This is a genomic window from Paraburkholderia sp. A1RI-2L, assembly GCF_048957375.1.
GTDB lineage: Bacteria > Pseudomonadota > Gammaproteobacteria > Burkholderiales > Burkholderiaceae > Paraburkholderia.
Genome location: NZ_JARBTA010000002.1, coordinates 1,370,321 through 1,426,402, shown reverse-complemented (window position 1 = coordinate 1,426,402; position 56,082 = coordinate 1,370,321). Strand labels below are relative to the sequence as shown.

Below are 56,082 nucleotides of genomic sequence, written 5' to 3'. Positions count from 1 at the left end.
CAAGCGACCAGCGCCGGGCAGTCGCTCGAGCATTTTGCTATCAACAGGTCGCCGGAACCGGACTCAGGCAAACGCCCCCATGTGGATTGGCGTGATGACCCATTTGCTGGCACCCGACTAGCGACAATAAAAGCAGAACCCCTCAGAGCCGCCTGACCGAACATTTTCTCTCGCCGGGCGGCATCGCTCTACGCTGGCATTTTCGAGCGGTTCACGGCCCCCTTCGACTGCACGCTTCATTCTCGTGCCGCTAACTCTGTGATTCAGTCAGTCTGCGATACGCACTCAGATGCCGTATCAGGCCCTGCCTGTCGCCACGCGTCTCGAGCAACATAGCCAGGTTGTGGTGTGCGTCCGCATAAGACGGATCGAATTCAAGACACTTCTCGTAACTTCGCTCGGCATCCTCGAGTCTGCCCACTTCTTCAAATGCAACGGCGCGGTTGAAATGCAGGACAGCGTCTTCGGGGAAGTGGGATAGCGCTGCTTCGAATACATGAAGCGCATCCTGGCAACGTCCCTCAAATTCACAAAGAAGCGCGCCCAGGTCAACGTAGGCGGCATAATAGGGTTGCGGCGAAAGCTCTATCGCCTTTCTGTACGCGCGTTCCGCACCATGCACGTCGGTTGTTCTTAGCTGCTCGCCGAGGTCGTACCATTCCTCTGCCTGGTGCACCAGGTTCTTTTGCACAGGTGCAGTATCAAGGAACACGACATCGCCCTTGATTTCAGCTACTTCGAAGTCGAGCAATTGCTGCCCTGTAATCGCATTCCACTGTGAGGGGCCCGTCCTCACCACCACATCGTTGCCGACCGCAGATACTCGAATTCCCGTCAATGGCAACTCATCTGGCAATGCTTCTCTCAGCCGTGAAAGGGCCATGATGATTTTGCGCGGCGGTATGCGCGCGGCGCGCAACTGCAAGGCGGTGCGCAACAGGACGACGTCCTGGAACGTGAATCGATATGCGTTCCTCGGCCCACGCGATGGGTTCACGAATCCGGCCGCAACCAGACCGGAAACCACGCTGCGGGAGACCCCGAGCATCGCTTGCAGCTCGCGCATCGAAATCTCGCGCGCTGTGACTTGTGGTGTCACTTGCGTGCCCGGACCTTTGCGGGTGCTTCGTCAGGAGCTTTGCTCGCGCGCGCCGCCGGCTTGCGCGTTTTGGGCGCTACAGGAATCTCAGCAACGGGTTCAGGGCTCTTGCGCCTCGATGCCGGAGCGGCTTTCGTTTTTGCATCACCCTTGAGACTGGCGCGCAAGGCGTCCATCAGGTCAATGACCTGCCCACCGCCACGCGTGGATTCCACGGCCTCCTGAGTGACGACCTGCTTGCCCTCGATTTTTTCGTCAATGGCGGCAAGGATGCGCTTCTTCTCTTCGTCCTCGTAGGCTGCCGGGTCGTAGTTGTCTTCAGCGCCCTGCTCGATAATCTGCAATGCGAGTTTCAGCTCGGCATCGGACACCTGGATGCGTTCGACGTGCAGGTCACTCAGTGAGCGAACCTCATCCGCATAAAGCAACTGCTGGAAGACGAGCCCGTCTTCTTCGGGGCGCACTTGCACGATCCGCGTCTTGCCTTTGAACGCCCATTTAGCCAACGCACAGCGGCCGCTTTGAGCGAGCGCCTGCTGCAGCAAACTATACGGTTTGCCGCCTCTTTTGTCGGGCGCGATGTAATACGCCTTGTCGTAGAAAACGGGGTTGACCGCCTTCTCTGGAATGAAAGCGAGTATCTCGACGACGTGACTGGCGCCATCCTCCAGCGCCTTCAACTCATCGCTGGTGAAAACCACGAATCTGTCCTTGTCGAATTCGTAGCCCTTGTTCATGGCCGAGCGCTCGACGACCTCCCCCGTTTTCTCGGAAACGTACTGCTGCTTCACACGCGAGCCGTCGGGCGCGAGCATGTGAAACCTGACGTCGGACGAACTCTCAGTCGCGGTGTAAAGCTTCACCGGTATCGAAACAAGCCCGAAAGAGAGCGACAAGGAAGCGATTGAGCGGGCTGGCATGGACTTCTCCTCGCGGATAGGCGCGTTCAGCACGTCGCTCACGCAAGGCGCGTGCCGCCGCCAGCGATGAAAAATTTCATTTTAGGCGCTTTATGGCCGAAGCCAACGACTGGCTCGCCGACCAGTACGCTGCCCACGGGTCCCGAGACTGGAAGCTCAGGTACTCGCGTGCCGTCTGCACCGTCCACTGCGCCCCACTCCTCAAGTCGGTCAGTTGCTCCCAGGAAACTGGCATGGAGACACCCATCCCCGGCCGCGTCCGTGCAGAGAATGCGGACACGGTCGTTTGCCCCATGCCGTTTCGTAAGTAGTCGACATAGACCTTGCCAATTCGGTTCGAAGCGCCAGCGGTTGCAGAAAAACGCTGTGGAATCGCTTTTGCGAGGTGCCGAACGAATGCCTGCGAGAATGCCTTAACCGCCTCGTAGCCAAGCCGCGGCGCAAGCGGCACAACGACATGCAATCCCTTCCCGCCGCTCGTCTTCAGCCAGGCCTCGAGGCCGAGCTCCGACAACAGCGTGTGAACAAGAAGCGCTGCCTCCTGAACGTGCCCCCATTTCACACCTTCGCCGGGGTCCAAGTCGAAGATGACCCTGTCGGGCTTCTCGAGTCGGCGAACCGTCGAATTCCAAGTGTGGAACTCGACCGTATTCATCTGCACTGCCGACAGCAAGGCATCCGCCGTATCAACCGTCAGCAGCGGCGGATGTTTTGGCCACAAGTCCCGGTCGTGAACCATCAGCCCTGGCATGTTCGTTCTCTCCGCATGCTTCTGAAAGAACAGTTCGCCGGCGATGCCGTCAGGCGCTCGAACCATCGCAAGGGGTCGTGCCTTCAGATGGGGCAGCATCCACTCCGCGACGCTCGCGTAGTAGCGAACGAGGTCGGCCTTCGTGACGCCAGTCGAGGGGTCGACGACGCGTTCCGGATGGGTAATTTTCAGCTGCGGCAGAGCACTCGGTGCCTGGGTCTTTCCTCCTTCCCGGACGACACCGCGCGCGGGCTTGTCGACGCGCAGTCCCTTAAACGACGCCTGTCGCACCAGGCCATCGGTGGTCCAGTCTGCGAATTCCACTTCCGCGACCAGCTCGGGACGAACCCAGCGCTCACTGCCCGCGGCACGCCGTGACCATCGGCGCTGTTTGGCTGCAGTCACGTCAAAAGGTGCCACATCGATCTCGAGCGGCGTGAGGCGCGCCCACAGATTCCGCGCGGTCCTGGCGTCCCAGCCGGTGCCGACGCTGCCCGCGTCGTGAAGCTGGTCGCCGACGTAATACCCGAGCATCAGGCTGCCGATTTCACCGGGCTTGCCGCCTCGCGCAGTGAAGCCGCAGATGACAAGCTCTTGCCGCAACCGGCACTTCGCCTTCAACCAGGTCTGCGTTCTGCCCGATTCATACCGAGCGTCGCGGCGTTTGAGCATGAGGCCTTCGAGGCCCAACCCGGCGGCAGCTTCAAACACCCGGGCCGGCGGCGCCTCAAAGTCCTGGCTGAAGCGAATCCGTTCGCCGCCACTCTCGAGCAACTGCGCAAGCAGCGCGCGCCTCGCCCACAGCGGGACGTTCCTGAGGTCCTTTCCGTCGACGTACGGAAGGTCAAAAAGGAAAAAGACAATGTCCTGGTTCGTGGCACCGTCCATCGCATCCTGAAGAGCGCCGAAATTGGGGATGCCGTCCTTGAGCACGACGATTTCGCCATCCAGCCAAGCGTTCGAAACCGGGAGTTTTTCGACCTCTGCAGCAAGACTGGCGAGCGTCTTCGTCCAGTCGTGCCCGCCGCTCGTGAAAAGCCTCGCGCGGCCCTTATCGACACGCGCGAGCAAGCGGTATCCATCCAGTTTGGCCTCGGTTATCCAGTCTCCCTGCGTCGGCAACGAGGGGGCGAAGGTCGCGCGCTGCGGTTCGAGCTTCGCGGGAAGCGGCGCCAAGACGGCCGCCGACAGGTCAATCATCGGTGACTCCTCACGGCGCGCGGGTCGCGCCACCCTCGGCTCCCGTTCTTCGATGAGCCCGAGCGGCTTTGCGGTGACGCTGTCGGGAAGCGCCTTGATGACATCGTATTCCGCCAATGGCTGCGCCCACTCGTCGCGCTTCTTGAAGAGCATCCACGGGTCTTGCTTGTCGTCGGGCTTCGATGTTCGCACCAGCTCCCACAGTCCCGCGAGCTTCTCGCCATGAAGGCGAAAGACGAGCTTGCCCGACTTCATCCCTTCCTGCGGGTCGCCAACGGGCTCCCATGTCCCGCGGTCCCACACCATTACCTTGCCGGCGCCATATTGCCTCGCAGGAATCGTCCCCTCAAAGTCCGCATACTCGACTGGATGGTTCTCCACGTGTATCGCCATCCGCTTTTCCTTCGGGTCATAGCAGGGACCTTTCGGAACCGCCCAGGACAGCAGCACCCCATCCAGCTCGAGACGAAAGTCGTAATGCAGCCTGCCAGCCCAATGCTTTTGCACGACGAAGCCGAGCTGTCCGCCGCCAGATGGGCTGGCAGCCGCCGGCGCCGGTTCGGGCGTGACCTGAAAATCCCGCTTCTTTTGATAGCGGGACAGCGGCGGAGATGTCGGGTCGCGTGCGGAGGCCATAACACTAGTCCAGGAATAACTTTCGTCTTTTCGGGACGCAAATAAGACACCTGACCTTGGTCGTGGCCTCAATCCGATGTTCGGCCGCCTGACTATCAAGCTCTAATTTTTTGCGTGCTTTCTATCCCGCCCGCAGCACAACGCCCACGTTCGCCGACCAACTTCGGCACGACACGCGAAAGCAACGCTATTCTGGAGGATCGTCCTCCAAAGGAAAGGCAATGCTGCATACGCTAGAGGCATCAGTGGTCGTTCTGGTGGACCTGCAAAGGCGACTGATCCCCGCAATACATGAAGGAGCGATGGTGGTAGCTCAGGCTGCCCGGCTGGGAAGAATCGCGCAGTTGCTCGACGTGCCCATCATCGGCACCGAACAGAGTCCCCAGAGGCTCGGTGAGAATGCGGAGACTATCAAGGACCTCTGCTCGAACACGGTCGTCAAGGACCATTTCGATGCGACCGCTGAAGGACTCGTCGACGCGTTGCCTGCAGGGCGAACGAGGATAATTGTTGCTGGCTGCGAGGCGCACGTCTGCGTACTGCAAACGGTGATTGGCTTGCTGAGCCACGGCTTGCAGGTCACGCTCGTCAAAGACGCAATTGGTTCGCGTAAAACTTCAGACCGTGATACCGCGATAGACCGGCTCGCCCGGGCGCGGGCCGATGTGTCGACCGTGGAAATGGTTGCATTCGAGTGGTTACGCTCCAGTCAGCATCCGCAATTCCGCGACGTGCTGCGCCTCATCAAATAGCAGGCGACGCTTACCGTATCAGGCATTCGTGCCCGGCGGTGCGAGGAACTCGAATGTCTCCACTCTTCGCATCCCCGTACACGTCTGTTCGTGCCGCAAGCAAGTATCCAGCGGTCAATGCGCACAGCGCGGCATCGACGTCGTCAATCGACATCAGCAAGATGCCCGCGCCTTGCAGGATGACCAGATGGCAGCCTTTCTTTTGTCCGCCAACATCAATCCCCGCCACCGGCATGCTGCTCACAATACGCTCACACGCGGATATCAGATTGTGGCTTAGACTGCGGCCGGGGCACCCGTGACTTCGGTAGCTGCCGGCGAGACTCCAGCTTCGACCGGCGCGACCGACGGCACAGTTCCCTTCCTGACACGCGCCTTTCGGGCGACGACTGGTTTGACCGCGCCACTCTTCGTTGAAGATTTTCGCGATGCCGGAGCAGCCTTATTGACGGCGGCCTTCTTCGTCGATGTGACCTTTTTCGCGGCCACCGGCTTGTCCGTTTTCGCCTTCTTCTTTGCCGCAGGTTCGGCAGCCTTCTCAATCAGAAATTTGGAGCGGTCTTTGACGTCAGCGAGCCATGCCGGTGCACGACCCCGGCCACTCCACGTCGCTCCAGTTTTGGCGTCCCGATAAAGGGCCGGCTGCGGACCGCGGACGTAGTTGCCAGCCTTCGGGGGATTCACAGCCGCAGCAGCCTTCGTCGGTGCGCCCGCAAGCAGGAACTTGCTTCGGTCTTTGGCCTTGGCAATCCAACTCGGTGCTCGACCGTGGCCTGTCCAGGTGGCCCCACTCCTCGGGTCCTGATACTTTGCTACCGACGAGTTCTGCTTCGTTGCGGTGCTCACGCCAGACTTGCGACCACGTCGTTTTCCGACGAATGCTTCGATGTCGGCGAGCGTCACCGAATGCTTTTCCATCAGACCGCGAATCTTTTCGAGCACAGCAGTGGACTTCGTGGTTGCCAGCGCGGTTGCTTGGGCCTGGAGCTTTGCTATCTTTGCCTGGATGGAATCGAGCGTCGCCATTCTTTTACTTTTCCCTTGTTAAGTTACTGTGTCGCACTATGCCACATCGCGCGACGAAGGCAACAGAATGTGTTGAATTAGCGGTGTCGCCATTGTCTGGCTGCTAGATAGCGGCAGAGACGTCGCGCTATTTGGCATCGAAAGCGGTAACGACACCAATCGCAATGGCGGTAGCGCAGGAGGTCGGTGGTATTCCTTCGGCTCCACAATCTGAGTTCAGACTGACCTGCCCCCCCGCAAACAGGGCCATCCGGAGTCTAGTAAAGTTCGTTTTCTGAACGGCCCCGGTTTTCAGTGCCAAAGGCAATGTTAGTCTTCGGCGTTCTGTTGGTCCGTCAGTTGGGCCTGCAGGCCCAACTGACGGACGTATTCGGCAGGCGGCACTTCACCGAGAGCCCTGTGAGGCCGACTCTCGTTGTATTCGACCCGCCATCGTTCAATTTGCTCCCTGGCGTCGGCCAGCGATGTGAACCAGTGCACGTTCAGGCATTCATCGCGTAGCGTGCCGTTGAACGACTCCACGAATGCGTTATCCGTTGGCTTGCCGGGCCGGCTGACTGTGCGGCGCCGTCGCAAGCGCCACGGTGTCATGATGAAACGCGAGCAACTAGCCCTGCCGAACGCGCCCAACGAGGTTTGGTCAATCGACTTTGTGATGGATACGCTTGCCAATGGGCGGCGCCTGAAGTGCCTGACAATCGTCGACGATTTCACGAAAGAGGCTGTCGACATCGTCGTCGACCACGGCATCTCGGGCTTGTATGTCGCTCGCGCTTTGGACCGTGCCGCCCGCTTCCGTGGCTATCCCAAAGCGGTGCGAACAGACCAGGGGCCCGAGTTCACGAGCCGCGCGCTCGACCAGTGGGCCTATGCGAGCGGCGTCACCCTGAAGTTGATTCAGGCCGGCAAGCCGACGCAGAATGCGTACATCGAATCGTTCAACGGCAAGTTCCGCGATGAATGCCTTAACGAGCACTGGTTCACGACGCTCGCCCACGCGCGCGCCGTCATCGCGGCATGGCGCGAGCAGAGGCCGCACAGCGCACTGAATTACCTCTCGCCATCAGAGTTCGCGGCGAAACATCGGGCAACAGCGGATGCTCCTGCCGCATTCCAGGAGCTGGTTTAAAGGGACTTTGCTAGAAGACCATTGGCCCTATTGAAGGGGGCAGGTCAGGATATCCGCAGCGAGCTAAAAAAGAACGCGATGAGCATAATCAGCTGAATCGACCTCGCGATTGATGAATACTTCGATAAAGTTGGTCAGCATCCCCGACGGGTGGCCTGATGATGCTCCGCCGCGGTCAGCGTCCTTTGGCCTCGTGCCTGAAGGGGAAAGCGGAGAAAGTTACGAAGGCCTGGAAAGTTACTTCCGTAGACTGAGTGCCTGCCAGGGGCTATTTCCGCGATCGTTTGCCGTTCGTGCAGTCGGACCTATTCCATGAACAAGACGAAACGGTTCCCCAGGCACCAAAACGCAAGCGGTACACGTTCTGGCTCCCTGGTTTATCGCGCCTTGATGGTTCCAGCCTCGCAAATCACGAAACTAGAGGGGCTAGTAAGGAGCAAGTTCGATCGGCGCTAACTACCTCGGCGTTCCCTGTCGGTACGAGTAGTATCGCCACCAGCCGTGAACCTCTAATCCTTGGCGGAAGGCAGACAGAGTCGAACTGTCCCGGGAACGGCTGACGTCCCCAACTGGGTTTGAAGCCCAGCCGCACCACCCGATACGATTGCCTTCCGTTGCACAACGACGATGAACACGCAACAAACGCGAACCGCGCATCAAACCCAATCACGCATGCGGCTATCGGGCCTCAACACATGTAAATCGCGTTGAAACCGAGTATATCCAACGCGATCGAAGAACTCCAGAATCTGGATCGCGCGCTTGCGGCCGAGTCCCGTAGCATCGCGAAACGCCGCCGCGCTCACGCCTTGCGATTGCGGCGTTTCGGCCAATTGCGCCACCAGACGCGCAAGCTCGTGAATCACGTCGCGATCGTAGAACAGATCGCGCACGACCTGATACAGCTTGCCAAGCCGCGCCAGTTTGCGCAGCAGCGCGCGCACTTTTTCCTCGGATTCCCGTACTTCGCGTGCGAGGTCGCGCACCCATGGCGGGTCGTATTCTCCTTGTGCGAGCAACGGCATGAGTCGCGCGGCGAGCGCTTCCTCACCGGCATCGAGCGAAACCGCATGCGAAGGCAGATGCAGCCACGGCCCGCTGCGCGCGATACGTCCCGCATCGATGAGCGCGTCCACGGCCGCGCGCCAGATCTCGTCGCTTGCAAGCGGCGCCACCATGCGCCGCAGCCGCGCAGCGTCCGGTCCCTGCTCATCGGGTATGCGCGCATGGAATTCGCCCAGCACCTCGACAATGCGCGCAGCGAGGCGCGTCCAGTGCGCGCGCGCGAGCACGACGGATTCCGCGGTCCGCCCTTGCGAAACGATCACGACCGCGTCGTCGGGCAGTGCAAGCGTGTCCGCGTCGAATCCGGTCAATTGCGCGAGCGTCGCACGTGCGAGCCCGTATGGCGCCTGTTCGATCAGCGCGTCAATGCGGCCTTCATCCAGCCATGCGCATAGCGCGTCGAGCCACGCACGACGCTCCGGCGTGCGCCTGCGCCGCGCAGGCCCGAATGGGTCGAGCACGCGCCCGCCGCCCACGGTGCGGCTCGCCTGCGCGTTGCGCACGATGAAGCGGTCGCCGGGCATCGCGTGCAGCGGCGCATCGAAAACCAGTTGCACGCGGGCTTGCTCCCCCGCCGCGAGCGCATCGCCCTCGAGCAAGGCAATATTCGCCACGCGGTGCATCGTGCCCAGATGCACATGCAGCGGCGACCAATGTTCAAGCGTGATGTCCGCGTCGTCGAGCAATTGCAGGTCGACGTCGAGGCGCGTCGCGGGCTGCGCGAGCCGTGCATCGACGATCCAGTCCCCGCGCGCGATCTGCTCCCGCTCCACGCCATGAAGGTTGAGCGCACAACGTTCTCCCGCTTGCCCCGCCTGCACCGCGCGATTTTGCGCATGGATGCTGCGCACCCGCACCGGTGCGCCCGCCGGCGCAAGCAGCACATGCTCGCCCGTGCGCACGCGCCCCGCGAACACCGTGCCGGTCACGACCGTGCCCTGCCCCGTCAAGGTAAAGACGCGATCCACGGCAAGACGGAACATACCGTCGTCGCGGCGTGCGCGCCAGTGCGTGGCGCGCTCGCGCAACCAGGCGTCGAGTTGCGCGACGCCCGGGTCGCCCGCCCGGGTCGCCTGCGTTTCGAAGCACGGCGCGCCCGCCAGCGCGGTTGGCGCGAGCCACGCGGCAATGTCCGCGCGCACCTCGGCGAGGCGCGCCGGGTCCACGCGGTCTGTTTTGGTCAGCGCGATCGCACCGTGCCTGACGCCAAGCAATTGCAGGATCGCGAGATGCTCGCGCGTTTGCGGCATCACGCCGTCGTCGGCGGCAATCACCAGCAGCGCGAAGTCGATGCCGCATGCGCCGGCCGCCATGGTGTGCACGAGTTTTTCGTGCCCCGGCACGTCGATGAAACCGAGCACCTCGCCGTTCGCGAGCGGCGTATAGGCATAGCCGAGCTCGATCGAAATACCGCGCGCTTTTTCTTCCTTGAGCCGGTCGGTGTCCACGCCGGTGAGCGCGCGCACGAGCGTGGTCTTGCCGTGATCGATATGCCCTGCCGTGCCGACGATCACAGGCGCAGCTCCGCGAGTTGCGCGACGAAAGCGGCTTCGTCCGCGTGTTCGAGGCAGCGCAGATCGAGCCGCAGCGCGTCGTCGGCAATGCGGCCAATCACGGGACGCGGCAAGCCGCGCAGCGCGCGCTCCAGTTTGAGCAAGGCGCGGCCACCGCCGCCCTTGCCGCTGTGGCGCGCGACCAGACCGTAGCCCGGCAGCACATCGACCGGCAACGCGCCGCTGCCGATCTGGCTCAGCATCGGCTCGACGCTCACCGCATAGCCATCGCCGAGCGCCCGCTGCAGTGCGGGCAGCGCATGCGTGGCCGCTTCGTGCATCTCGCTCGCGGGACGCGTGAGCAGCCGCAGCGTCGTCAGGCGCTCGCGCAGGAATTCGGGCGCCTGGTAAAGCTTGAGCACGGGCTCGAGCGCCGCGAGCGTGAGCTTGCCTACGCGCAGCGCGCGCTTGAGCGGATGCTTCTTGATCTTTGCGATCAACTCCCTACGCCCGACGATCAACCCGGCCTGCGGGCCGCCCAGCAGCTTGTCGCCGCTGAAGGTGACGAGGTCGGCGCCCGCTTCGACGGTGGCGCGCACTGTCGGCTCGGCCGGCAGGCCCCATTGCGTGAGATCGGCGAGCGTGCCGCTGCCGAGATCCACGGCAACGGGCAAACCATGGCGCTGAGCGAGCGGCGCGAGTTCGTCCAGCTCGACGCTCTTCGTAAAGCCGCTGATCGCATAGTTGCTGCAATGGATCTTCATCAGCAGCGCAGTGCGCGCGCCGATAGCGGCCTCGTAATCCTTCAGGTGCGTGCGATTGGTCGTGCCCACCTCGCGCAGCCGCGCGCCCGCGCGGCTCATGATGTCGGGAATGCGAAACGCGCCGCCAATCTCCACGAGTTCGCCGCGCGAGACGATCACTTCCTTGCGTGCGGCCAGCGCGGAAAGCGCGAGCAGCACCGCCGCCGCGTTGTTGTTCACGACGGTCGCCGCTTCGGCGCCAGTCAATTCGCAGATGAGTTCGTCGATCAGGTCGTCGCGGTCGCCGCGCTTGCCGGTGGCCAGATCGAATTCGAGGTTCGCGGGCTGCGTGAGCGCTTGCACGACGGCGCGCACGGCAACGTCGGGCAGCAGCGCGCGGCCCAGATTCGTGTGCAACACCGTGCCGGTCAGATTGAATACCGTGCGCAGATTGTTTTGGGCTCGCGCCGCGAGCGTGCGCTGCGCATCGGCAAGCACGCGCTCGATGGAAAACGGCGCCTGCGAGTCCGCCTCGATCACGAGCGTGCCGGCCTGCGCCTCGCGCCGCCAGCCGTCCAGCGTCGCGCGGATGGCCGCGAGCACCTGGGTGCGTCCATGCTGCGTGATCAGCGCCTGCGCGTGCGGCGCGGCAATCACGCGCTCCACCGCCGGCATTTGCGCAAGCAATGCATTCAGCGCGCTTTTATCGACCTTCTCGCTCGCCCCCATCATTGCTCGGCCGGCGCTTCGGGATAGAGCAGCGGATTCGCACTCGCGCGCCGGTAGCCCGCTTCGCTCATCAGCAAATCGAGCGTGATACTCGCGAGATCGTCGGCGAGCGGCTCGAACTCGAGGTCCTTCTCCTGATAGCCGATCTTGCGATAGGTATGGCATTCGTCGCACGACTCCGCTTTCAAGGCCGGATTGCCGCCTTCGATGCCGTGATACGCAATGCCTTTCGTCGAATCGCAGTTCGTGCACTTCACGCGCACGACGTGATTCTCGGTGCCGCACAAGCTGCATTGCACGTAGCGATAGCCCTGGAATGCGCCGCCCACGCGCACGATGCTCGCAACCGGTTGCACGCCGCATACGGGGCACACGCCTGGCGCATCCACGTAAGGCACCTCTTGCACGCGCAGGCGGCTAGCGAGGTCGGTCCATACCACTTGCAGCGCGGCCATGACGAACGGCGCCGTGGCCGGTGCCACTTCCGCATGGCGCTGCCCGAGCAAGGCGTCGGCTTGCGCGTCGAGTTCGGCGTCGCTCATCGCACGCAGCGTGTCCAGCACCTTCGCGAGCGCGGGTGTGACTACGCCTGCCGCTTCCACGCGATCCGCCAGGCGGCGCAGCACCGCGCGCCATTGCGGGTCGCGTTCAGTACCGAGCGCGGGCAGGATCGGCATCGAATGGCGCTGCGCATGGGCGAGCGCTTCGTGCGGCGGCATTTGCGCTTCGAGATGCGCGAGCGCCTGCTGCTGCGCATCGACGAGCACCGCCATGAGACGCACATAGCCGCCGATGGGATTGCGCTCTGCCAGCTTGCGCAGGCGCGCGGCGCGCTCGCTGAAATGCGTTGCGCGCTCGGGCAGCCGGATGCGCGGAATCGCGGAGGGATCCTGCGCCTGAATCTGCTCGGGATCGAGAATGCGCTGCGTGGGTTGCGTCACGACGAATCGTCTCCCTTCTCCATAACAAAAAGCCGCCGCGCCCTCGCGGGCGGGCGGCTTGTGCAGGACCGCGCGCCTGCTACTTGATGTTCTCGCGGAACCAGCGCGGATGATGCTTTCTCGCCCAGCCCCAGGTCACGTACCCGCGCGTCATGGCGCGAATCGAACCTTTAACCCACAGCGCCGCATAAATGTGCACGACGATGCCCACGATCAGCGCGAACGCCGCGCCCGCATGAACGACCGCGGCCCAGCGGATCAGCGTGACGGGAAAGTACAGCGAGAAGTAGCGCCGCCAGATCACTATGCCGCTCACGAGCAGCAGCACGAGACAAACCACCATCGCGAAGAATAGCAGCTTCTGTCCCGCATTGTAGCGGCCGACTTCGGGCAGCTCGTCTTCGCGGTTGTTCAGCACATCGCCCATCTGCCTGAGCCATTGCCGGTCATTCGCATCCAGATAGTTGTGATGCCAGAAGCGCAACGCAAGCAGCATGAACGAGATGAACATCACCACGCCGATGAACGGATGCAAAATGCGCGTCCATTGCCCGCCGCCGAACAACGCAGAAAGCCAGAACATCGCCGGATGAAACATCGCGAGACCCGAAAGTGCGAGCAGCACGAAAGTGATCGCGGTGATCCAGTGGTTGGTGCGCTCGTTGGCCGTATAGCGCTGAATCAGTTGCGGTTCATCGTTATTCATCGCCGCGCTCCTCGGGTTCGCCACGCATGCGCCGCGCCTCGTCGCGCGCGGCCTGCTCGTCCTCGGCATTCACATCGTTCGGCCCCACCCGCGTGTAGTGGAAGAAGCCCGCCACCGCCGCGAGCGCGATGCCCGCGAGCGCGAGCGGCTTGGCCACGCCCTTCCACAGCCGCACGAGCGGGCTGATGCGCGGGTTGTCGGGCAAGCCGTGATACAGCGAGGGCTGGTCCGCGTGATGCAGCACGTACATTACGTGCGTGCCGCCCACGCCCGGCGGATCGTAGAGCCCGGCCTTGTCGAAGCCGCGCTCCTTGAGGTCGACTATGCGCTCCGCCGCGTGCTGCTTCATGTCTTCCTTGGTGCCAAACACGATCGCACCGGTCGGGCAGGTCTTCACGCAGGCGGGTTCCTGCCCCACGGCCACGCGATCGGAGCACAGCGTGCATTTATAGACGCGATGATCCTGCTTCGACAGGCGCGGAATATTGAACGGGCAGCCCGTGATGCAATAGCCGCAGCCGATGCAGTTTTCCTCGTGAAAATCCACGATGCCGTTCGTATACTGCACGATCGCGCCCGGCGATGGGCATGCCTTGAGGCAGCCCGGATCCTCGCAATGCATGCAGCCGTCCTTGCGGATCAGCCATTCGAGGTTGCCGTTCGGGTTCTCGTATTCCGTATAGCGCATCACGGTCCACGAGTGCTCGGTGAGATCGCGCGGGTTGTCGTAGACGCCCGCGTTGATGCCCACCTCGTCGCGCAGATCGTTCCATTCCATGCACGCGGTCTGACACGCCTTGCAGCCAATGCACTTGGTGACGTCGATGAGTTTCGCGACCGCGCCCGTGGACGGCTCGCGCACGCCGGGCGGCGGCGTGGTGGTGGCCGACTGGCGCTTGATATCGAGCGATTGCAATGCCATGTCGTCCCCCTATGCCTTTTCCACTTTCACGAGGAACGACTTGAACTCGGGCGTCTGCGAATTGCCGTCGCCGACGGGCGGCGTGAGCGTATTCGTCAGATAGCCGGGTTTGGTCAGCCCCGTGAAGCCCCAGTGCAGCGGCACGCCTACGTGATGCACCTTCCTGCCGTCGATGGTGAGCGCCTTGATGCGCTTGGTGACCACCGCCACGGCAATCAGGTAGCCGCGATTGCTCGACACCTTCACGCGAGCGCCGTCGACTACGCCCACCTCCTTCGCCAGTTCCTCGCCGATCTCGACGAACTGCTGCGGCTGAATGATGGCGTTCAGCCGCGCATGCTTGGTCCAGAAGTGGAAATGCTCGGTGAGCCGGTACGTGGTGGCGACGTGCGGGAACGATTGCGCCGTCGAGAACGTCTTGCGGTCGTCCGGGAACACGCGCGCCGCGGGGTTGCTGGTGGCCTGCGCGTTGTTGGGGTGGAACGGGTTATAGCCGAGCGGGTTCTCGAAGGGTTCGTAGTGCTCGGGAAACGGCCCTTCGTTCATGCCGTCGCGCGCGAAGAAGCGCGCGACGCCTTCGGGGTTCATGATGAACGGCCCCATGCCGAGATCAGGCGACTCATCGATCTTGTAGTCGGGCACGTCCGCGCCGGTCCATGCGCTGCCGTTCCAGCCGATCAGCTTGCGGGTGGGATCGAACGGCTTGCCGGACGTATCGCACGAGGCCCGGTTGTACAGCACGCGGCGGTTCGCCGGCCACGCCCAGGCCCAGTTGAGCGTCTGGCCGATGCCGGTGGGATCGGCGTTGTCGCGCCGGCCCATCTGGTTCCCCGCCTGGGTCCACGCCCCGCAGAAGATCCAGCAGCCGCTTGCCGTGGTGCCGTCGTCCTTGAGCTGCGCGAAGCCCGAAAGCTGCTCGCCCTTCTTCACGAGCACCTTGGTAGCATCCTTCGGGTCGGTCTGGTCGGCGAGCGCGCGGCCGTTGTATTCCTTCGCGAGCTCCTCGGGCGTGGGGCTCGCCGGATCCGCATATGGCCAGTCGAGCTTCACGATCGGGTCGGGCAGCTTGCCGCCGTCCTTCTGGTACGCCGCGCGAATGCGCAGAAACAGTCCCGACATGATCTCGAGATCGCTCTTCGCCTCGGCCGGCGGCTCCGCACCCTTCCAGTGCCATTGCAGCACCCGGCTCGAACTCACGAGCGAGCCGTTTTCTTCAGCGAAACAGGTCGTGGGCAGGCGGAACACCTCGGTCTGGATCGAGCCGCTATCGACATTGTTGTAATCGCCTACTTTCTTCCAGAACTCCGAAGTCTCGGTGGCGAGCGGGTCCATGATCACGAGCCACTTCAGCTTGCCGAGCGCGGCCAGCGTTTTCGCCTTGTTCGGCGCGGACGCGATCACGTTGAATCCCTGGCAGATATAGCCGTTGACCTTGCCCTGGTTCATCAGCTCGATGGTCTGCATCAGGTCATAGGGCTTGTCGAGCTTCGGCAGCCAATCGTAGCCCCAGTTGTTTTCCTTCGTGGCCGCGTCGCCCCACCACGACTTCATGAAGCTCACGAAAAAGGCGTTATAGCGCTGCCAGTAGCTGAGCTGGTTCGGCCGCAGCGGTTGCAGCGCGCGTTTCTTGATGTAGTCGTCGTAGCTCTGTTCGGCCTCGTTGGGCAGGGTCATGTAGCCCGTGAGCAGATTCGACATCAGCCCGAGGTCGGTGAGCCCCTGGATGTTCGAGTGGCCACGCAGCGCGTTCATGCCGCCGCCCGCGATGCCGATATTGCCGAGCAGCAACTGCACCATCGCGCCCGTGCGGATCATCTGCGAGCCGATCGAGTGATGCGTCCAGCCGAGCGCATACATGATGGTGCCCGCACGCCCCGGCTCGGCCGTGGTCGCCAGCATTTCGCATACCTTGAGGAATTTCTCCTTCGGCGTGCCGCAGACCTTCTCCACCATCTCGGGCGTGTAGCGCGAGTAATGCTGCTTGAGCAACTGATAGACGCAGCGCGGATTCTGCAGCGTGGCGTCGGTCTTCACGAAGCCATCTTCGCCGATCTCGTAGTTCCACGACGACTTGTCGGGGTACGCGTGCTTTTGCGCATCGTAACCCGAGTAAATGCCGTCGTTGAACGCGAAATCCTCACGCACGAGGAAGGTGAAGTCCGTGTAGTTCTTCACGTATTCGTGCTGGATCTTGTCGTTCGCGAGCAGCCAGTTGATCACGCCGCCAAGGAACGCGATGTCCGTGCCGGTGCGAATCGGCGCGTAATAATCGGCGACCGAAGCCGTGCGCGTGAAGCGCGGGTCCACCACGATGAGCCGCGCCTTGCGATGCGCCTTGGCCTCCGTGACCCACTTGAAGCCGCACGGATGCGCCTCGGCCGCATTGCCGCCCATCACCAGAATCACGTCCGCATTGCGAATGTCGACCCAATGGTTCGTCATCGCACCACGGCCAAACGTCGGGGCAAGACCTGCCACCGTCGGGCCGTGTCAGACACGCGCCTGGTTGTCAAATGCGAGCAGGCCCATCGAGCGGGCCACTTTATGCGTGAGATAGCCGACTTCGTTGCTGCCCGCCGAGGCGGCCAGCATGCCGGTGGTCAGCCAGCGGTTGACGGTCTTGCCGTCCGCGGTTTTCTCGACGAAGTTCGCGTCGCGGTCTTCCTTGAGCAGCTTCGCGATACGGTCGAGCGCCTCGTCCCACGAAATGCGCTTCCACTCGTTCGAGCCCGCCGCCCGATACTCGGGGTACTGGAGCCGGTCCGGGCTGTGAATGAAGTCGATCAGGCTCGCGCCCTTCGGGCACAGCGTGCCGCGATTGACCGGGTGATCGGGATCGCCCTCGATATGGATGATGCTCGCGGTGGCATTCTTCGCACCATCGCCGAGACCGTACATGAGGATCCCGCAGCCCACCGAGCAATACGGGCAGGTGTTGCGGGTTTCAGTGGTGCGCGCCAGTTTGTATTGTCGGACTTCGGCAAGCGCATTGTCGGGCGCGAAACCCATCAATGCGAGGCTGGAACCCGCCAGCGACGTTGCCGTGACCTTGAGGAACTGGCGCCGGGACATTTGCAGCATGGTGTGCGTCCTCGGCTTTGGGATTGTGGGTTTTTTCAGTATAAGACGTTTCGAAAGATAGATCCTGTGCCGTGTCCGGGCGCGCTATCCAGGAACCAGGCTTGCTATATTTCCGCAAGGCCCGACGTATTCGTATGAGGCCCGGGGCGGCCATTCCACCCGCGCCGGGCACAATGCCGGCACCATGAATCCACCCTTGCCGGAATCCAGGACGTTCAATATGGCAACTCTCCCATCGGAGCGACTCGGCTCCGCCGCGCGCAAGGAAGCCTCCTGGGTCGCGAGCGCGTGCCGGCAATTCATCGCCGACCGCTGCCCATCGCTGGCCGCGAGCATCGCCTTCTATTCGGCGTTCTCGCTCGCGCCCACGCTCGTCATGGTGATCGCCGTGGCAGGCTGGTTCTTCGGCGCCGACGCCGCACGCGGCGAGCTGTACCGCCAGGTCCACAACGTGCTCGGCAACGATGCCGCCGCAGGCGTCACCACCATCGTCGAGAACGCGCACCGCGCGGGCGGCACCGGCAGCATCGCCGCCATGATTTCGCTCGCGATGCTCGCGGTCGGGGCGTCCGCAACCTTTGCGTCGCTCAACTCGGCACTCAATATAGTCTGGCCGCCAATCGGCCCGCGCACCTCCTCAGTGCTCGCACTCGTGCGCCTGCGGCTGATCTCGTTCGGCCTCGTGCTCGGCGTCGCCATCCTGCTGTTCGTCTCCGTCGTGCTGGATACGGTCATCACCTTCGTCGGCCGCTGGCTCTGGGGCGAAACCCCTTTTGTGATCATCGGAAACCTGCTGCAGCTGACGGTCGGGCTGCTCGTGCTCGCCTTTGCATTCGCCGCGCTGCTGCGCTTCCTGCCCGACGCCGTGGTGCGCTGGCGCGATGCCCTGGTGGGCGGCATGGTGGCGGCAGCGCTGTTTTCGGTAGGCAAGAAGCTTTTCGCGCTCTATCTGGCGCATGCGGGCATGGCCACGGCGTTCGGCGCGGCGGGCTCGCTGGCCGTGCTGCTGATGTGGCTGTACTTCTCGGCTGCCGTTTTGCTGCTCGGCGCCGAATTTTCGGCGGCGCGCGCTCGCCTGCACGATCCACGCGGCGCGTGGGGTTTCCTTGCGGAAACGCCGCCCGGCAGCCGCGCCAAGCTCGCCTCCGTGCTCGCTGCTTCCACGATCGCCCCCATGCGCGAAACCGTCGCGGCCAGCCGGCCGGTCCATGCGGTTCCGATCGGAAACACGGCTCCCGTAGCCGGCTCGCATGCCGGCCGGGATGCCGCCGGGGGGGGCGTCCATGGCGCGAGGGCCGCCGATGCACGGCTGCAAGTGATCGGCCAGGTGCGCGCCGAGGGCGGCGCGTTCGCCCGGCGCAGCGCCGGCAGCCTGCAGATCCGCCGTTCAGTAGTCAACATGGAAAAAAGCGCCACCGATGCCGCCGCCCGCACCCTCGTGCGCGCGGGCCGCACGGTGGCCGCCACCAACCGCTATGTCCAGCGCCACCCCTGGCGTTCGGTGGCGCTCGTCGCGAGCGCCGCGCTTGCCGTGACGGCGGCAGCGGGCCGCCGCCGCACGACCGTCGGGCAGGACTCGCCCCACCCGGGCGATTAACGCCGCCTCTCGTCGGCCCTCGGCCCGGCAACCGGCGCCTCGCGCCGGTACAGCCAGATTCGAAATACGGAGCAACCCGTCCCCGCTTCCAGTTGCCCGGTATTTACCCTTATATGCCTCGGCCGCGGTTGCACGATTTGCGACCCGCTTCGGAACCGGTAATAGCGCCGCACCGGCATTCGCTCCGTTCCGCATCCGGAAGAATCCGTTAGAGCCGGTATTACAACGCGTTCTCCGGATGTGTCAGCTTTTTGCGACAGTCATTTTTTTTCAGTTCTGGAGAATTAGGCCCCTGCGTTATTCTCCGTTCCGCAATGGCATGAATCAATTCAAGCAACAACTAAATATCTGCGTGGAGAAAAACGGATGAAACGAATCGCCCTCTCGACCCTCTCGCTGGCCGTCCTGGCCGTCTCGGGCGCAGCACATGCGCAGAGCAGCGTGACCCTGTACGGCGTGATCGACGAATCGATCCAGTGGGTTGGCAACACGAAGAATGCTGAAGGCCAGAACAAGAACCTGGTCGGTCTGTACGCTGGCAACCTGTCGGGCGACCGCTTCGGCCTGAAGGGCGCGGAAGACCTCGGTGGCGGCCTGAAGGCGATTTTCCAATTGGAAAACGGCTTCAACGTCAACAACGGCAAGATGGGTAACTACAACGGCAACAACCTGCTGTTCGGTCGCCAGGCATACGTTGGTCTGACGAGCGAGCAATTCGGTACGGTCACGCTGGGTCGCCAGTACGACCCGCTGGTTGACATGGTTCAGCCGCTGACCGCCGACAACTACTTCGGCAGCACGTTCGCTACGCCGGGTGACGTCGACAACAACGACAACAGCTCGCGCACGAACAGCGCCATCAAGTACGTGTCGCCGGTGTTCGCTGGCTTCCAGTTCGAAGGCATGTACGCACTGGGCGGCGTTGCAGGTTCGACCGGCTCGGGCCAGAGCTGGGGCGCAGCTGCTACGTACGGCATCGGTGGCTTCAACATTGCCGGCGGCTACTTCCGTCAGGACAACTCGTCGTCGCCGGCCGCCCGCCTCGCAAACGGCGGCTGGGCAGCGAACGCAACGTCGGACAACTTCTTCCAGGACGGCACCCAGATCCAGCAGGCTTACGCTTCGGCGAAGTCGGTTGGCAATGCTTCGGTCGCTGCCCAATACGTCGCAGGTCCGTTCACGTTCGGCGCACGTTACGCCAATGTCCAGATCAAGCCGGACGGCTACTCGGCGTTCCAGTCGACCGAGCGCTTCAACGTTGCTGGCGGCTACCTTGGCTACCAGGTGAACCCGGCTCTGCTGCTCGGCCTGGGCTACGTCTACACGCACGGTGCAGGCGACACGTCGGCTTCGTACAACCAGGTTTCGCTCGGCGCAGACTACAACCTGTCGAAGCGCACCGACCTGTACGCAGTGGCGGCTTACCAGCACGCCAACGGCACGCAGCGCGTCAACGCGACGACGACCCAGACGGCCGGCGCTTCGATCGGCTCGTACGGCTACAACTCGGCTTCGAGCTCGCAAGAAATCGTCAGCCTGGGCATCCGCCACAAGTTCTGATCGGCATGAGCCGGGCTTCGGCCCGGCCAGGCGAAGAGACCATGCAGCAGCTAAAAGCTGCACGCTACACAAGCCAGCCTTCGGCGCAAGCCAAGGCTGGCTTTTTCATTGGCGGCGCGTTTTGCTACGAAAGATCGACGCGCCCGAAAATCCGGCCGCGCGCAACGCGCGGTTCTCGCGGCGCGCCACCAACACCACCATCAACACACCGCCAGCGCAGCCTCATTGCACGTTAGCGCTCCCTTGGAGCACCCTCAGCGCAACCTTGCAAGCGCCGCCCGCGCGTGACGCAAGAACGCCTCCGCCAGCGGCGCCGCGTCCCGCTGCGCGCATCGCGCCACATTGAGCGGCACCTCCAGTTCCGGCACGAAGCGCTTCACCACCACGCGCGCGCTCGCCCCCGCCGCCGTGAGCGGATCGACGAGCGCGATGCCCATTCCCGCCTCCACCAGCGTCACGAGCGCCTGCGCGAGATCCGCCTCCACGCCAGTCAGACGCATCACGCCGTGCTCCGAGAACAGGCGGTCGATGCGCAGGCGTGCATGCGTTCCCGCCGCATAAGAAACGAAGCGCTCGCCTTCGCAGTCGGCGGCGCCAACCGCGCGCTTGCGTGCGAGGCGATGGCCGCGCGGCACGATGCAGCGCATCGGCCATTGCCCAAGACGCTCCAGCCGCACCGCGCGCGGCGCCGCTTCCTCGCCGACGAGCGCCAGGTCGCAGCGCTCCGCCGCCACACGTTCGAGCGCGAGCGCGGGTTCGAGCGTGAGCAGCGTCACCTCCACGCCCGCATGCTCCTGCGCGAACGCGGCGCTCACGCGCGGCAGAAAGTCGGGGCCGAGTTCAGGCGCGCCGGCCACGCACAACACGCCGCGACGCTGCTCGCGGATTTGCGCGGCGGCCTGCACGACGCGCTCGAGTCCGCTAAACGCACGTTCGACTTCCGCATGCAGCGCATGCGCCTCGCCCGTCGGCAAAAGCCGCCCGCGTGCACGCTCGAACAACGCGAAGCCTACGCTCGCTTCAAAGTCGGCGACGAGACGGCTTACCGCGGGCTGCGAAACGCCCAGCGCGCGCGCCGCGCGCGTGACTGTGCGCCACTGCATCAAGGCGCGAAACGCTTCAACCTGGCGAATACTGAGTTCGGAAACTGGCATAACATCAAGGCATGCTATCTTCTTTGAAAGGTCGTTCAAGCATAACTCAGCAGAATATGGCCTGCTGCAAACCCCGTTTTTTATGCAGCATCATGCTCGACGCTCATATATAACATCAGAACATGCTTAGTGCACAGCGTGCTGCGATGCCGTTTCCGCACGCAAATAAAAATCCCCGTGGGCACAAAATGCCAACGGGGATTCTCTGGGTACTCACGCGTGCCGCAGCCAACGCCAAAGCGAGGCCAAGGCATGAAGCGTTTAGGCCGCTGCTGCGTCCTTCAGCTTCTTCAGCGCGCGCGCCTTGATGCGCACGGTTGCCGGCTTGGCCGGGAACCAGCGCTCTTCACCCGTGAACGGGTCCTTGCCAAAGCGCTTCTTCTTCGCCGGAACGGCCTGAACGACGATCTTCAGAAGACCCGACAGCGTGAACTCGCCGGCGCCCTTCTTGTGGACCGAACCCAGGATCGTGTCTTCCAGCGCAGCGAGCACGGCCTTCGTGGCCTTCGGCTCGACGCCGGCACGCTCAGCAACGTGAGCAGCCAGCGAGGCCTTCGTGAAGGTGTCCTTGATCGGCGACGGTGCGCCGGACGCCTTCACGGCGACCTTCTTTGCTGCGGCCGTCTTGGTGGCGGGCGCTTTCTTTGCGGCAACCTTCTTGGCCGGGGCAGCTGCCTTTTTGGCCACTTTCTTTGCGGAAGTCGGCATGTTTCTCCTACCAGTGTTGGTCAGTGAATCGACGAAGCACAGCGGAATGCAGATGCTTCAACGGCGGATTCTACAAGCGTGCAAGCGTTTTGCGTGACTCTTTTACATCGTAGATGCAAATTTGTTGCGCGACGCTGACTGCCGAATGCATTTCGATACTTGTTTACAGGGGTGAACGTGCACCGGCTCGACCCGCTCGAGCGCGGCCCGCGCCATCGCGACGCGTGCGCGATGCGGCGAAAACGCCACACGTATGGCGGTTTTGGGCAACAACGCCCCCTTCGCGCCACGTCAAAACAAAGTATGGCAGCGGACAAGCGCGTGCATTCGAGCGTCACCGCTGGCAGCTTTTACGTGCTTTTTGGCGCTCCTGCACGGGTATGCGCGCGTAGAGTGACGATGAACGCACCGTCGCCGGCACGGCGCGCGTCTCACTCCTCCTTCATTTCGAGGCATTCTCCATGGCGCTCAAGATCGGCTTTCTGCTATTCCCCAAGGTACAGCCACTCGACCTCTGCGGACCCTACGACGTACTTGCATCGATGCCGGACACGCAGGTTCGGCTCATCTGGAAAACGCGCGAGCCGGTCATGTCGGCGACCGGCATGCTGCTCACGCCCGACACCGTCTTCGACGACTGCCCGCCGCTCGACGTAATCTGCGTACCGGGCGGCAGCGGCGTAGCCGCGCTGCTCGAAGACGATGCCACGCTCGCATTCCTGCGCCACCAGGCGCGCACGGCGCGCTACGTCACATCGGTCTGCACCGGCTCGCTCGTGCTCGGCGCCGCAGGTCTCTTGCACAAGCGCCGCGCCACCACGCACTGGGCCTTTCACTCGCTGCTCGAACCGTTCGGCGCGATCGCGGTGAAAGAGCGCGTGGTGCGCGACGGCAACCTCATCACCGGCGGCGGCATCACGGCAGGCATCGATTTCGCGCTCACGCTCGCGGCGGAACTGGTCGGCGAGGAAGCCGCGCAGGCGCTCCAGCTCGAACTCGAATATGCGCCGGCGCCGCCATTCGATGCGGGCCGCCCGGAAAGCGCGCCGCGCGTCGTGGTGGAACGCGTGCGCGCGCAAAGCGCGGCAACGCTCGAGCAGCGCGCGCGCATCGTCGAGCGCGTGGCGGCAAAACTTCGGGACACCAGCGCGTGAGCACACCCGCGTCGGCGCGCTGATCTGTTGCGCGATGCGTGAGCCAGGGGCGCATTTACTACCCTCGTTTGCAAGGATCGTATACATTCAATCCGGGGCCGCCGTTCAAACCGGCGCGCCCATGAAGGCGCGGCATCCGCCGCGCTGCGTCGCTCGATCCATGCATTACAAACCCTGAATCCAGCGGTAAAAATCAACCAGGAGGGGTGTTCATGCAGTCCATCACCAGCAAGCTGACTCTCGCCGCGGCCGCCGCCGCATTCCTGCTGGGCGTCACGGCGCCCGCTTTCGCCCAGGACGCCAGCGCACCCGCAGCCACCGCGCAAAGCGCCGCGCCGGCTTCGCAGCCGCTCACCAAAGCCGAAAAACGCAAGCAGGCACGCGCGCAACACAAGGCCGAACGCAAAGCAGCGCGCGAGAAGAACAACGCCGAACTGAAGCAACTCGAAGACGCAGGCTACAAGCCCGCCAACAACGACCCGAACTATCCGACGAATCTCCAGAACGCGCAGAAGAAAGCCGCGGCATCCAAGGCGGCAGGCGCGAGCCAGTAAACCGCTTCCTCTCCAGTCTTTTTTTCTCGCATGCGGGGACCGGCGCGCAGCTGGTCCTCCCATCGTCCGCAGCTCCCCTCGCTTCTCGTCCCTCGCTCCCAACACACGTTCCAGCGCACCTTCGGCGCACGCCATAACCCGATATGGGACGATCCCGCCCGTCACTGGTCGAGATGGAATCCACGTCATGAACGTACCGAAACCGAAAGCGGGCACGACATTCGCGCCCAAGAAACCAGGCTTGCCCATCGGCTTGATCGCGGGCGCCGTCGCGCTCGTCGCCGTGTTGCTGCTGCCGTTGCCCGCGAGCCTGCCCGCAGCGGGTCAGCGCATGCTCGCCATTCTCGCCTTCGCCGTGGTCGTGTGGCTTACCGAAGCCGTCTCCTACGAAGCGAGCGCCATTATCATCACCTCGCTGATGGCGTTTCTCGTCGGCACCGCGCCCACCCTCGACGACCCCTCGCAGCTCTTCGGCACCTCGAAAGCCATCAGCATGGCGCTCGCGGGTTTCTCGAATTCCGCACTCGCGCTCGTCGCGGGCGCGCTCTTCATTTCGGCGGCCATGACCGTCACCGGGCTCGACAAGCGCATCGCGCTCGTCACGCTCTCGCTCATCGGCACCACCACGCGGCGCATCCTGATCGGCGCGATTGCGGTGACCATCGTGCTCTCGCTCGTCGTGCCGAGCGCCACGGCGCGCAGCGCCTGTGTGGTGCCGATCATGGTCGGCGTGATCTCGGCGTTCGGCGTGGACAAGCGCTCGAACATCGCAGCGGGCGTCATGATCGTGGTCGCGCACGCCACCAGCATCTGGAACGTCGGCATCCAGACGGCCGCCGCGCAAAACCTGCTCACCGTGGGCTTCATGGACAAGATGCTCGGCGCGCGCGTGACCTGGCTCGACTGGCTGATCGCGGGCGCGCCCTGGGCGATCGTCATGTCGGCCATCCTGTTCGTGCTCGTGCTGAAGATGCTGCCGCCCGAGACCGACGCCATCGCGGGCGGCAAAGAGGCAGTGGAACAGTCGCTGCGCGAGCTCGGCCCCATGACCGGCCCGCAAAAACGCCTGCTGGGCGTCTCCATCGGCCTGCTGTGCTTCTGGGCCACCGAAGGCAAGCTGCACCCCTTCGACACCACCTCGGTCACCTATGTGGGCCTCGTGCTGCTGTTGCTGCCGCGCTTTGGCGTGATGGACTGGAAGACGGTGCAAAGCCGCATTCCCTGGGGCACGGTGATCGTGTTCGGCGTGGGCATCAGCCTCGGCACGGCGCTGCTGACCACCAGGGCGGGCCAGTGGCTCGGCGACGTCGTCGCGCATCACACGGGCCTCGACAGCGCCGGGCCGTTCATGGCCTTCGCGGTGCTCGCCGCCTTCCTCGTGGTGATTCACCTCGGCTTTGCGAGCGCGACCGCACTCACCTCGGCCATGCTGCCGATCCTCATCGCAGTGCTGCAATCGATGTCGGGCGACTTCAACCGGCTCGGCGTAACCATGCTGCTCGGCTACACCGTGAGCTTCGGCTTCATCCTGCCGATCAACGCGCCGCAAAACATGGTGTGCCTCGCCACCGAGACCTTCACCGCGAAGCAGTTCGCCCGCGTTGGCATCGTGCTGACCGTGGTGGGCTATCTGCTGTTGCTGCTGTTTGCCGCCACGTGGTGGCGCTGGCTCGGCTGGATCTGATAGCGCCGATCACGTCGCGCCGAACCCGCCGGGGCCTGCTTCCACGAATAACGGGCCCTGGACCGCCACCGCGCCCACGTAGTTTTCCGCCATCGCGGTCGCCGCGGCGCGCGACGTGGTGACATGCTCGAGCTCCGCCACCTGGAGGCGCTGCTCGAACGGCGAGGCGTCGTCGAGACGGTGCATCATGCGCGTCATCCAGTACGAGAAGTGCTCGGCGCGCCAGATGCGGCGCAGCGCGGTCTCGCTATACGCATCGAGCGGATCGGTGCAGCCTTCCTTGTAGAACGCCACGAGCGCGGCAGTCAGCACGCGCACGTCGGCGACGGCCAGGTTGAGGCCCTTCGCGCCGGTGGGCGGCACGATGTGCGCCGCGTCGCCCGCGAGAAAGAGGCGTCCGTGCTGCATCGTGGTCGACACGAAGCTGCGCATGCCGACGATATTCTTCTGAAAAATCTTGCCCTCGACCACGTGATGGCCTTCGTCCGAATCGACGCGCGCGTGCAGCTCGGCCCAGATGCGATCGTCGGACCAGTTTTCGACAGCGTCGTTGGGATCGCACTGGAAATACATGCGCTGCACGTTCGGCGAACGCGTGCTGACCAGCGCGAAGCCGCGTTCGTGGCGGGCGTAGATCAGCTCGTCGGACGAAGGCGGCGCCTCCACGAGAATGCCGAACCAGCCGAACGGAAACACACGCTCGTAATCGTTGCGCAATGCCGCCGGAATGGCCGCGCGCGAGACGCCCTGCGAGCCGTCGCAGCCGATCACGTAATCGCAATGCAGCGTGTGCTGCTCGCCTTCGTGCTCGAAGCGGATCGAGGGCGACGCCGTTTCGATGCCGTGAATCGACGTGTTCGAGACGTTGAAGAACAGCTTGCCGCCAGCGGCCATGCGCGCCGCGACGAGGTCCTTGAGCACTTCGTGCTGGGCGTAGACCGTGATCGACTTGCCGGTGAGCGCCGTGAGATCGATGCGGCGGCGCTTGCCTTCGAACGCCAGCTCGAAGCCGTGATGCAGCGCGCCTTCGGCTTGCATGCGCGCGCCCACGCCGGCCTCGACGAGCGTATCCATGGTGCCTTGTTCGAGCACGCCGGCGCGGATCGTCGATTCGATCTGATCGCGGCCGCGCCTTTCGAGCACGACCGAGTCGATGCCACGCAGATGAAGCAGTTGGGATAGCAGCAGGCCCGCGGGCCCCGCGCCGATGATGCCAACCTGGGTGCGCATGAAAGTCTCCTGTGTGTTGATTTTGCGCAAGTTTGGCGGCTACAAGCGATATCGCGCAACGCGATATCGTGAATATGAATTATCTCGATTACGGATAGCGTATCGATTGGTCAGGCGGCCATCCAGACGTGCCGCAGCGCAGCGTAAGGGCATTCAGGGTTAGCCGTGCGTGTGCACGCGTGGCGGCATCGGCGTATGCTCAAACACATGCCCGCAGAGCAATCTGCACTCTGGCCGCCGGCTCGCCGCCGCCCGAAACGCGATGAATCCTTCCCCCCCACCCGCTGGTTCCGAACCCGGTGCCAAGCCCGTCTCCGCAGCCGATACAGGCGCCGGAGCCGTTGCCCACCCCGGCCCGCGCGTCACCGTGATCGTGCTCACGCGCAATCACGTGCGCCAGATCGTCGACACCGTGGCGCGACTCACCGCCTTGCCCGAGCACCCGCATGTGATCGTGGCCGACAACGGCTCCAGCGATTCCACCGTGAGCCTGCTCGCCTCGCTGTTTCCGCAGGTGCGCATCGTCCAGACGCTGGGCGATCACGGCATGGCGGGCTTCAACCGCGCCTTCGCGCTCGCGCACACCGACTATGTGGCGTGCTGCGACGACAGCACCTGGTTCGCGCCCGGCGCGCTCGCGCAGGCGGTGCAGCGGCTCGACGACCATCCGAACGTGGCGGTGCTCAATGCGCGCGTGGTCGGCGAGGATGAGCGCGAAATCCATCCGGCGTGCCTCATGCTCAACGCCACCTCGCCTGGCGGCGAGGGTCTGCCCGGCCCGGCGCTCGCGGGCTTCATGGCAGGGGCGTGCATCTTCCGCACGAGCGTGATGCGCGCGCTCGGCGGCTACGAAGAGCGGCTCTCGCATGGCGGCGCGGAAGAACTGGCCGCGCTCGACGTGCTGAGCGCGGGTCACGCGATCGTGTACTGCGAGGCGGCGCTCGCGCATCGCGAGCCGCTATGCCGCTGGTTCACGCGCGCGCAGCACTGCACGCTCGCGCGCAATTCGGCGTGGGTGGCATGGATGCGTCTGCCGCTGCGCGACGCGCTGGCCGCCACCGGGCGCGCGCTCGTCGTGTTCGCGCGCCAGCACTCGCTCGGCCCGGCCGGCTTCGCGCTGCTGCGCGGCGCGTTCTGGGCATTGCGGCGGCGCCGCGTCGCGCCCGCGCACGTCGTGCTGCTCACGCGCCAGGTGCGGCGCGCCGAGCGCCACGTGCGCGCCGGCATTCCGGCCATGGCGGAGAAATACGATCAGTCCGGCCAGCGGGCCTGGTAAATTGCTGCGCTAGCCGCGATAGTCCTCGATGATCGGCACGACCTGGCCCGCGATGATCCGGACGTTTTCCCTGCCGGTCAAGCCGTGGTAGCGATAGCCTTGCAGGTCTTTTGCCACGCTCGCGGTGTCGAACTGCCGCGTCGCGATGCCCCCGTCTTCCTTCATCTGAATGCCGTTCTGCGCGCCATATTTATCGCCGAGACCCATGCGCTGAATTTGCGCCGACGACAATTTGCCATCGACGGTCAGCGCACGCGCCACCGCCTTGATAGACGTGTATTGGGCCGTCAGCTGCTCCTTCTTCCATAGTTGACGAAGCCCATCCGGGAGCCGACGATGTGCAGCACGCGACTGATCCGATTTGCGCCGCGCTCGATTTTCTTGATCAAGGCATGACCGGAACGAAGTCGCGATATTCGACCTGCGCGCCGCGCACCACGATCGCGGTGGACTCGGGCACTTCGGCCCACACTTCCGGTAAATCGCCGAGCGGCTCGGACACGAGCAGGTAGGCGTCCTCACCCGCGGCAGCGATGCGCGGGTCGTCGGGATAGAGTTCGCGCAGGTGCCTGAACGACGTGGTGTGAAAGAGCGAGCGCGAGTTGCGCTCGCTCGAATAGCGCACGGCCACGAGCTGTTCGCCGTCGCTCGCGCAAACCGTCATGTTGAGCGCCGGCTCGATACCATGCTTTTTCGCGGTGGCCTCCACAAACCCCACCATGCGCTCGAGCGCCGGCACGGGATCGACTTCGAGCCCGAAGGTCATCGCCAGATAAAACATCGCTTCGGAGTCGGTCGAGCCTTCGATCGCGCTGAAGCGCCCCGGCTCGACCGCCACCAGCAATTCGCGGCGCACGAGCGGAAAGCTCTGGATCAGCCCGTTGTGCACGAACATCCAGCGCCGGTGCCGGAACGGGTGGCAGTTGGTCTCCTGCACGGGCGTATGGGTGGCGGCGCGCACATGCGCGATGAACATCGGCGCGTGCACCGCGCGCGCGATTTCGCGCAGGTTGCGGTCGTTCCAGGCGGGCTGCACGCTGCGATAGCGATACGGAATGTCGTGCGGATGCTGATACCAGCCGACCCCGAAGCCGTCGCCATTGGTGGTGGTCGCGCCGAGCTTCGAATGCAGGCTCTGGTCGATCAGCGAATGGCGCGCATGAAACAGCACGGTTTCGAGCGGCACGGCGTTACCGGTATAGGCAAGCCAGCGGCACATGGTGACCCCCACTTTCAACGACTCGATGAACGACCCGACGTGGCGGCCGGCAAGACCCCGTGCGCCCGGTTTTAAATAGCCGCGTGCCCGCCCAGCAGCGGCACGAGAAAGCCGCTCAAGCCAGTAAGAATAATCTGCACGCCGATGCACAATAGCAGGAACGACGAAATGCGCATGGCCACGCGCGTGCCTTCCGCGCCCAGATAAAACGCCAGGCGCGCGGCGCGGCTGTAAACGTAATAGATCACCAGCACCACGAGCACCGAGATCACTATCGAGGCAATGCCCGAGAGTAGAAATGCCGACAGCTTGTGCGTGCGGTTCGCGTTGAGCGCGATGGCCGTGGCAATCGAGCCGGGGCCCGTGGTCAGCGGAATCGTGAGCGGGAAAAAAGCCTTGCCGGTTGCCGACGCGGCGCTGAGCGGCTTGACCGGATGATCGGCCACCGACGGCTCGGGTTCAGGCGCATTGAGCATCTGCCAGCCGCTCACGGCCACCGCGAGACCGCCGCCGATACGCAGCGCCTCCATCGAAATGCCGAAGAAATGCAGGATGGGCGTGCCCACGAAGAACGCCGCCAGCAGCACGAAGCCTGCATTGGTGGCGACGCGCTTGGCGAGCAGGCGCCGTTCTTCGTCGCTGAGCGAGGCCGTGCGGTCTAGAAAAACAAAGGCAATGCCGAAGGGGTTGATGATGCTGATTAGTCCGGTGAAACCGAACAGAATGTCTGAAATCAGGCTCTCGATCATGTAAGCGATCCGGTGAACGCAGCAGGCCCAAATGGCGCCGCCGCCGGCAGCGAGCAGTGTAACCGGAGCGGCGCGCACCGTGCCGGCCGCCTGCCGGCCCGCCAACGCAAAACAACCCGCTTCATGACGCAGCGCACCAAGCCGAGCCATCCGCACTCGCCGCGCGCATCAGGAATATTGGCAGCTTTACGGGGCGCATTCGCGGGCATAGAGTGGACCGACCGGACCCCACCGAATCCCAACCGAACCCGAAACAAGGTTTCCCTTTTACCCAAAGGAGTTGCCATGTCACTGAGGTTGCTCGCTGCGCTACCCTTCATCGGCATTCTGCTAGGCGTGCCGTTCGTCAACCGCACCGAGCCCCTCGTGCTCGGCATGCCGCTCGTGCTGGCATGGATCGTCATGTGGGTCGTGCTGACCGCGGCCATCATGGGCCTCGTCTACAAGCTCGATCCGGCCAACCGCGACGTGCAGGACGCACAAGGCGGGGTGCGATCATGAGCGCGCTGATCATCATCGCGGCGATCACCGTGATCGCGCTTTATCTGGGCATCCGCGCGCGCCGCGGCCACGACATGAGTCTCGAGCAGTGGTCGGTGGGCGGACGCAGCTTCGGCACCGCGTTCGTGTTCCTGCTGATGGCGGGCGAGATCTACACCACCTTCACGTTTCTCGGCGGCAGCGGCTTTGCCTATGGCAAGGGCGCACCCGTCTATTACATCCTGACTTACGGGACGCTTGCGTACATTCTCTCGTACTGGATGCTGCCGCCCGTGTGGCGCTACGCGAAAGAACACGGGCTGGTCTCGCAGCCGCACTTCTTCGCGACCAAGTACCAGAGCCCCGCGCTCGGCGTGCTGGTCGCATGCGTGGGTGTGGCCGCGCTCGTGCCGTATCTCGTGCTGCAACTGAAGGGGCTCGGCATCATCGTGTCGACGGCCTCGTACGGCGCGATTCCCTCCACGGCGGCGATCTGGATCGGCGCGGTGGTGGTCACCGCCTACGTGATCTTCTCGGGCGTGCGCGGCTGCGCGTGGAACTCGGTCGTCAAGGACACGATGATTCTCGCCATCGCCGTGTTCCTCGGCATCTACCTGCCGGTCCATTACTATGGCTCGCACGCCGAGATGTTCCGCGCCATCGACGCAGCCAAGCCCGGCTTCCTCAGTTTCGCAGCGAAAGGCCAGGGCGTGACGTGGTTCCAGTCCACCACGCTGCTCGCATGCCTCGGCTTCTTCATGTGGCCGCATACGTTCATGTCGGTCTACACCGCGAAGAACGAGCGCATTTTCCGCCGCAATGCCGCGATCCTGCCGCTTTATCAGCTGATCCTGCTGTTCGTGTTCTTCTGCGGCTTCGCGGCCGTGCTCAAGGTGCCGGGCCTCAAGGGCACCGACATCGACCTCTCGCTGTTCCGCCTGTCGCTGCAAACCTTCGATCCGTGGTTCGTGGGCGTGATTGGCGCAGCGGGGGTACTCACCGCGCTCGTGCCGGGTTCGATGATCCTCACCACGGCATCCACGCTGCTCGCCAACGATGTCTATCGCGGCGCGCTGAGTAAAAACGCCAACGACGAAAGCGTCGCGCGCATCGCCCGCTTCTTCGTGCCGGTGGTCGCGCTGGTCGCGGTGGGCTTCACGCTCAAGGGCGGGGAGACCATCGTGGCGCTGCTGCTGATGGGCTACAACTTCGTCACGCAGTTGTTCCCGGCGCTGGTGTGCAGCCTCGCGGCGCGCAACCGCGTGACGAAGCAGGGCGCGTTCTGCGGGATTTTCGCGGGCGTGCTGGTGGTCGTGCTCACTACGCTGCTGCACGTGAGCGTCGCGCAACTGATCCCGTTCGCGTCCGATACGTTCAAGGACATCAACATCGGCTTTCTCGCGCTCGGCGTGAATATCATCGTGCTCGCTGCCGTGAGCGCGCTCACGCAGCCGCACACGCATGCGGATCACAAGCACGCGGGCGCGCACTGAGATCTGCACCGAGATCCGCACTGATTTCGATTGCGAGCTTCAGTTGCGATGGTTGTTTCGATGATGGGCGGCGCATTCGTTGCGCCGCTTTTTTTAGTTCGCCGGCACTGGACCGACGAAATTCAATTCTTTGCCGCGCGTGCCGTAAACACAGTGATCCCGTCACTGCACACTCGTCAAGCGCGCCGATGACCGACACACTCGAAACCGCCCCCGGCACCGCCTCGCTCACGCCGGCCGACCTCCCGCTCGGGCAGCCGCTCGAATGGCCGCTCGTGGACCACGACGGCACGCTGCTGCTCGAACGCGGCGCCACGCTCGTGGGCGAGATGGAGCGCGATTTTCTGTTCCGCCACTTCGCACCGCAGCGCGGCGACCGCGCAGCGCCCGAGGCCGAGGACGCATTTGCACCCGCGAAACCGCGAGAGCACGAAGCCGCGCTGACCGTGCGCGACCTGCATCTTTCCATTGGCGCGTCGATGGGCCTGCGCCCGCAACAGGGCGCCCGCAGCGCGCCGATGCAGCCGTGCAAGCTGATCGGGATTGCGCCGAACGAATCGATCTTCGCGACGCTGCCCTACGCCGATGGCCGCCCGACTGCCGTCACACCCGGCGAAAATGTCGAAATCGTGGCGATTGCGAGCCAGGCCGTCTATCGCTTCGTCTGCACGCTGCACGCGATCCATCACGCGCCATTGGGCTATCTCGTGCTCTCCGCACCAGCCCATATCCGCCTGCTGCGCGAGCGCAAGTCGATCCGCGTGCACGCGCGCTTTCCGGTGCGCTTCGGCATCGGCGCCGAGGGCTATCAGGGCGTCGCGCTCGCGCGCGGCATCAGCGCGCTGGGGCTCTCGCTCGTCGCGCCATGGGCGCTCGGCCAGGTGGGCGAGCGGCTGCGCATTGCCTTCAGCCTGCGCTCCGGCAATCTCGACACGCCCATCGAAACCAGCGCGATCATTCGCAACGTGCAACAGGAAGACGGCGCGCAATGCTCGCTCGGCCTCGAGCTCGACAGCCTCACGAGCGCCGAGCAGATAGCGATGAAAGTCTATGTGTTCGACCGTCACGGCGACGTGATCTACTAGTGACCTGTTCCGGCTCATAACAGGCCTTGGCAAAGGCACGCGCTGAATCGGGCGCTCCGGTTTTACCCCTGGTGCGGCGCGCCCCTTGCGCGAAGGCCGAAATGCGTGTGCTATGGTACCTGCGCATCCTCCAAACCGGCCTCCACGGCCGCACTCTTCCATGGCACAGCCCTTTGACGAAGCCGAACGCGCGGCGGTCTACCGCGCGATCCATGAGCGGCGCGACATGCGGCACTTCACGCCCGGCCCGGTCGACCCTGCGGTGCTCGCGCGTCTCTTCGACGCCGCGCATCACGCACCGAGCGTGGGCTATATGCAGCCGTGGCGCATCGTGCGCATCACCAGCGCGGCCTTGCGCGAGCAGTTGCACGAGACCGTCGAGCGCGAACGCCTCGCCACCGCCGACGCGCTCGGCAAGCGCCGCGACGAGTTCATGAAGCTCAAGGTGGAAGGCATGCGCGAATGCGGCGAGCTGCTCGTCGTCGCGCTGATGGATCGCCGCGAAGCGCACATCTTCGGCCGCCGCACCTTGCCGGAAATGGACCTTGCCTCGGTGGCCTGCGCGATCCAGAACATGTGGCTCGCAGCGCGCGCCGAAGGGCTCGGCATGGGCTGGGTGTCGATCTTCGACGTGGACGAAGTGCGCACGCTGCTGCACATGCCCGCCGGCGCCAAGCCGGTGGCGATTCTCTGCGTCGGCCACGTAGCCGAGTTCTACCCGAAGCCGATGCTGGAGATCGAGCATTGGGCCGAGCGTCGGGTGCTCGGCGAATGCATGTACGAAAACCGCTGGCCGGACGAGCAGACCGAGGCCGTGCCGAAAGCCGAAAGCGCGAGCACGGGTTGCGCGTAGCCGCGCATCCGCGGCTCAGGCACCGATCAAGCGCCGAACGTGACGGCCTCGACGTTATTGCCATCGGGGTCGATGAGGAAAGCGCCGTAATAGTCGGGACTGTAATCGGGCCGCAGACCCGGCGCGCCGTTGTCCGTTCCGCCAGCCGCGATGCCGGCGGCGTAAAAGCGGTCGACCTCGGCGCGACTCGCGGCGGCGAACGCCACATGCACGCCGCGCGGCGTGCCGGCGTCGCTGGGCGGCACGGCGTGCAGCCATAACTTAGGCATGCCAGGTTTGCCGATGCCGGCAAGATCGCCGTACAGCACGCTGACGCCACAGCCCAGCGGCGACAAAGCCGCCTCATAAAACCGCATGCTGCGTGCGAGATCGCGCACGCGCAGACCCACGTGATCGAACATGTCTGTCTCCTGGTCAAAGCCCGTTGCCCAACGGCAGCCCGTGCCGCGGTACGTGAGGACCAGTTTGGTGCGCTCCTCCCGCGCGTGGCCTGGGGAAAATTGCACACTCTCGTGTGCGAGCCGCAGCCCGGCGATGTCTCACTGCGCGAGCGGCTTAATGGAGATCACGTCGGGCATGGCCGGCGCGCCCGCCTGACCAGCGGCGGCGTGATCAACCTCCTTCAGCTTCACGCGCCATTGCGGCGCGCCCGCGTACGGCAGCCGCGCGAGCGCGCCGGCGACCAGGTACGGCAGCGCCTGTTGCGCATCGGCATTGCGGTCGCGCTTCTGCGCACTCACCTTGTAGGCTTCGCGGCCGTCCGGCAGCGCGAGGAAACGCAACGTGAGCGTATGCGTGTAGCGCTTGCCGAACCACGGGAACGACGGCCCTTCGGACGGCACGCAGCCGCCAATGCAATTGCCCCCATTACCCGAGCCGCCGGTTTCCACACCGACGTCGCTCGGCCGCGAGGCCCATGCAGCCGAAACGATATAGCGCGCCGCCTCGGGCGTGCCTTCCTTGAAGCCGCGTTGCGCGAGGCCGGCGCGCAGCAGCGCCTCGTAAGGCTGCGGGTCGTTGGCTTCCGCCTGCGCGGGCGTGCGCGCGAGCCGATACGTGGCGGCGGCCAGGTCGGTTGCGCTCAGGTCGCCACTTGCCCGCACATCGGCGCTCGCGCCTGCGCAGCCGGCGAGCGCGCCCAGCATCGACAAGGTGCAGATCGTCATCAGGACTTTCACGGATAACTCCATCGGAATCGTTGGCAGCCGGTTATGGCGCCGGGGTGTGCCATGGTGTGCATTCGGCGCGATCAGGCCAATAACACGACAACGCCGTCAAGCCGCGGTATCGAGCGCCGGCAACGACATCGTCACCGTCGTGCCCTGGTCCGGCGCGCTGTCCACATGGATCTCGCCGCCGTGACGCGTCACCACCGTCTTCACGAACGCCATGCCGAGCCCGGCGCCGCTCACCTCGGGCCGCTGGCCCGCATGAAAGCGCCGGAATGGCTGGAACAGCTTCGCCTGATCTTCGAGCGGAATGCCGTAGCCCTCGTCGCGAATCGAACAGATCACGCGCGGGGCCCGGTCGTCCGCGACAGCGATACTACAGACAATCCTCGTTTCGGGTGGACTGTATTTCACCGCGTTGTTCAGAATGTTGACCAGGGCCCGGGTCATGAGCGAGCGGTCGGCGTTGATCCAGCCCATCTGCTCGCCGTCAAACGCCGTCTCGATCTGAATGTGCTTGGCGCTCGCCTGCGGCCAGACCTCGTCGCTCGCGTCGATGGCGAGCTCGGTCAGGCTGGTGGGCTCCAGAGCGTATTGCTGCGACTCCGCGCGAGCGAGCTGCACGAAATCGTCGGCGAGCGTGAGCGAGCGGCGCGCGTAGCGCTCGATGCGGTCCATCACCTCGCGCACCGGCCCGGCGGCCAGCGTGCCGCGCTCGCGTTCGGTCTCCACGAGCGCCACGATCGACGCCTGCGGCGAGCGCATGTCGTGCGACAGGAGACGCAGCGCGTGCTCGCGCTGGCGCTCGGCGTCGTGCAGCGCGGTCACGTCGACGAGGCCCGCGATCCAGCCCACCGCCTGCCCCTGCGCATTGGTGCAGCGCGCGTAGCGCAGCAGGTAGTCGCTGCCGTCGCGCGCGCGCACTTCCACGCCCCGCTCCATGAGCTGCGCGAACTCGCCGCGCGCGGGATCGAGCGGCGCGGGCCAGTGCGCATGCGCGAACGCGAGCGTCTCGGGGTTCGGGTCGATGGGCTTCACGAGCGCGAGATCGCCGAACACCTCGGGCATGCCGCGCCCCTCGGCCGCGCTCACGTTCAGGTCGGTGAAATAGGCGCGCGCCGCGTGGTTGGCGATCAGCACCACGCCGCGCAGGTCGGCCACGACGAGCGGCTCCGGCACCGAGTCGAGACTGTCCCAGACGAAGCGGCGCATGTCCTGCAGCCGCTGCGCGGCCTGCGCCATCAGCGCCATCTGCTGGGCCAGCACGTCGCCGCCGAATTCGCGCGGCGGCGTGGGCGCTTCGGGCAGCAGATAGGGTTCGTCGGCAAGCTGGCGCAGCTCCTTGCGCAGATACGCCATCGTCATTTCGAGGCGCCGCCAGCTCCAGAGCGGATAAACAAGTGCGAGCGCAACGATCGCCGGCACCGGCGCGAGCCAGATGCGCGCGTAGTAGAGCAGTGCGGCGCTGCCGGCCAGCGAAAGCAGCGCCAGCAAGGGCAGCAAGAGCAGCGTGCGCAGCGGCGAATGGACGAGAAACGCATGCAGCAGGAGCGCAAGCGGTATCAGCGAGGCGAGCACCACGGCAATCGGCGCGGCTGGTTCGATCGCGGTGCCCGACAGCAGCGTGTCGAGCGTGAGCGCGTGGATATAGACGCCGGGCAGCGGCCCGAGCGTGCCCGAGAGCGGCGTGGCAAAGCGGTCGAACAAGCCCGATGCGGTCACGCCCACCAGGGCCACGCGGCCGCGCAGCACGTCGGGCGGCACGCGGCCTTCGAGCACTTGCGAGAACGACACCTTGCGGTAAGTGTGCGTATTGGCGCCGAACGGCAGCAAAAAGCGCGCTTCGCTATCCGCCGCGCCCGTGCGCGTGAGCCTCGCGTCCGCAGCCGCGGTCGCGGCACTGCTCGCGCCCGCGCGATCGGCAAGCGCGAGCGTGCCGTCGCGCACGGCGCGCCAGACCGGCACCATCAACTGGGGCCAGCGCTGCCGTGCATCGCCCTCGAACATCGCGACGCTGCGCACGATGCCGTCGTTGTCGACTTCGAGGTTGATGTGGCCGAGACCCGCGGCGGCCTGCGCGAGCGGCTCGACCGGTTTCACGACCTCGCGGTGGCCGTTGTCGGCCTCGTTGGCGGGAGACAGCAGCACCGGCAGATACGAGGGGCGCTCGCGCAGCGCCTCGCCCAGGCGCGCGTCGTCGGGCGAGGGTTCGGTGAAGAGCACGTCGTAGACCACGGCGGCCACGCCCGCCTTCGCAAGACGATCGACGAGCTGCGCGTGCAGGCTGCGCGGCCAGGGCCAGCGCCCCAGCGCGGCAACGCTCTCATTGTCGATCTCGACGATCACGATGTCCGGAGAAACGGGCCGCTCCCGCGCCGCGAGAAAGCGGTCGTACACGAGGTGATCGGCGCTGAGGGTCCAGTGCCCCACCACGCTCAGCAGCACGACGGCGATGCCCGCGCACGCCACGCCCAGCCACTCGAACAGAAAGCGCCGCCCGACCGGACGGCCGGAACGGGAAAGACGGGGTGCGCTCACGCTCATGCGCGAGCGCCTCACCACTCGAGACGGAATGACTGTACCGGGCTGGCCTTCTGGAAGTACCGGCCCCCTTCGAACTGCTCGGCAATCACGGTCCAGTAATAGACGCCCTTGGGCAGGTCGCTGACGACGGCCTCGCCGTTCGTGATGTCGGTGCGGTCCACGAGCGGCGCGCGCAGGTCCTCCGAGGTGGCGAGCACGAAGCGAAAGCGCGTGCTTCCGGCGCTGCGCTGGTCGACGAACCAGCGGAACGCGTAGTCGCGCGTGCCTTCGACGCGCCCCGCCGACGCGCCCAGCGCGAGGCGCCGGCGCTGGACCGCGTAGGTCGACGGCATGCCTTCGAGGCCGTGCTCGTCGATGGCGGAAAAACGCGCGAAGTAGGTGCCGTCCTCGAGCGCGCCGACGGCGACGTGCGGCCCGTCGGAACGCGTGTCGCGAATCAGGTCCAGCAGGCCCGCATCGCGGCCGATCTGCACGTGATAGCTGCGCGCCGCTGTAACGGGCGCGAGATCGAACGCGACGGTTTCGTCGTCCTGGACCTTCCCGGGGTTGCGCAGCTCGGGCGCGTCGAGCAGCGCGACGGGCGCGCCCACGGCGCCGCCCGCGAGCGTGAGGCTGCCGTGGCGCGCCGCGACGAGCTGCGTGGAAGCGGCCAGCGGCATGCCCGGCGCGGGCGCGACCGAGGCAGCCGGGGCGCGCGACGCCGCGTCCACGCCCACCGCGCCCTCGATCACTTCGACCGCTGTCGAGCCTTTGTCGCCGTCGTAATTCACGCGAAAGCTCGTGCCGCGCACGCCCGCCACCACCGAAGGCGAGCGGATCTGGAAGCGATCGTCCTTGCGGGTGGCCTTGGTGACCTCGGTGTTCAGCTGGCCGCGATGGAGGTTGACCACGCGGTCGGTCGAGCCGGTAAGCGCGGTCTGGCGCAGCGTGGCGAGATCGAGCGAGGCACCCGGCGGAATGACGATATGCGAACCGTCGGCGAGTTCGAGCGTGGCGAAACCGTTCTCGCCGGTCTGGACGCGGTCGCCTTCGACGAGCGTGCCGCCGACGACGAGCGGCAGCAACGGCCCCTTGCCGAATGCATGGCTCGCCGGCCCCGAAGTGGCGATCACGCGCGCCGTCAGATGATCCTGGCGCAGCAGCGCGACCGGCACGCGCAGCGAGGTGCCCGGCTGCAGGCGGCGCGGCGCGCTCACGCGGTTGAGGCGCGCGACCTTGGTCCAGTCGGCGGGATTGCGCAGATAGCGCGTGGCGATGTCGTATAGCGAATCGCCGGGCCGCGTGACGTAGACGGCCATTTCCGGCGCCTGCGGGTTCGGCTTGCGGGCTTCGGCGCGGCCGGCGGCGGGCAGCAGTCCCAGCGCCAGCGCACAGGCCACCGCGCGGGCAAGCGGCGAACGCGCGAGTGCGCGGGCTGCGCTGTGCGGCGCGGCTGCCGGACCGGCAGGACCCGGCCAGGACAGGGCGACGGCCAGCGTCACGCGCCCGGGCGCGGCGGAATAGAGGGTGGGAAACGCCGAATAAGCGCCCCTCACGCCGCATCCCCCTCGATGCGTTCGAGCCGGTAGCCGTAGCCGTAAATTGGCGTGAGGCGATAGCCATTCTCAGGCCGCAAGCCGAGCTTCGAGCGCAGCATGGAGACGTGCGTGTCCATGGTGCGCGACGGGATGTCGTCGGACTGCTTCCAGATCACGTCGAGAATGTGTGCGCGCGACAGTGGCCGGCTCAGATGCTGGAACAGCAGCAGCGCAAGCTCGAATTCCTTTTGCGTGAGCGCCACCTGCTTGCCGCCGACCGACGCCTGGCGCGACTTCAGATCGAATTCGTATTCGCCGAAAACTTCTTTCTGCGTCGGCGCGTGCAGTTGATACGCGCGGCGCAGCAGCGACGCCACGCGAGCCAGCAGGACCGGCGCGGAGACCGGCTTGACCACGTAGTCGTCGGCGCCGCTGTTGAGCATCAGCGCGATATCGACTTCGCGGCTGCGGCTCGTCATGAACAGCACGGGCAAGCGCGTGGACAGGCTTTGACGGACCCAGTGCAGGACCTCGTCGCCGGCCATGTCGGGAACGTTCCAGTCGAGCACGAGCAAGTCGAATGTCTGCCGCCGGAGCTGCTTGACGAGCTCGCCTCCCTTGGCGAACGCGTGGCAGACGTGGCCAGCCGCGCTCAGCGTCTGGCAGACGAAATCGGTCTGTGCCGGATCGTCGTCAAGTACTGCGATTCTCATAATGTCCTGCACCCAGTGTCGTTATTCATCGTCCCGGGATGTGCCGGCCCGGCGAGGCACGGCCATCATCCCTCCCCCCTGCCGCGCGGCTTGCGCCGCACAGCCCGGGCGCCACTCTCGCCGCGTCTCGAAACAAAAGGGCGCACGTCACGCAGCCATGTGCTGAAAGAGATCGGGAACCAGTTTTCGCTCATGGTAGACGAAAACGCCCCCTATTGAACGCCGCGCGGCGTGTGCACCCGCCCGGCACGTCTCGCGGCTCGTCCATGGCAGCCGACCTCGCCGGCCGGGTTCATCGGTTCACCCCGCCCGCCTGGCTTCCCACGCTCCCTGGGCGGGCGGCCTGCTGCCCGTCTTGCGCCAGCGGCTCGATCATTGGCGACTCGGACAGCAGCGCCGCCAGTTGCCCGCGCACATGCTCCCACGCGGCGTGCGCATAATCGGACTGCGCGGCGGCGCGCGCCTGCGCGAGCACGAAGGTGCGCAAAACGGTTGACGAGCACTGCGTCAACTTATCCGAACGGCCGAAGCGCGACTGGCGCAAAGCCTCGCTCAGCCAGGGCAGATCGACTTCGCACGAATCCGCATACGCTTCCATGGCCGCGCGCGCGTGCCGGTCGCGGGCGAGATCGAGTTCGATGCGATCGAGGTCGCGGTTGCGGCCCGAACCGTTGACCCGCGAACCCGGCGGGAACCGCATGCTGCCGGAACGAAAAAACATGAAACCCCTCGAGTAGCAGACAAGCTTCGGACCCGCCGGATCGGCTCCGCGCGCGCCCGACAGCACGGCCCCGCGCGCGGCGCGAACGGCGCATGCGTGAACGCGGGACTTGGTAAATGAAAAACGAGTGGCGACGGCCTCGAACTGCGCACTGCGTGGTCTCCGGCGTCCTTCCCCCCGGACTCGGACCGCCGGCGCAAGCGCCGCCGGACCGGCGCGTCACGCACGAGCGGGCATCACCGCCCGACACCCGCCCAAGACCGCAGCCGATCACATCATGGCGTTTCCCGCTGCCATCGCCACTCCTGGTACTTCCAGGCGCTGTTTTCCAGCGTTATCCGGCGAACTCGGGTCCGCTCTGCTTTCCTCGCTGCCGGCGCGTCGCCGTGTCCCGACCGCACCGGCCCCCGTAGCCGAATTTCCAGGCCTCGCGTGCGTGAGCCGCACGCCCTTTCCTGCGCGATCCATACCGGAACACGCCGCTACGAGCTATTGTGGCGGCAAGCGCGCAAAGCTACTGTCAGGGATTGTTAAATCGACGGAAAAACGGCTATCTGCCCGCTCGAAGGCGCTATTTCGCCCGCGATTTATCGTTGCACAGTGTCAACAACTGGCATGCCGGCGGTCATTGATATGGAATCCAAATCAATTCGCCGGCCGATAGGGACGCCCATTGCAGGCGTCCTTGCTTGCGCATACGGAAGCGGTCAGTACTGCTGCCGCTGGTCGCCCCGGCCGCCGCCCTGCCCGGACGGGTGGCCGCCTGCGGCGGCGCCTCGGGACGGCCGCGCTCGGCCGGCGGCTCTGGCGGGCGCGCACCGCCGGGCGGCTGGCCTGGCGCGTGATTGAACGCAGGCGCGGGTCCCGGCCCTGGCCCTTGCGCAGGTGCGGGCGGACGGCCCATACTCGGCTGCGGCATGGGCGGGCGCGATGGATTGACCACCTGCGCAGGAGGGCGCGGCGGCTCGACAGGCGGCCGCGCCACCCCGACCGGTGGACGCTGCATTTCACGAGGCGAGCGCGCACCCTCGCCAGGCGGGCGCTGCATTTCCGCAGGCGGACGCGGCGCTGCAACGGGCGGGCCGCCGCTCTCGGGCGGCCGGCCATGAACGGGTGGCGCTTCGTTGCCTGGGCGCATGCGCGCCGGTTCGGGAGGACGCCCCGCGCCCGGCGGCGGACCGCCGTTGACCGGCGCACGCGCGCCTCCTGGTGGAGGCGGCGGTGGCCGCCCTCCGCCGTCGGGCGGCCCGCCGTGAAACCGCTGCGGCTCCGGCGGACGCCCGCGCTCCGGCGGCGGCGCATGCTCCCAGCGATCGCGGTCGCCATACCAGGGCCGGTCGCGATAAAAGCTGCCCCAGTACGCCCCCACGGAAAACGTGACGATCGGCAAGCCGATGACCGCGCCATAGCCGGTCAGCGGCACGTAAGCGCCTTGATACGGATAACTGAGATAGCCCCCGTAGACCCAGCCACGCAGGCCGGGCAACGCGACGTCGCACCACGAGTAATCGCTCACGCAGCCCATCACGGTGACCGGCACGTTGGGGCCGAGCTCGCTCACTACGGGGTATGCGTCGGAGGGTCCGGCAAACAGATCGACGGGCTCGTTCGTATAGGCCTGGGTCTGCGCGCGAACGCCCGACGCTGCGAACACCATCCCCGCAGCCACGCAGACCGTCGCGAGCGGCAGGGCCAGCCCGCGCGGCAGTTTCGTGTATCGGCTTGTCATGCTCCCCTCTTCTCTTCTGTAACTATGCGGAAGCCTCAGCATATTCCGTTCCTCGCTGGCGGGGCACGCCGACACGATGCCGCTGGCAATCCATATGTTTTACATATGAATAATCTATTAAATCCATATTTAACATATCGAAACCGATTCCCTACTATGCGGTGAGCCGCCCGATGCGCGCGCCGCCCCGGCAACGCGCCGAGGCGGCTGTGCTTCGCAGGGTGATCTCGATGACTAATCATTCCGGCCTCACGCGCGGGTTGGCGGCGCTGTTCGCCATCGCCTGTGGCGTGATCGTCGCCAACGTGTATTACGCGCAGCCGCTGCTCGCGACGATCGCAGCCGCGTTCGGCCATCCGGTCGCCGATCTCGGCTATCTGGTCACGCTCACGCAGCTCGGCTACGCCGCCGGCTTCGTGCTGATCGTCCCGCTCGGCGACGTGGTCGACCGTCGCGCGCTGGTGTTGCGGCTGCTCGTCGTGAATATCGCCGCGCTCGGCCTTATCGTTTGCAGCACGAACTATATGACCTTCGCCGCCGGCTGCGTGCTGGTCGGCCTCACGTCGTTCTCGACGCAGATCCTGATCCCGATGGCGGCGTCGCTCGCCGACCCGGCCTCGCGCGGGCGCGCAGTCGGCGTCGTGATGAGCGGGCTGCTGCTCGGCGTGCTGCTCGCGCGCATCGTGGCGGGCTATGTCGCTTTCTGGGCGGGATGGCGCGCGATCTTCGCGATTGCGGTGGTGGCCAGCGTTGCCATCGCCGTGGTGCTCGCCATGATGCTGCCCAAGAACACGCAGCCCGTTACTCCCGTAACGCCCGTAACGCCTGTGCGCTACGCGCGCCTGCTCGCGTCGCTCGCGCATCTGATGCGCCGCGAGCCGCTGCTCGTGCTGCGCTCGATTTACGGTGCGCTCGCCTTCGCGTGCTTCAGCGTGGTGTGGACCGGGCTCACCTTCGTGCTGAGCCGTGCGCCCTATGGATACGACGATGCGCAAATCGGGCTGTTCGGCATCGTCGGCGTGATCGGCGCGCTCGCCGCGCACCCGGCCGGCCGGCTCGTCGACCACGGCCACGAGAACAAGGCAACCGGCGCGTTCGCTGCGACGCTGCTGATCTCGTTCGCGCTGCTCGCGGGCGGCTGTTCCTCGCTACCCTCGCTGATTGTCGGCACGCTGCTGCTCGACGTGGGCGTGCAGGGCCTTCACATCGCGAACCAGAGCGTGATTTTCGAAATCGACGCCAACGCGCGCAGCCGCATCATGACCGCGTATCTGGCGAGCTACTTCCTGGGCGGCGCCGTGGGTTCGAGCGTGGCGGGCGCCGCCTATGCGGCCGAGGGCTGGCTCGGCCTGTGCGCGGCGGGCGGGGCGCTTGCAGCCACGGCCGTGCTCGTGTGGATCGGCGCGCAAAGCGTGGGCAAATCGCGACTTGCCGGGCCATCGATGTCCGCGCGGGAATGAACCGCTGTCAACGCAGCAACGCCCGGCATGCCGGGCGTTGCGCGAAAACTCAAGCCACGTCCTGAAACAGCCGGCCCCAGCCGCGCACTTCGTGCGTGTCCACGCCCACCATCCGCAACGACTTCCATACCGCCGTCGCCACTGTGTCGTAGATGGGGATGCCGGTCTCGGCCTCCAGCGCCTCGACCAGCGGCGCGGCGCGCAGGTTCGTGCAGAACGTCGTGATGGCCTGCGGCTTCGCGCGCGCAACCTCGCGCACTGCCGTGCGGATCTGCTCGTCGGTCACTTCGGCGAAACTGTAGTTCACCTGCAGCCCCAGATGCTGCTCGGCCACGCATTCGAAGTCGTGCCGCGCATAGTTGTCGACGATCTTGCGCTGCACGTCCTCGAGATAGGGCGTCGCGAGGCCGAAGCGGCGCGCGCCGGTACGCTCGAGAATCTCGTTGAGCGCGAGCACCGATGTGGTCGCCGGCACGCCGGTAGCCTCGGTGATGCGCCGGCACAATTCGCGGTCGCCCTCGAAGCCGAGCCAGCCCGCCGAGGTGCCGCTCCACGCGATCACGTCGACGCGCGCATCGGCGAGCAGACGCGCCGCGTCGACGATCTTGTCGAACTCGAACTGGCCGGTTGCGCGCGCGCCGAGCGAAATCTCCGTCACCGGGAAACGCGAAAAATGCGCGCTGACGCCGGGCAGGCCGGCAACCATTGCACCGGTGAGCGGTTCGAGCACCGTGTTCGACGACGGTGTCAACATGCCGAGATGGATACGTTTTGCCATTGAATGAGGACTCCGAGGCATCGGGCGACCATGCAAGGCGCCCGACGCCAGTCAAATGAAGGTTGTGGAATCGATCAGGCGGTCGCGCAGATGGGCTCGCGCCACATGCATAGATCGAGCATCACGCGTAGCCGGTTACGATCGAGGTTGCGTCCGATGAACACGATCTTGCTTTCGCGCGCCTCGTTGGCCCACGCCTCGGCCGCATGCAAGTCGAGTTGGCGGTGCACCGCCTGCACGATGTGGCGGCGCGAATCGCCCGCAATCTCGAAGATGCCCTTCATGCGGAACATGTCGTCGCCCTGCACGGCGAGCAGTGCGCGCAAGCCCGATTCGAGGCGCTCGCGGTCGAACGGACGGTCGAACACGAGCGACACGGAGTTCACCGAGGGATCGTGCCGATGGCCGTGGTCTGCGTCGTGATGATCGTGCGCGTGGTCGCAGCTCGCGTCGCAGACGTGGTCATGATCGTCATGCTCATGGTCGTGATCGTCGAGGCTCGTGCACCCGGGCGTGAAGCCGCCGATGCCGAGAATCTTCGTCAAATCGACTTGCGCGTAGTTCGAGCGCAAGATCTGCGCACCTTCGTTCAAATGATGCAGCCGCGCTTCGAGCCGGGTGAGCGCGTCGTTGCTCACCAGATCGGTCTTGTTCATGATGATCCGGTCCGCCGCAACGATCTGGTCGACCGCCTGATTGTCGAACCCGGTCAGCTTCGGATCGTCGAGATGGCCCTCGATGTGCAGCGCGTCGACCAGCGTGACGACGCCATCAAGCGCGACCTGGCGCGCCACGTCATGATCCATGAAGAAGGTCGCGGCCACCGGCGTGGGGTCCGCGAGGCCGCTCGTCTCGACCAGAATGTGATCGAACGTCTCCGGACGCTCGAGCAGCTTCTGCAGGATCTTCACGAGGTCCGTGCGCACGTCGACCGTGCAACAGATGCAGCCATTCGTGACCTGGAAGATTTCCTCGTCGGAGGTCATCACGAGTTCCGAATCGACGTCCACTTCGCCGAACTCGTTCTCGATCACGGCGATCCGGTAGCCGTGGCGCTCGGTCAGGATGTAGTTCAACAACGTGGTCTTGCCCGAGCCGAGAAAGCCCGTGAGGATCGTGACCGGCACCGGCTGCGACTGGGTTTGCGTGTTGAGCTGGCTCATTGTGTTGTCTCCTTCTGCGGGTCCGGAAAAATCAGCTTGCGGCTGCGTCGGCGCGCAGCCCTTGCCAACGGCCGACGAGGCCTTCGTGGTCGATGTCGAACAGGTCGAGCACGCGCCCGACCGTGTGGTCGACGATGCTGTCGACCGTGCGCGGATGGTTGTAAAACGCGGGCACCGGCGGCAGCACGATCGCGCCTGCTTCCGTCACGGTCGTCATGTTGCGCAGATGCACGAGATTGAGCGGCGTTTCACGCGCGAGCAGCACGAGCTTGCGGCGCTCCTTGAGCATGACGTCGGCGGCCCGCGTGATCAGGTTATCCGCGAGGCCGGTGGCGATGGCCGCGAGCGTGCGCATCGAGCACGGCGCGACCGCCATGCCGTTGCAGCGGAACGACCCGCTCGCGAGCGTCGCGCCGATGTCCCGCGGGTTGTGCACGACATCGGCGAGCGCCTCAACGTCGCGCCGCCCCATGCCGAGTTCGTGGCCTGCGGTCAGCAGTCCCGAAGGCGACATCACGAGATGCGTTTCGCAGTGCTCGAAGCGCGCGAGTTGCTGAAGCAGCCGCACGCCGTACACCGCGCCGCTCGCGCCCGTGATCGCAACGATCAGGCGTTTCATGATGCGCTCCGCAGGTTCCGCGGGGTGAGCCCGGCGAGCAGTTGCGCGGCGCGCGTCATCGCGTCGGCCCCGATCTGCGCGCGCACGCCGTCGAAGTGCTGGCCGCGCGTGGCGTCGAGCCCCATGCGCGAAGTCGTGCCCACGCCCGATGCGGACGGATCGAGCGCGCTGCCCGGCAGCCCGTCGACGATCACCACGTCGAGATGCGGCTGCAGATGCGTCGCGATCGCCCACAACACTTCTTCGTCGCGCGTGATGTCGACGTCCGCATCGACCGCCACCACGTTCTTCAGATACGGGTCCCACCCGAGCAGCCCCAGCATCACCTGGCGCGCCTCGCCGGGCCGCGACTGCTTCAGCGCGACATAGGCGTGAAAGTGAGTGCCCGAGGATGGATAGTGAACCGCCGTCACGCTGGGGAAGCGGTCCTTGAGCTTCTCGACCATCTCGGACTCGCGCGGAATGCGGCCGAGATTCAGATGCTCGGCCGAGTTGCCGCCCACCACGTCGATCAGGATCGGATCGCGCCGGTGCAGCACGCTTTCCACCTTGAACAAATTGTTAGTAGACCGATCCGATGAATAACCGGTGAATTCGCCGAACGGTCCTTCGTCGGCGCGCGCGTGCGGGTCGATCACGCCTTCGAGCACGAACTCCGCGCAGGCCGGCACTTCGATGCCGTAACGCGGCGTCTTCACGACGTCGAGCGGCGCGCCGAGCAGCCCGCCCGCGACGTGGCGCTCATCCACGCCATATGGCAGCCGCGCGGCACCGGAGAGCATGAAAAGCGGATGCGCGCCGATCACCATCGCGACCGGCAGCGGCAAGCCGCGCGCCTGAGCGCGCTGCAGCATGCGCCACAGATGGCCGCGCGAATGCAGGCTGGTGGCAATTTCGTTGCGCGAATGCAGCATCGAGCGGTGATAGCTCGCGTTGCCGATGCCGGTCTCGGGATCGTTGGCGATCAGGATCGCGTTGGTGATGTACGGGCCGCGGTCGGTTTCGAAATGGCGCAGCGTCGGGATCGTGGTGAGATCGATGCGCTCGGTCTCGACCGATTCGAGCACCGGGCCATCGGACACGACGCGCGGCGCCACCATGCGCCGGCTGCGTGCCTGAAATTCGTTGTGCAGATTCTGGAGGTTCGTATCGAGCATCCACGCAATGCGCCTTCTCGACGCGAACACGTTGGTGACGAGCGGCGTCTGCAAGCCATCGACCTGCTCGAACGCAAGCAGCGGATGGCGGTTCTGCGCGGCGAGCTGCCAGACGAGCGCGGTGGCGTCCTGGTCGGCGCTCACGCGGTCGCTGATCGTCAGCACGTCGTCGGGATGCGCGGCGCGATAGCCTGCGAGAAAATGGCGAAAGTCCTGCGGATTGGCGTTTGCGCGATCGAGAGCGGACGAACGGGTCGATGTCATCGTGGTTCCTTGTCATCAGCCTTTCAACGGCGCGGGCCGCCCGTCCTGCACGGCGCCGCGCCATTGCGCTCAGCTGCTATCGCAGGCCGCCGCGCACGATGCATGCATCGATGCACGAGCGGCCCACCGCATGGTCCCCGATCAGGCGGGGACGTTGTCGAGCGACGCGTAGCTGTCGGTCAAGCGCAGCTTCGCTTCTTCCAGGTTGCGCGGCGGCGGCGAGGTCTTGATGCCGCACAGGCGCGCGATGTTGTTGCCCATGTAGTCCTCGAGACCGTCCTCGTCGAGATCCATGCCTTGCGGCGCGGGTCCGCACAGCATTTCGAGCTCGCGCAGCCACATGCCCGGCTCGTTCGGCGGCGAGTCGGTGCCGAACACGATCTTGTTGCGCGGCAGTTCGCGTGCGAACTCGACGATGCGCGACTGGAAGCACCAGCCCGATTCGCACACCACGTTCGGCGTGTCCATCGCCATCCAGAACGCTTCGAACGAGTAGTTGCCGCCGGTCTGGATGCCGAAGTGGCCAATGATGAAGTTCACCATCGGAAACTCGCGGATGATCGGGTAGAACATCGTCGGAATCGTGTACGGGCCATCGCCCGTGTGGATCAGCACGACGGTGTTGTACTTCGCGCACACCTTCATCGCGGGGCGCAGCCAGTCGAGCGCCCGGTCGGGACGGTAGCCGTGCATGTTGGCGTGCAGCTTCACCATCTTGAAGCCGTATTCCTTGATGTGGAATTCGAGCTCCTGCGCACCCTCTTCCGGGCCCCAGCGCGGGTTGAACGTGAAGTTGCCGATGAAGCGGTCCGGGTACTTCTGGCACAGCTCGGCAATATACGACATGTAGTCACGAATGCCTTCGCGGCCGCGGCGGTTGCCGTCGCGATAGCCGGTGTTGCCCGGCGGCGGCTGAATGAAGCCCATGTCGATGCGACGCGGCTTGCCGTTGATGATGTACGGGCCGTCCATCATCTCGAGCAGACGCTCGCCCGTGAACGGCGTGCCGGTGTGGCGCCACGCTTCGTCGACGAGATTGGTCGGGTGCAGATGGGTATCGATAATCATGCTTGTCTCCGGTTCGTGTGACGTGGCGCGCTCATGCCGCGAGCAGCGCCCTGGCTTCTTCGACGGACTTCGGCACCGGCGTCGGCTCGAGGCCGATCATGCGCGCGGTGTTGTTGCCGAGATAGTCTTCGAGCGTGTCTTCGTCGAGATTGAGGCCTTGCGGCGGATCGAAGCAAAGCACTTCGAGCAGACGCAGCCACATGCCGGGTTCATTCGGCGGCGTGTCGGAGCCGAACAGGATCTTGTGCCTGGGCAGCACCTTTGCGAATTCGACGATGCGCGACTGCAGGCACCAGCCCGATTCGCAATACACGTTGGGCAGATCCATGGCGAGCTGGAACGGCTCGAAGCAGTAGACGCCGCCCGTCTGCACGCCGAAGTGCGCCATGATGAAGTTCACCGTCGGGAACTCCTTGATCATCGGCACCCATTCGGTGGGGATGCTGTACGGGCCGTCGCCGGTGTGCAGCTTCACGAGCACGCCAAGCTCCGCGCATTTGGCGAGCGCCGGGCGCAGCCAGTCGAGCGCGCGGTCCGGACGGTACGCATGCATGTTGGCCTGGAACTGCACCATCTTGAAGCCGAGCTTGCGCACGTAGTAGTCGATGGCGTTCACGCCGTTCTCGACGCCGCAGCGAGGGTTATAGACGAAGCAGCCGATAAAGCGCTCCGGATACTTCTTCACCATTTCGACCGTGTAGGCCATATAGGCGTCGATCGATTCGGTGCCGGTCTTCACGCCATCGGTGTACGTGTAGATGGTGTTGCCTTGCGGCGGCTGAATGAACGCCTTGTCGATGCGGCGCGGCTTGCCGTTGATCAGAAACGGACCGTCCATCATTTCGATCAGACGCTCGCCGGTGAACGGGTCGCCGTCGTGCCGCCAGGCGAGATCGACGAGATTCGTCGGATAGCAGCTAGTGTCGATAATCATGCGGGCTCTCCTCGCAGTGCTTGAGGTGGAACGCAGCAGCTCACGGCGCGCGTGTGCGGCGCCGGGTGAACTGCCTCGATTTCGGGAGCACTGTGAGAGCGGCAATGGTTGGAAAATTGGCGCCACCGACAGAAACTCCGTCAGTGAGCAATCTCCAGTTGAACGATCGCGGTATTGCACCGCTGCTTGTTCAATCGACCGCTTCTACCCACGGGCAGATCATGCCGCCCGCGAATGGGCTTTGTCAAGCGTGCGATCAAATTTCCGGTATTTCGACTGCGAAACCCTCGTCCGGACTTGATCAAGATGCTCCGGCCGCGCCTTCATCTCTACCATTATTTCATTCGGTATCCGAATTTTTTGCGCCGATTTCGCGCCGCCATGCAAGCGTCACCTCTTCCAGCAGTGCCAGAAAACGCTCCAGCGCCGGCAGCGTGTCGTCGCGGCGCACGGAGGCGTATAGATCGGCGTTGACGCCGCGCTCGTCCAGCCGCACGAACACGACGTTCTCGCGCGGCGTGGTCGACAGCGATTCCGGCAGGATGCTCACGCCAACGCCCGCGCCGACGAGGCTCAGCACCGTCTCGGGATCGATCGACTCGTGCAGCACGCGCGGCTGGAAGCCGTCGCGCACGCAGGCGGCGAGCACGTCGCGAACGATCGGGCTTTGCGTGTTGAGCAGCACGAACGCGTCGCCGGCGAGCGCCTTGAGCGCAATGCGGCGGCGCTTTGCGAGCGGATGCTCGCTTGGCAGCGCGACGCGCAACGGCTGCGGGTATACGCGGATCGAGCGCAGCTCGGCGCGCGTCGCCGCGCTGCACGCGAAGCCCACATCGATCTTGCCGGCGACCAGCGCGTCCTGCTGCTGCTCGGGCAGCAGCTCGTGCAGCGTCCATTCGACCTCGGGATTGTGCTTCTGGAACAGGTGCATCGTGCGCGGCAGCGGCCCGTACATCACCGAATTGATGATGCCGATGCGGATATAGCCTTCGAGCCCGTCCGCCACGCGGCGCACGAGTTTCTCGACCGAATCGCAATCGCTCACGATGCTGCGCGCGCGCACGAGCAGCGCCTCGCCCGCGCGCGTAAGCCGCGCGCCGTGGCGCCCCCGCACGAACAAGGTCACGTGCAGCGAATCCTCCAGCGTCATGATCTGCTGGCTCAGCGGCGGCTGCGAAATGTGCAGGCGCTCGGCCGCACGGCTGAAATTTCCCTCCTCGGCGACCGCAATGAAATAACGCAACTGCCTCAAATCCATATGAACCTCGTATCGAATGGATTCCAAAATCGTATTTCACATATCGATTTTGTGCACATAGGCTTTACCCACACGATAAAGAAACATGTCCATGCAGCGCTCAGCGATGCATGGACCGCACCAAGAGCTTTGCTCCGGGTGCGGCCGACAGGAGACGACATGACGAAGTTGAACGTGAACGGCGCCGACCATGCTGTCGATGCCCCGCCCGATACGCCGCTGCTGTGGGTGCTGCGCGATACGCTGCACCTGACCGGCACGAAATTCGGCTGTGGCATGGGGCTGTGCGGCGCGTGCACCGTGCATCTCGAAGGCGCAGCGGTGCGCTCGTGCCAATTACCGCTCGGCGCAGTCGCCGGCAAGCGGATCAAAACCATCGAAGGACTCGGCAAGGCGGACGCGCTACACGCCGTGCAGGCAGCGTGGCGCGACGAGGACGTGCCGCAATGCGGCTACTGCCAGTCCGGGCAAATCATGTCGGCGGCTGCGCTGCTCGCGACGAATCACGATCCGAGCGACAGTGACATCGACGCCGCGATGGCAGGCAATATCTGCCGCTGCGGCACCTACGACCGCATCCGCAGCGCGATCCACCGCGCGGCTGTCGCGCTGCGCGACAAGGCGGCCGCATGAAGCGCAACGATCATCAACACGAGCGCGAGGCCGCGCCCACTTCGGGCAGCCGCCGCCGTTTTCTTCAAACGAGCGCCGCGCTTGCCGGCGGCCTGCTGCTCGAAATCGGCGGCGCGGGCATCCAGGTCGCGCGGGCAACGCCGGTCGGCGACAGCACCGCGGGCCGAGTCGCATCAAACTTCGCGCCCAACGCATGGGTGCGTATTGCGCCGGATAACCAGATCTTTCTGGTCTGCCATAAATTCGACAGCGGCACCGGCGTGAAGAACGCGCTCGGCATGCTGCTCGCCGATGAACTCGACGCCGACTGGTCGCAAGTACGGATCATCCAGCCCGACGATCCGCTCGCGGCGGTCTATATCCAGAAGCTGTGGGGCATGCATGCCACCGGCGGCAGCACCAGCGTGTCGTGGCAATGGGAGCCGCTCAGGCGCGCTGGCGCAACGGCGCGCGCGATGCTGGTCGCCGAAGCCGCGCAGCGCTGGTCTGTCGATCCGTCGACGTGCCAGACCGCGAACAGCGAAGTGATCCACCCGGCGAGCGGGCGCCGCTTCAATTACGGCGAGCTCGCCACCGCCGCTGCTGCACGCCCGGTGCCGCAACAGGTCACGCTCAAGCGCCCCGATCAGTTCGTGTTGATCGGCAAGCCGCGCCGCAGCTATCGCGTCGTCGAAAAGCTCACGGGCCGCGCGCAATACGCGATCGATCTGCAACTGCCGGGCATGCTCACGGCAATCGTCGTTCACCCGCCCGTCGTCAACGCGAAAGTGAAATCGTTCAACGCCGCCGAAGTAAAAGCGCTGCCCGGCGTGCACGACGTGTTCGCGCTCGACGTTCCCGAAGTGATCGCGCATTTCCGGCCCGACCACGCGCCCTCGCGCGTCGCGAACGGCGCGTGCCAGCCGGGCGTCGCGATCGTGGCCGATCAGTTCTGGAGCGCGCAGCGCGCACGCAAGGCGCTGAAGATCGAATGGGAACCCAGCGATCTCGCGAACTTCAGCTCGGAGGGCGCGATCCGCGAGATGACCGAGCACGTCGACGATCCCGGCAAGCAATCGAACGGCAAAGGCGACGCAAAGACCGCGTTCGCGCAAGCGGCGCGCGTGGTCGAGGCGGTGTACACGATGCCGTACAAGGCGCACGCGCAGATGGAGCCGCTCAGCATCGTTGCGTGGGTGAAGCCCGATTCGGTCGAGTACTGGGGCGGCCTGCAAGTGCCGTCGCGCTGCGCGCAGGCAGCAGAGACGATTGCAGGCGTGCCGCGCGACAAGGTTCGCCTCCATCTGACCGAAGCCGGCGGCAGCTTCGGCGCGCGCGAAGGCCTGCATCAGGTGCTCGAAGTCACTGCAATGTCAAAGCGCGTCGGCAAGCCGGTCAAGTTGCTGTACAGCCGCGAGGACGATATTCGCGGCACGTTCTATCAAAGCGCGAGCGTGCACAAGGCGCGCGTCGCGCTCGACGCGAACGGCCACGTCACGGGCTTCAGCCTGCGCGCGGTCGTGCCGTCTATCAAGGAGCCGGACGACCCCGGCTTCCTGACGAAATTCCCGGTCGATCCGAGCTGCACCGAAAGCATGCGCGCGGACTTCCATTACGACATGCCGGCGCTCGATCTCGCGTGGGTACGCCACGAGCCCGGGTTTCCGGTCTGGTGGTGGCGCGCGGTCAGCTTCGTGCCCAACGTGTTCGCGATCGAAAGCGCGGTCGACGAAACCGCGCATGCGGTCGGCCAGGACCCCATCGCGTATCGCAGCACGATGCTTGCGAGCCGGCCCGAATTGCGCACGGTGCTCAGGCGCGCGGCGACGCTCGCGCAATGGACGCCCCACACGATTCACGACGCGGACGGCACGCGGCGCGGCATGGGCGTCGCGATCTACAACGGCTACGAAAGCTTCATCGCCATCGTCGCGGAAGTCGCGGTGAAGGACAACACGATCGCGGTGCGCAAGGTCACCTGCGTGGTCGATTGCGGCATCGCCGTGGACCCGGGCTCGGTGCATCAGCAACTCGCGGGCGGCATTCACTGGGGTGTGAGCACCGCGCTCATGAATGCGGTGCACATCGAGAACGGCCAGGTCCGCGAAAGCAATTTCCACGACTATCCGGTGCTGCGCATCCACGAAGCCCCGGTCGTGCAGATCGAGCTGATGCCGCCGACAGACCGCAAGCCAGGCGGCATCGGCGAGCTCTCGAATCCGCCGGTCGTGCCGGCCATCGGCAACGCAATCTTCGCCGCGACCGGGCGACGGTTGCGCGCGACACCGTTCGCGCTCGCGTGAATTTGCCTGAATCCGCCAGAACCTATTACACCGCAAGGAGACAACCCGATGTCCGCAGAACTCGATTCGGTACGACGCGAAATCGCTCCCGTCGACAGCGTGCCCAAAGCGCCGCTGCTCGTAATGCTCGGCCTGCAGCACGTGCTCGTGATGTATATCGGCGCGGTGGCGGTGCCGATGATCATCGCGAGCGCGCTCAAGCTGCCGAAGGAATCGATCGCCGTGCTCATCAATGCGGACCTGTTCACCTGCGGAATCGCGACCATCCTGCAGTCGGGCGGCATCTGGCGTTTCGGCGTGCGCATGCCGGTCATGCAAGGCGTTGCGTTCAGCGCGGTGCCGCCGATTCTCGTAATCGCAACCGCTCCGGGGCTCGGGCTGACCGCCGTGATCGGCGCGGTGATGGCGGGCGGCGTGATCACGATGCTGCTCTCGCCGGTGTTCGGCCGACTCGTGAAGTTCTTTCCGCCCATCGTGGGCGGCTCGATCGTGATGGTGGTCGGCTTGTCGCTGTTCCCGGTGGGGGTGAACTGGATCGGCGGCGGCAAGGGCTCGCCCGAGTTCGGCGCACCGCAAAATCTCGCACTCGCGGCTTTCGTGTTCGTGATGATCCTCGCCATCAATCGCTGGCTCAAGGGCTTCTGGTCGAACGTTTCGGTGCTGCTGGCGCTCGCGATCGGCATGATCGTCGCAATCCCGTTCGGCATGGTCAACTTCCACGGCGTGGCCGAAGCGCCGCTGGTCGACATGATTCAGCCATTTTACTTCGGCATGCCAATTTTCGATCCGATTGCGGTGGGCACCATCGTCGTGGTGATGGTGATCGTCATGATCGAGTCGATGGGGCTCTTCATCGCGACCGGTGACGTGGTCGACAAGAAGCTCACCTCGGCCGACATGACGAGCGGCCTGCGCGCGAACGGCCTCGCGAGCATCATCGGCGGGATCTTCAATGGCTTCCCGTACACGATCTACAGTCAGAACATCGGCCTGCTCGTCGTGACCGGCGTAAAGAGCCGCTGGGTGGCGGTGGCCGCAGGCGCGATCCTGTGCCTGCTCGGACTGCTGCCGAAACTCGCGACCATCGTTGCTTCAGTGCCGTTGCCCGCGCTCGGTGGCGCGGCGCTGTTCATGTTCGGCGTGGTGACCTCGACCGGCGTGAAGACGCTGTCGCGCGTCGACTTCGAAACCAGCCGGCGCAACGTCTATATCGTCTCGGCCACGCTCGCGGTTTCGCTGCTGCCGACCTTCGCACCCGCTTTGTTCGCCAGGCTGCCCGGCGCGATCCAGCCGATCCTGCACAGCAGCATCCTGCTCGCCTGCGTGACCTCGGTCGGGCTGAACCTGCTGTTCAACGGCATCCCGACGGGCGACCCGCATGGCCACGCCGAGCAGGATCCTTCGCTGTGTCTGGCCAAGCACTAAGCTAACCCCGCGCGGCTGCCCCAAAGCGGCCCCACGGACGGTCGTCTCCAGTGCCCACGCCTCCTGTGAACGCACTGTTCGGCTCTCGTTTCGCGAGGGCCGTTTTTTATTCGGGCGCTTGCGGCTGCCGAGACCGTTGCCATGCGCGATCGCCCCGATGCCGGCCGCCACCGCAGCCGACGCGCCGCCGCTGGAGCCGCCCGGCATGAGGCCGGCGGCCCACGGATTCAGCGTCCTGGCGTACAGATCGTTGTCGGTGAGCCAGCGGTACTAAAACGCGGGCGCATTGGTGCGGCCGATGATGCCCCCCTCCAGAAAAATTCAGCGCCTGTAACCGGACATCGAAACTCACCGAATTAACCAGCGTATCCGCCCATAGCGCTCCACGCGCAGCAAGAGCCCGCCATGCAGCCTGAACATCGCCCCGCCGACTTCGCGGCAGCTTTCGTGCCCGGCCTGACGAACCCCGATGCGGCCACGCCCGAGGGGGTCGTGGCCGGTCCGGTCGCGCCCGGCAAGGGTGTCGTCAAGCGCTACAACATCTATCGGAACAACGTCACGGTCAGTCTGATCGATGCGCTCGCGGCGATCTATCCCGCCGTGCAGCGCATCACCGGAGTCGAGTTTTTCCGCGCGATGGCCCGCTTTCACGTGCGCGC

At 65.1% G+C, this 56,082-nt stretch carries 49 protein-coding genes, 1 tRNA gene and 3 pseudogenes (2 of these 53 only partly in view); 19 read left to right on the top strand and 34 right to left on the bottom strand.

Annotated elements, in window-relative coordinates; genetic code table 11:
* On the top strand, positions 1-156 hold the end of the coding sequence (locus PWP93_RS21370) for an H-NS family nucleoid-associated regulatory protein (protein ID WP_421045846.1). The gene continues 186 nt to the left of window position 1, outside the view; 156 of the gene's 342 nt are visible here — the last part of the coding sequence; its start codon lies off the left edge, out of view; it ends in the stop codon at positions 154-156.
* 94 nt (positions 157-250) lie between these two features.
* Here PWP93_RS21370 and PWP93_RS21365 read toward each other — a convergent pair whose 3' ends face one another.
* The 3 genes from PWP93_RS21365 to ligD all read right to left on the bottom strand — a co-directional run bounded on the left by PWP93_RS21365 (position 251) and on the right by ligD (position 4,606).
* Positions 251-1,066: a tetratricopeptide repeat protein gene (locus PWP93_RS21365; protein ID WP_421045845.1), complete on the bottom strand. Its 816-nt coding sequence runs from the start codon at positions 1,064-1,066 to the stop codon at positions 251-253.
* Between the two features lie 29 nt (positions 1,067-1,095).
* Positions 1,096-2,019: a Ku protein gene (locus tag PWP93_RS21360; RefSeq protein ID WP_421027095.1), complete on the bottom strand. Its 924-nt coding sequence runs from the start codon at positions 2,017-2,019 to the stop codon at positions 1,096-1,098.
* A gap of 76 nt (positions 2,020-2,095) precedes the next feature.
* The gene (gene ligD / locus PWP93_RS21355; RefSeq protein WP_421045844.1) at positions 2,096-4,606 is read right to left on the bottom strand and encodes a DNA ligase D; all 2,511 of its coding nucleotides are present in this window, start codon (positions 4,604-4,606) and stop codon (positions 2,096-2,098) included.
* A 221-nt stretch (positions 4,607-4,827) separates the two neighbouring features.
* On the opposite strand from ligD, the gene PWP93_RS21350 reads away from it, so the two are divergent.
* Positions 4,828-5,358, top strand: coding sequence for an isochorismatase family protein (locus PWP93_RS21350; protein WP_421045843.1), 531 nt, complete (start codon positions 4,828-4,830; stop codon positions 5,356-5,358).
* A 10-nt stretch (positions 5,359-5,368) separates the two neighbouring features.
* Here PWP93_RS21350 and PWP93_RS21345 read toward each other — a convergent pair whose 3' ends face one another.
* Together PWP93_RS21345 and PWP93_RS21340 are read right to left on the bottom strand one after the other, a co-directional pair.
* A complete protein-coding gene (locus PWP93_RS21345; protein ID WP_421045842.1) occupies positions 5,369-5,602 on the bottom strand; it encodes a hypothetical protein in 234 nt (77 codons plus the stop codon).
* 32 nt (positions 5,603-5,634) lie between these two features.
* Positions 5,635-6,384 (bottom strand): H-NS family nucleoid-associated regulatory protein, encoded by a 750-nt coding sequence (locus PWP93_RS21340; RefSeq protein WP_421045841.1) that lies wholly within the window; start codon positions 6,382-6,384, stop codon positions 5,635-5,637.
* A 107-nt stretch (positions 6,385-6,491) separates the two neighbouring features.
* On the opposite strand from PWP93_RS21340, the gene PWP93_RS21335 reads away from it, so the two are divergent.
* Positions 6,492-6,662 carry an LrgB family protein gene (locus PWP93_RS21335; RefSeq protein WP_421046150.1) on the top strand — a complete coding sequence of 57 codons (171 nt, stop codon included), beginning with the start codon at positions 6,492-6,494 and terminating at the stop codon, positions 6,660-6,662.
* 31 nt (positions 6,663-6,693) lie between these two features.
* Here the strand turns inward: PWP93_RS21335 and PWP93_RS21330 are convergent.
* Positions 6,694-6,939 (bottom strand): annotated as a pseudogene (locus PWP93_RS21330) (integrase core domain-containing protein); the annotation flags it as partial.
* Here PWP93_RS21330 and PWP93_RS21325 point away from each other — a divergent pair.
* A pseudogene (locus tag PWP93_RS21325) lies at positions 6,938-7,513 on the top strand (integrase core domain-containing protein); the annotation flags it as partial. The pseudogenes PWP93_RS21330 and PWP93_RS21325 overlap by 2 nt on opposite strands.
* 517 nt (positions 7,514-8,030) lie before the next feature.
* Here the strand turns inward: PWP93_RS21325 and PWP93_RS21320 are convergent.
* From PWP93_RS21320 to fdnG, 7 genes are all read right to left on the bottom strand, one after another.
* Positions 8,031-8,126, bottom strand: a tRNA-Sec gene (locus PWP93_RS21320).
* Between the two features lie 43 nt (positions 8,127-8,169).
* On the bottom strand, positions 8,170-10,092 hold the full coding sequence (selB, locus tag PWP93_RS21315; protein WP_421045840.1) for a selenocysteine-specific translation elongation factor: 1,923 nt from the start codon (positions 10,090-10,092) through the stop codon (positions 8,170-8,172).
* Positions 10,089-11,546, bottom strand: a complete 1,458-nt coding sequence (gene selA / locus PWP93_RS21310; RefSeq protein ID WP_421045839.1) for an L-seryl-tRNA(Sec) selenium transferase — start codon at positions 11,544-11,546, stop codon at positions 10,089-10,091. Before selA ends, selB begins: the two co-directional genes overlap by 4 nt.
* Positions 11,543-12,484, bottom strand: a complete 942-nt coding sequence (fdhE, locus tag PWP93_RS21305; protein ID WP_421045838.1) for a formate dehydrogenase accessory protein FdhE — start codon at positions 12,482-12,484, stop codon at positions 11,543-11,545. The genes selA and fdhE overlap by 4 nt, the downstream gene beginning before the upstream one ends.
* Positions 12,485-12,563: 79 nt before the next feature.
* Positions 12,564-13,190, bottom strand: coding sequence for a formate dehydrogenase subunit gamma (locus PWP93_RS21300; RefSeq protein WP_421045837.1), 627 nt, complete (start codon positions 13,188-13,190; stop codon positions 12,564-12,566).
* Entirely contained in the window at positions 13,183-14,112 is a 930-nt protein-coding gene (gene fdxH, locus PWP93_RS21295; protein ID WP_421026839.1) for a formate dehydrogenase subunit beta, read from the bottom strand. Before fdxH ends, PWP93_RS21300 begins: the two co-directional genes overlap by 8 nt.
* Before the next feature lie 9 nt (positions 14,113-14,121).
* Complete coding sequence (gene fdnG, locus PWP93_RS21290; protein WP_421045836.1) at positions 14,122-17,193, bottom strand: formate dehydrogenase-N subunit alpha; 3,072 nt, start codon at positions 17,191-17,193, stop codon at positions 14,122-14,124.
* A 220-nt stretch (positions 17,194-17,413) separates the two neighbouring features.
* Between fdnG and PWP93_RS21285 the strand changes: the two genes are divergently transcribed.
* Both PWP93_RS21285 and PWP93_RS21280 read left to right on the top strand, forming a co-directional pair.
* Entirely contained in the window at positions 17,414-18,790 is a 1,377-nt protein-coding gene (locus PWP93_RS21285) for a YihY/virulence factor BrkB family protein (RefSeq protein ID WP_421045835.1), read from the top strand.
* A gap of 366 nt (positions 18,791-19,156) precedes the next feature.
* The gene (locus PWP93_RS21280; RefSeq protein ID WP_421026836.1) at positions 19,157-20,350 is read left to right on the top strand and encodes a porin; all 1,194 of its coding nucleotides are present in this window, start codon (positions 19,157-19,159) and stop codon (positions 20,348-20,350) included.
* Positions 20,351-20,604: 254 nt separating this feature from the next.
* Here PWP93_RS21280 and PWP93_RS21275 read toward each other — a convergent pair whose 3' ends face one another.
* Together PWP93_RS21275 and PWP93_RS21270 are read right to left on the bottom strand one after the other, a co-directional pair.
* The gene (locus tag PWP93_RS21275; RefSeq protein WP_421045834.1) at positions 20,605-21,504 is read right to left on the bottom strand and encodes a LysR substrate-binding domain-containing protein; all 900 of its coding nucleotides are present in this window, start codon (positions 21,502-21,504) and stop codon (positions 20,605-20,607) included.
* A gap of 261 nt (positions 21,505-21,765) precedes the next feature.
* Positions 21,766-22,212, bottom strand: a complete 447-nt coding sequence (locus PWP93_RS21270) for an HU family DNA-binding protein (protein WP_035529715.1) — start codon at positions 22,210-22,212, stop codon at positions 21,766-21,768.
* Positions 22,213-22,673: 461 nt separating this feature from the next.
* Between PWP93_RS21270 and PWP93_RS21265 the strand changes: the two genes are divergently transcribed.
* The 3 genes from PWP93_RS21265 to PWP93_RS21255 all read left to right on the top strand — a co-directional run bounded on the left by PWP93_RS21265 (position 22,674) and on the right by PWP93_RS21255 (position 25,604).
* The gene (locus PWP93_RS21265) at positions 22,674-23,366 is read left to right on the top strand and encodes a DJ-1/PfpI family protein (RefSeq protein ID WP_421045833.1); all 693 of its coding nucleotides are present in this window, start codon (positions 22,674-22,676) and stop codon (positions 23,364-23,366) included.
* A 212-nt stretch (positions 23,367-23,578) separates the two neighbouring features.
* The gene (locus PWP93_RS21260; protein WP_421026833.1) at positions 23,579-23,920 is read left to right on the top strand and encodes a DUF4148 domain-containing protein; all 342 of its coding nucleotides are present in this window, start codon (positions 23,579-23,581) and stop codon (positions 23,918-23,920) included.
* A 187-nt stretch (positions 23,921-24,107) separates the two neighbouring features.
* Positions 24,108-25,604 carry a DASS family sodium-coupled anion symporter gene (locus PWP93_RS21255; RefSeq protein WP_421045832.1) on the top strand — a complete coding sequence of 499 codons (1,497 nt, stop codon included), beginning with the start codon at positions 24,108-24,110 and terminating at the stop codon, positions 25,602-25,604.
* Between the two features lie 9 nt (positions 25,605-25,613).
* Here the strand turns inward: PWP93_RS21255 and PWP93_RS21250 are convergent, their stop codons facing one another.
* Entirely contained in the window at positions 25,614-26,834 is a 1,221-nt protein-coding gene (locus PWP93_RS21250; protein WP_421045831.1) for a 4-hydroxybenzoate 3-monooxygenase, read from the bottom strand.
* A 262-nt stretch (positions 26,835-27,096) separates the two neighbouring features.
* Here PWP93_RS21250 and PWP93_RS21245 point away from each other — a divergent pair, with 262 nt between their 5' ends.
* Positions 27,097-28,110: a glycosyltransferase family 2 protein gene (locus PWP93_RS21245; RefSeq protein ID WP_421045830.1), complete on the top strand. Its 1,014-nt coding sequence runs from the start codon at positions 27,097-27,099 to the stop codon at positions 28,108-28,110.
* A gap of 9 nt (positions 28,111-28,119) precedes the next feature.
* Here PWP93_RS21245 and PWP93_RS21240 read toward each other — a convergent pair whose 3' ends face one another.
* From PWP93_RS21240 to PWP93_RS21230, 3 genes are all read right to left on the bottom strand, one after another.
* On the bottom strand, positions 28,120-28,341 hold the full coding sequence (locus PWP93_RS21240) for a hypothetical protein (RefSeq protein WP_421045829.1): 222 nt from the start codon (positions 28,339-28,341) through the stop codon (positions 28,120-28,122).
* A gap of 154 nt (positions 28,342-28,495) precedes the next feature.
* A complete protein-coding gene (locus PWP93_RS21235; protein ID WP_421026828.1) occupies positions 28,496-29,329 on the bottom strand; it encodes a class II glutamine amidotransferase in 834 nt (277 codons plus the stop codon).
* Between the two features lie 71 nt (positions 29,330-29,400).
* Positions 29,401-30,078, bottom strand: coding sequence for a MarC family protein (locus PWP93_RS21230; protein WP_421026827.1), 678 nt, complete (start codon positions 30,076-30,078; stop codon positions 29,401-29,403).
* A gap of 285 nt (positions 30,079-30,363) precedes the next feature.
* Between PWP93_RS21230 and PWP93_RS21225 the strand changes: the two genes are divergently transcribed.
* From PWP93_RS21225 to bluB, 4 genes are all read left to right on the top strand, one after another.
* Positions 30,364-30,579 (top strand): DUF3311 domain-containing protein, encoded by a 216-nt coding sequence (locus PWP93_RS21225; RefSeq protein ID WP_035529726.1) that lies wholly within the window; start codon positions 30,364-30,366, stop codon positions 30,577-30,579.
* On the top strand, positions 30,576-32,051 hold the full coding sequence (locus PWP93_RS21220; protein WP_421045828.1) for a sodium:solute symporter family protein: 1,476 nt from the start codon (positions 30,576-30,578) through the stop codon (positions 32,049-32,051). Before PWP93_RS21225 ends, PWP93_RS21220 begins: the two co-directional genes overlap by 4 nt.
* A gap of 188 nt (positions 32,052-32,239) precedes the next feature.
* Positions 32,240-33,136, top strand: coding sequence for a flagellar brake protein (locus PWP93_RS21215; RefSeq protein WP_421045827.1), 897 nt, complete (start codon positions 32,240-32,242; stop codon positions 33,134-33,136).
* Between the two features lie 160 nt (positions 33,137-33,296).
* Entirely contained in the window at positions 33,297-33,989 is a 693-nt protein-coding gene (gene bluB, locus PWP93_RS21210) for a 5,6-dimethylbenzimidazole synthase (RefSeq protein ID WP_421045826.1), read from the top strand.
* A gap of 26 nt (positions 33,990-34,015) precedes the next feature.
* On the opposite strand, the gene PWP93_RS21205 is transcribed toward bluB, so the two are convergent.
* The 7 genes from PWP93_RS21205 to PWP93_RS21175 form a co-directional block, all read right to left on the bottom strand.
* On the bottom strand, positions 34,016-34,390 hold the full coding sequence (locus tag PWP93_RS21205; RefSeq protein ID WP_421045825.1) for a VOC family protein: 375 nt from the start codon (positions 34,388-34,390) through the stop codon (positions 34,016-34,018).
* Between the two features lie 138 nt (positions 34,391-34,528).
* The gene (locus PWP93_RS21200; RefSeq protein ID WP_421045824.1) at positions 34,529-35,167 is read right to left on the bottom strand and encodes a DUF4136 domain-containing protein; all 639 of its coding nucleotides are present in this window, start codon (positions 35,165-35,167) and stop codon (positions 34,529-34,531) included.
* A gap of 96 nt (positions 35,168-35,263) precedes the next feature.
* On the bottom strand, positions 35,264-37,702 hold the full coding sequence (locus tag PWP93_RS21195) for a CHASE2 domain-containing protein (protein ID WP_421045823.1): 2,439 nt from the start codon (positions 37,700-37,702) through the stop codon (positions 35,264-35,266).
* Positions 37,703-37,713: 11 nt separating this feature from the next.
* The gene (locus tag PWP93_RS21190; RefSeq protein WP_421046149.1) at positions 37,714-39,081 is read right to left on the bottom strand and encodes a FecR domain-containing protein; all 1,368 of its coding nucleotides are present in this window, start codon (positions 39,079-39,081) and stop codon (positions 37,714-37,716) included.
* 152 nt (positions 39,082-39,233) lie between these two features.
* Positions 39,234-39,932 (bottom strand): response regulator transcription factor, encoded by a 699-nt coding sequence (locus PWP93_RS21185; RefSeq protein WP_175197993.1) that lies wholly within the window; start codon positions 39,930-39,932, stop codon positions 39,234-39,236.
* Positions 39,933-40,224: 292 nt separating this feature from the next.
* Complete coding sequence (locus tag PWP93_RS21180; RefSeq protein WP_421045822.1) at positions 40,225-40,653, bottom strand: hypothetical protein; 429 nt, start codon at positions 40,651-40,653, stop codon at positions 40,225-40,227.
* A gap of 625 nt (positions 40,654-41,278) precedes the next feature.
* On the bottom strand, positions 41,279-42,382 hold the full coding sequence (locus PWP93_RS21175; protein WP_421045821.1) for an SH3 domain-containing protein: 1,104 nt from the start codon (positions 42,380-42,382) through the stop codon (positions 41,279-41,281).
* A gap of 230 nt (positions 42,383-42,612) precedes the next feature.
* Here PWP93_RS21175 and PWP93_RS21170 point away from each other — a divergent pair, with 230 nt between their 5' ends.
* Positions 42,613-43,842 (top strand): MFS transporter, encoded by a 1,230-nt coding sequence (locus tag PWP93_RS21170; RefSeq protein WP_421045820.1) that lies wholly within the window; start codon positions 42,613-42,615, stop codon positions 43,840-43,842.
* 49 nt (positions 43,843-43,891) lie between these two features.
* On the opposite strand, the gene PWP93_RS21165 is transcribed toward PWP93_RS21170, so the two are convergent.
* From PWP93_RS21165 to PWP93_RS21135, 7 genes are all read right to left on the bottom strand, one after another.
* The gene (locus PWP93_RS21165; RefSeq protein WP_421045819.1) at positions 43,892-44,620 is read right to left on the bottom strand and encodes a maleate cis-trans isomerase family protein; all 729 of its coding nucleotides are present in this window, start codon (positions 44,618-44,620) and stop codon (positions 43,892-43,894) included.
* A gap of 74 nt (positions 44,621-44,694) precedes the next feature.
* Positions 44,695-45,783, bottom strand: coding sequence for a CobW family GTP-binding protein (locus tag PWP93_RS21160; RefSeq protein WP_421045818.1), 1,089 nt, complete (start codon positions 45,781-45,783; stop codon positions 44,695-44,697).
* Between the two features lie 31 nt (positions 45,784-45,814).
* Positions 45,815-46,402, bottom strand: coding sequence for a UbiX family flavin prenyltransferase (locus PWP93_RS21155; protein WP_421045817.1), 588 nt, complete (start codon positions 46,400-46,402; stop codon positions 45,815-45,817).
* Complete coding sequence (locus PWP93_RS21150; protein ID WP_421045816.1) at positions 46,399-47,823, bottom strand: UbiD family decarboxylase; 1,425 nt, start codon at positions 47,821-47,823, stop codon at positions 46,399-46,401. The genes PWP93_RS21155 and PWP93_RS21150 overlap by 4 nt, the downstream gene beginning before the upstream one ends.
* Before the next feature lie 141 nt (positions 47,824-47,964).
* Positions 47,965-48,891 carry an amidohydrolase family protein gene (locus PWP93_RS21145; RefSeq protein WP_413188868.1) on the bottom strand — a complete coding sequence of 309 codons (927 nt, stop codon included), beginning with the start codon at positions 48,889-48,891 and terminating at the stop codon, positions 47,965-47,967.
* Positions 48,892-48,922: 31 nt separating this feature from the next.
* On the bottom strand, positions 48,923-49,825 hold the full coding sequence (locus tag PWP93_RS21140) for an amidohydrolase family protein (protein WP_421045815.1): 903 nt from the start codon (positions 49,823-49,825) through the stop codon (positions 48,923-48,925).
* Positions 49,826-50,165: 340 nt separating this feature from the next.
* On the bottom strand, positions 50,166-51,083 hold the full coding sequence (locus PWP93_RS21135; protein ID WP_421045814.1) for a LysR substrate-binding domain-containing protein: 918 nt from the start codon (positions 51,081-51,083) through the stop codon (positions 50,166-50,168).
* A gap of 159 nt (positions 51,084-51,242) precedes the next feature.
* Here PWP93_RS21135 and PWP93_RS21130 point away from each other — a divergent pair, with 159 nt between their 5' ends.
* Genes PWP93_RS21130 through PWP93_RS21120 form a run of 3 tightly spaced genes read left to right on the top strand, consistent with a single transcriptional unit; the run spans position 51,243 to position 55,423 of the window.
* Entirely contained in the window at positions 51,243-51,716 is a 474-nt protein-coding gene (locus PWP93_RS21130; protein ID WP_421045813.1) for a (2Fe-2S)-binding protein, read from the top strand.
* Complete coding sequence (locus tag PWP93_RS21125; RefSeq protein WP_421045812.1) at positions 51,713-53,998, top strand: molybdopterin cofactor-binding domain-containing protein; 2,286 nt, start codon at positions 51,713-51,715, stop codon at positions 53,996-53,998. The genes PWP93_RS21130 and PWP93_RS21125 overlap by 4 nt, the downstream gene beginning before the upstream one ends.
* A 48-nt stretch (positions 53,999-54,046) precedes the next feature.
* Positions 54,047-55,423 carry a nucleobase:cation symporter-2 family protein gene (locus tag PWP93_RS21120; RefSeq protein WP_421045811.1) on the top strand — a complete coding sequence of 459 codons (1,377 nt, stop codon included), beginning with the start codon at positions 54,047-54,049 and terminating at the stop codon, positions 55,421-55,423.
* A gap of 141 nt (positions 55,424-55,564) precedes the next feature.
* Here the strand turns inward: PWP93_RS21120 and PWP93_RS21115 are convergent.
* A pseudogene (locus PWP93_RS21115) lies at positions 55,565-55,669 on the bottom strand (amidase family protein); the annotation flags it as partial.
* Positions 55,670-55,828: 159 nt separating this feature from the next.
* Between PWP93_RS21115 and PWP93_RS21110 the strand changes: the two are divergent.
* Positions 55,829-56,082, top strand: the 5' end (the start) of a protein-coding gene (locus PWP93_RS21110) for a putative DNA-binding domain-containing protein (RefSeq protein ID WP_421045810.1). The gene runs 535 nt beyond the window's last position; only the first 254 of its 789 coding nucleotides appear in the window; the start codon lies at positions 55,829-55,831; the stop codon falls past the right edge of the window.

What these genes read in the sequence shown, in the direction of transcription:
- PWP93_RS21245 (WP_421045830.1), top strand. Translation starts at nt 27,097, where the DNA reads ATGAATCCTTCCCCCCCACCCGCTGGTTCCGAACCCGGTGCCAAGCCC.
- PWP93_RS21255 (WP_421045832.1), top strand. Translation starts at nt 24,108, where the DNA reads ATGAACGTACCGAAACCGAAAGCGGGCACGACATTCGCGCCCAAGAAA.
- PWP93_RS21340 (WP_421045841.1), bottom strand. Translation starts at nt 6,384, where the DNA reads ATGGCGACGCTCGATTCCATCCAGGCAAAGATAGCAAAGCTCCAGGCC.
- PWP93_RS21350 (WP_421045843.1), top strand. Translation starts at nt 4,828, where the DNA reads ATGCTGCATACGCTAGAGGCATCAGTGGTCGTTCTGGTGGACCTGCAA.
- PWP93_RS21230 (WP_421026827.1), bottom strand. Translation starts at nt 30,078, where the DNA reads ATGATCGAGAGCCTGATTTCAGACATTCTGTTCGGTTTCACCGGACTA.
- ligD (WP_421045844.1), bottom strand. Translation starts at nt 4,606, where the DNA reads ATGGCCTCCGCACGCGACCCGACATCTCCGCCGCTGTCCCGCTATCAA.
- PWP93_RS21205 (WP_421045825.1), bottom strand. Translation starts at nt 34,390, where the DNA reads ATGTTCGATCACGTGGGTCTGCGCGTGCGCGATCTCGCACGCAGCATG.
- PWP93_RS21365 (WP_421045845.1), bottom strand. Translation starts at nt 1,066, where the DNA reads ATGCGCGAGCTGCAAGCGATGCTCGGGGTCTCCCGCAGCGTGGTTTCC.
- PWP93_RS21165 (WP_421045819.1), bottom strand. Translation starts at nt 44,620, where the DNA reads ATGGCAAAACGTATCCATCTCGGCATGTTGACACCGTCGTCGAACACG.
- PWP93_RS21265 (WP_421045833.1), top strand. Translation starts at nt 22,674, where the DNA reads ATGGCGCTCAAGATCGGCTTTCTGCTATTCCCCAAGGTACAGCCACTC.
- PWP93_RS21285 (WP_421045835.1), top strand. Translation starts at nt 17,414, where the DNA reads ATGGCAACTCTCCCATCGGAGCGACTCGGCTCCGCCGCGCGCAAGGAA.
- PWP93_RS21220 (WP_421045828.1), top strand. Translation starts at nt 30,576, where the DNA reads ATGAGCGCGCTGATCATCATCGCGGCGATCACCGTGATCGCGCTTTAT.
- PWP93_RS21360 (WP_421027095.1), bottom strand. Translation starts at nt 2,019, where the DNA reads ATGCCAGCCCGCTCAATCGCTTCCTTGTCGCTCTCTTTCGGGCTTGTT.
- PWP93_RS21155 (WP_421045817.1), bottom strand. Translation starts at nt 46,402, where the DNA reads ATGAAACGCCTGATCGTTGCGATCACGGGCGCGAGCGGCGCGGTGTAC.
- PWP93_RS21140 (WP_421045815.1), bottom strand. Translation starts at nt 49,825, where the DNA reads ATGATTATCGACACTAGCTGCTATCCGACGAATCTCGTCGATCTCGCC.
- PWP93_RS21170 (WP_421045820.1), top strand. Translation starts at nt 42,613, where the DNA reads ATGACTAATCATTCCGGCCTCACGCGCGGGTTGGCGGCGCTGTTCGCC.
- PWP93_RS21125 (WP_421045812.1), top strand. Translation starts at nt 51,713, where the DNA reads ATGAAGCGCAACGATCATCAACACGAGCGCGAGGCCGCGCCCACTTCG.
- PWP93_RS21300 (WP_421045837.1), bottom strand. Translation starts at nt 13,190, where the DNA reads ATGAATAACGATGAACCGCAACTGATTCAGCGCTATACGGCCAACGAG.
- bluB (WP_421045826.1), top strand. Translation starts at nt 33,297, where the DNA reads ATGGCACAGCCCTTTGACGAAGCCGAACGCGCGGCGGTCTACCGCGCG.
- PWP93_RS21280 (WP_421026836.1), top strand. Translation starts at nt 19,157, where the DNA reads ATGAAACGAATCGCCCTCTCGACCCTCTCGCTGGCCGTCCTGGCCGTC.
- PWP93_RS21225 (WP_035529726.1), top strand. Translation starts at nt 30,364, where the DNA reads ATGTCACTGAGGTTGCTCGCTGCGCTACCCTTCATCGGCATTCTGCTA.
- PWP93_RS21260 (WP_421026833.1), top strand. Translation starts at nt 23,579, where the DNA reads ATGCAGTCCATCACCAGCAAGCTGACTCTCGCCGCGGCCGCCGCCGCA.
- PWP93_RS21275 (WP_421045834.1), bottom strand. Translation starts at nt 21,504, where the DNA reads ATGCCAGTTTCCGAACTCAGTATTCGCCAGGTTGAAGCGTTTCGCGCC.
- selA (WP_421045839.1), bottom strand. Translation starts at nt 11,546, where the DNA reads ATGATGGGGGCGAGCGAGAAGGTCGATAAAAGCGCGCTGAATGCATTG.
- PWP93_RS21250 (WP_421045831.1), bottom strand. Translation starts at nt 26,834, where the DNA reads ATGCGCACCCAGGTTGGCATCATCGGCGCGGGGCCCGCGGGCCTGCTG.
- PWP93_RS21195 (WP_421045823.1), bottom strand. Translation starts at nt 37,702, where the DNA reads ATGAGCGTGAGCGCACCCCGTCTTTCCCGTTCCGGCCGTCCGGTCGGG.
- PWP93_RS21145 (WP_413188868.1), bottom strand. Translation starts at nt 48,891, where the DNA reads ATGATTATCGATACCCATCTGCACCCGACCAATCTCGTCGACGAAGCG.
- fdxH (WP_421026839.1), bottom strand. Translation starts at nt 14,112, where the DNA reads ATGGCATTGCAATCGCTCGATATCAAGCGCCAGTCGGCCACCACCACG.
- PWP93_RS21130 (WP_421045813.1), top strand. Translation starts at nt 51,243, where the DNA reads ATGACGAAGTTGAACGTGAACGGCGCCGACCATGCTGTCGATGCCCCG.
- PWP93_RS21175 (WP_421045821.1), bottom strand. Translation starts at nt 42,382, where the DNA reads ATGACAAGCCGATACACGAAACTGCCGCGCGGGCTGGCCCTGCCGCTC.
- PWP93_RS21185 (WP_175197993.1), bottom strand. Translation starts at nt 39,932, where the DNA reads ATGAGAATCGCAGTACTTGACGACGATCCGGCACAGACCGATTTCGTC.
- PWP93_RS21150 (WP_421045816.1), bottom strand. Translation starts at nt 47,823, where the DNA reads ATGACATCGACCCGTTCGTCCGCTCTCGATCGCGCAAACGCCAATCCG.
- PWP93_RS21235 (WP_421026828.1), bottom strand. Translation starts at nt 29,329, where the DNA reads ATGTGCCGCTGGCTTGCCTATACCGGTAACGCCGTGCCGCTCGAAACC.
- PWP93_RS21135 (WP_421045814.1), bottom strand. Translation starts at nt 51,083, where the DNA reads ATGGATTTGAGGCAGTTGCGTTATTTCATTGCGGTCGCCGAGGAGGGA.
- PWP93_RS21120 (WP_421045811.1), top strand. Translation starts at nt 54,047, where the DNA reads ATGTCCGCAGAACTCGATTCGGTACGACGCGAAATCGCTCCCGTCGAC.
- PWP93_RS21160 (WP_421045818.1), bottom strand. Translation starts at nt 45,783, where the DNA reads ATGAGCCAGCTCAACACGCAAACCCAGTCGCAGCCGGTGCCGGTCACG.
- PWP93_RS21180 (WP_421045822.1), bottom strand. Translation starts at nt 40,653, where the DNA reads ATGTTTTTTCGTTCCGGCAGCATGCGGTTCCCGCCGGGTTCGCGGGTC.
- PWP93_RS21215 (WP_421045827.1), top strand. Translation starts at nt 32,240, where the DNA reads ATGACCGACACACTCGAAACCGCCCCCGGCACCGCCTCGCTCACGCCG.
- PWP93_RS21270 (WP_035529715.1), bottom strand. Translation starts at nt 22,212, where the DNA reads ATGCCGACTTCCGCAAAGAAAGTGGCCAAAAAGGCAGCTGCCCCGGCC.